We start from the raw sequence: 54,947 nt of genomic DNA on the forward strand, positions 1-54,947 counted from the left end.
CGTGACGTCCTCGGACTTGAGCTTCCTGACGGCGTCGAGGAGCTGGTCCCAGGTCTGGGGCTGCTTCACGTCCGCCTTGTCCAGCACGTTCTGGTTGTGGAACAGCAGCACCGGCTGCGTGCCGCGCATGGGGATGCCGTAGGGCTTTCCGTCGACGACGGCGCTGTTGTAGACGCTGGGCAGGAACTTGTCGTCGAGGTTCGGGTCCTTCTTGACGAAGTCGTCCAGCGGCATCAGCAGCCCGGCCTTGACGAACGGCTGGATGCTGCCGCCGCCCCAGTTGAAGAAGATGTCGGGCGCTTGCGGAGTGTTGATGATCGTCTGCAGCTTCTGCTGGTAGTCGGCGCCGGGAATGGTGTCGAGAACGGCCTTGACGTCCGACGTCTTGTTGAAGGTCTCGACGATCTGTTTCTCGACCTTGTTGCTGGCGTCCCCGTAGACCAGCACGTGGATCTTGCCGTCGTTCGAGGAACCCGCGCCGCTTCCGTTCCCGCAGGCGGTGAGACTCGCCGCCAGCGCGACCGTCGCGCCGCAGGCGAGCACCCGGGGTATCCGTGCACGCATGATCATCCACCCTTCGAATGTTTCGGCTCTCAGACCGAAAGTCACGCGCTGGACAGTAGGAGCAGAGGGAAGGCAAGGTCAACGGTCGTGCACCTACGCGGCCAAACCGTTACCGGCCACAGTGGCCTATGCTGCGGCCATGCGCGAAGAAGCCCAGGTCGGTCACAGAGTCACCTTGGCAGTCGTGGCCAGGGAGGCCGGCGTCTCCCTTCCGACAGTTTCGAAAGTTCTCAACGGTCGTTCGGATGTCGCGCCGGCCACCCGAGCCAAGGTCGAGCGCCTTCTGGAGGTACACGGCTACCGCCGGCGCACCCCGGGACCGCCGCAGGCCCCGCTCATCGAGATCGTCTTCCACGAACTCGAGAGCGTGTGGGCGATGGAACTCATCCGCGGCGTGGAGAACGTCGCCAAGCGGAACGGCGCGACCGTGGCGCTCACCGAGAGCGGGACCCGGCAGGCCCCCGGACCCGAGTGGATCGGAGGAGTTCTGCGCCGCCGGCCCCTGGGCGTGCTCCTGGTCTTCTCCACGGTGCCGGAGGACGTGAAGAGGCAGCTGCGCTCCCGGGCCATTCCCTTCGTCATCGTGGATCCGGCGGGCGATCCCGACCCCGACGTCCCGTCCGTCGGTTCGGCCAACTGGGCCGGAGGAGTGGCCGCCACGCGCCACCTGACCGATCAGGGACACGAGCGCGTCGCCATCATCACGGGCCCCGAGGATCTGATGTGCTCGCTGGCCCGCCTGGACGGATACCGCTCGGCGATGGCGATGGCGGGTCACGAACCGGACCCGGGCCTGATGCGCTTCGGCGACTTCCACGTCCAGGGCGGCTTCGAGCACGCCATGGACCTGCTGCGGCGGCCCGACCGCCCGACGGCGATCTTCGCCGGGAGCGACCTGCAGGCGCTGGGCGTCCTGGAGGCGGCACGGGTGCTGGGCCTGAGCGTGCCCGGGGAGCTGTCGGTGGTGGGGTTCGACGACGTGCCGCCGGCCCGCTGGTCGAGTCCGCCGCTGACCACGGTGCAGCAGCCGCTCCAGCGCATGGCCGAGGAGGCGGCCCGGATGCTGCTGCGGCCCACGGACCCCAAGAAGGCCGCGCTGCGCATCGAACTGGCCACGCACCTGGTGATACGGCAGAGCACAGCACCGCCCACGGTCGACTGAAACACCCGTCTTGAAAGTTTCGAATCGCTCTACGAGTGCTGCGGAACGTCAATCACATGCCGCCTCTCCGCAACCCTCTACAACTGGGCTATTCCGGCCAGTTACATAGAGCTAAGGCGAAAGTTTCGATCTACTGCCCCAATAATCCCCGTTCAGTTTCGAGGATGTTTCGGAAACCGACGCATTGACCGCCGTTTCGGCGCGGGCGCATACTCTCCAGCAATCGAGCACCTCCCCCGGCCGGGACGCCTTCGCCCTCACCTGTGGCGCGTACATGACAATCCTTCGCGTGCCCGCCGGCCTTCACCCAGGAGGAAGCATGGACATGGACAACGCCCTCTCCCGCCCGATGAGCCGCAGGGGCTTCATCAACCGTGCCGGCGCCCTGGCGCTGGTCACGTCCGCGTCCGGGCTGCTGCTGCCCGGCACCGCCCACGCCGCCACGACCATCACCACCAACCAGACCGGCACCAACAACGGCTTCTACTACTCCTTCTGGACCGACGGCGGCGGGTCGGTCTCGATGACCCTGAACTCCGGCGGCAACTACAGCACCTCGTGGACGAACTGCGGGAACTTCGTCGCGGGCAAGGGCTGGAGCAACGGCGGCCGCAGGAACGTGCAGTACTCGGGCAGCTTCAGCCCGTCCGGCAACGGCTACCTGGCTCTGTACGGCTGGACCTCGAACCCGCTCGTGGAGTACTACATCGTCGACAACTGGGGCACCTACCGGCCCACCGGAACGTACAAGGGCACCGTCACCAGCGACGGCGGCACGTACGACGTCTACCAGACGACGCGGTACAACGCCCCCTCCGTGGAAGGCACCAAGACCTTCAACCAGTACTGGAGCGTCCGGCAGTCCAAGAGGACCGGCGGCACCATCACCACCGGCAACCACTTCGACGCCTGGGCCCGCTACGGCATGCGGCTGGGCAGCTTCAGCTACTACATGATCCTCGCCACCGAGGGATACCAGAGCAGCGGCTACTCCAACATCACCGTCAGCGGGTGACCGTCCCCTTCCGCCCGATCCCCCCACCGCGGTCACACCCCACACAAGGAGGACCACCCGCATGCGCGCCGCACCCCGCCACCTGCTGACCGGAGTGGCCGTCGCCGCGACGGCCGTGGCGAGCACCGTCACGTCCGTCGTCGACGCCGCCCCGGCGCACGCCGCCGCCTGCTACGGGTACGTCGGGCTGACGTTCGACGACGGCCCGTCCAACGACCACACCCCTGCCCTCCTCAACGCCCTGAGGCAGAACGGCCTGCGGGCCACGATGTTCAACGAGGGCCAGTTCGCGGCCGCCTACCCGGCTCAGGTCCGGGCCGAGATCAACGCCGGCATGTGGATCGGCAACCACAGCTACAGCCACCCGCATCTGACCCAGCAGAGCCAGGCACAGGTCGACGCGGAGATCTCCCGCACCCAGCAGGCGATCGCCGCGGCCGGCGGCGGTACGCCCAAGCTGTTCCGCCCCCCGTACGGCGAGACCAACGCCACCGTCCAGGCGGTGGAGGCCAAGTACGGCCTGACGCAGGTCATCTGGGACGTGGACTCGCAGGACTGGAACGGCGCGAGCACCGACGCGATCGTGCAGGCCGTGTCCCGGCTGTCAGGCGGCCAGATCATCCTCATGCACGAATGGCCGGCCAACACCCTGGCCGCCATCCCGCGCATCGCCCGGACACTGGCGGGCAAAGGTCTGTGCGCCGGCAGGATCTCCCCGGTGACCGGCCGCGCCGTGGCCCCCTGACCTGTTGTCGCAAGTCGGGACGACAGGATTTGAACCTGCGACCCCTTGACCCCCAGTCAAGTGCGCTACCAAGCTGCGCCACGTCCCGATGCACTCACTCGCGGTGACCCGCGTGATCGCGCGAACAGAACTTTACCCCACGTCCGGGGGTGCCCCGAAGAGGGCACCGGGCGGTACGGGGAGAATCGGCCGTATGACGAACGCGGGCGCATCGGACGGCAGGGACCGGGACGTGGCAGGGCGGGCTCGCAGCGCGCGGCCCCGGGACGGGCTCGGCCGACCGCTCCCCTACGGCACGGAGGGCGTCGAGCGGCAGCCGGAGGGGGTCGCGCGGGCGCCGCGGGAGACGGTCGCCGAGGCACAGGCGCTGCTGGACGCGGGGAAGCCGTTCCACGCGCACGAGGTGTTCGAGGACGCCTGGAAGTCGGGCCCGCAGCACGAGCGCACGCTGTGGCGGGGGCTGGCCCAGCTGGCCGTCGGGCTCACCCACGCGGCACGCGGCAACAGCGTCGGCGGGGCGCGTCTGCTGCGGCGCGGCGCGGGCGCGGTCGAGGAGTGGGCGGCGCAGCGGGGCGAGGACCGGCCGTACGGGATGGACCTCCCCGGACTCTCCCGGTGGGCTCGGGAGCTGGCCGGGCGCGTGGACCAGGGGCGCGGGCCGGTGGACGCGCGCGCCGAGGCGCCCCGGCTCGGCGCCTGACGCGTGCGTCCTCGCCTCCTGACGGGTGCGTCGGGGGCCGGGTGGAGGCGGTGCGGGCGCCGTCGGCGGCATGCGGCAGACTCGGGGCGTGCGAAAGATTCATGTCATCGGTATCGGCGCGGGCGACCCCGACCAGCTGACCCTGCAGGCGGTCAGGGCGCTGCGGAGCACGGACGTGTTCTTCCTGCTCGACAAGGGCGAGGTGAAGAACGACCTGACCCAGCTTCGCCGGGACATCCTGGACGCACATCTGGCCGAGGGTTCCTACCGGGTGGTGGAGGCCCGGGACCCGGATCGGGACCGGAAGGCGGGCGGGGCGGCGTACTCGCCGGCTGTCGAGGACTGGCGCAGTGCGCGCGCCGGGATCTACGAGCGGCTGATCGGCGAGGAGCTGGGCGAGGACGGCACCGGTGCCTTCCTGGTGTGGGGCGACCCGGCGTTGTACGACAGCACGCTGGGCGTTCTCCAGGAGGTGCTGGAGCGCGGCTCGGTGGCGTTCGAGTACGACGTCGTGCCCGGCATCAGCAGTGTCTCCGCGCTGGTCGCCCGGCACCGCACGGGCCTGAACCGGGTGGCCCGGCCGGTACAGATCACCACCGGTCGGCGGCTCGCCGAGGGCTTCCCGGAGGGGGTGGACGACGTGGTCGTGATGCTGGACGCCCACCAGGCCTTCACCCGGTACGCGGGCCAGGACATCGACATCTACTGGGGGGCCTACATCGGCACCCCGGACGAGATCCTCGTCTCCGGCCCGATCGCCGAAGCCGGTCCGCGTATCGAGCGGCTGCGGGCCGAGGCGCGCGAACGCAAGGGCTGGATCATGGACACGTACCTGCTGCGCAGGAACACGGCCGAGGACTGAGGCCCGCCGGGCGGGATCGTCGTCGGGACCTCGGGCTGCCGCGCGTGCCACCGGCGAGCGTGTCACGCGGGGCCGAACCCCAGCTTCTCCAGAACGCCCGCCACCTCGGGTACCGCCGTCACCCCGGCCGGCAGTTCGGGTCGCCGTACGACGACGACGGGCAGCCCGAGTTCCCGTGCGGCCGTCAGTTTGGCGGCCGTCGCCTCGCCTCCGCTGTCCTTCGTCACGACGACGTCGATCCGGTGGCCGCGCAGGAGCCGTGTCTCGTCGGCGAGGGTGAACGGGCCGCGTGCGAGAACCACTTCGGTGTCCGGTGGCAGCGGCGGCTCGGGCGGGTCCACCGAGCGCACGACGAAGTGCAGGTCCGCCAGGTGGGCGAAGGCCGCGAGGCCGAGGCGGCCGGTGGTGAGGAACACCCGGCGGCCCAGGCGGGGCAGTGCCTCGGCGGCCGCGGCCAGGGACGGGACAGGGTGCCAGTCGTCGCCGGGACCCGGGCGCCAGCCGGGGCGGCGCAGGACGACCGCGAGTACGCCGGTGGCCGCCGCCGCGCGGGCCGCGTGGGCCGTGATCGACTCGGCGAAGGGGTGGGTGGCGTCGACCAGGGCGTCCACCCGGTGCGTGCGCAGCCAGTCGGCCAGTCCCTGCGTGCCGCCGAAGCCGCCGATCCGGACCTCGCCCGCCACCGCCCCCGGCCGGGCGACCCGGCCGGCCAGTGAGGTGGTGACCCGGACACCGGGGCGGGCGGCGAGGTCGGCGGCGAGGCGGCGGGCCTCGGTGGTGCCGCCGAGGATCAAGACGTGCGGGGGCATGGGAGTGAGGGTAGCCCGGTCGTGCGGGCCGGTCCGCGGCCCGGTCGCTACGGTCAAAGCATGGAATCCGTGCGTGCCGTCCTGATCGACATCGACGGTGTTCTCACCGTCTCCTGGAAGCCGTTGCCCGGCGCGGTAGAGGCGCTGCGCGGGATCCGCGCGGCCGGTCTCGGCGTGGCCCTGGTGACCAACACGACCTCCCGCAGCCGCGCGTCGATCGCCGGAACCCTGTCGGGGGCCGGTTTCGAGGTGGCCGCGCAGGACGTGCTCACCGCGCCCTCCGTGACGGCCGCTCATCTCGCCGAGCACTTTCCGGGCGCCCGCTGCGCCCTCCTCAACAGCGGGGACATCGGGGAGGACCTCGGTGACATCACCCTGGTCGACGACCGTCCCGACGTGGTCGTCCTCGGCGGTGCCGGGCCGGAGTTCGACTACGCGGCACTGAACCGGGCCTTCGGCCATCTGCAGCGGGGTGCGCGGCTGGTCGCCATGCACCGCAATCTGTACTGGCGGACCGAGGCCGGGCTGCAGCTGGACTCGGGGGCCTTTCTGCTCGGTCTGGAGCAGGCCGCGCGGGTGGAGGCGGAGGTCACGGGCAAGCCGTCGCGGGCGTTCTTCGGGGCGGCGCTGGCCCGGCTGGGGGTGGGAGCGGACGAGGCGGTGATGGTGGGCGACGACATCGAGTCGGACGTGCTCGCGGCCCAGCGGGCCGGGATCACGGGGGTGCTGGTGAAGACGGGCAAGTACCGGCGCGAGACGCACGAGCACGCGAGCGGCACACCGGACCACGTCGTGGACTCCTTCGCCGACCTGCCCGGGCTGCTCGGACTAGCGCAGTAGCAGCTGTGCCCCGCCCACGATCGTCGCCGCGATCACGAGTCGTTCGAAAAGTCGCTGGTTGATCCTGTTCACAGCCCATTTGCCGAACAGCGCGCCGGGCACGACGAACACCGCGAGCGCGGCGTCAAGGAGCAGCGAACGGCCGTCGATCAGGCCGAGGCCCACGCTGAACGGCACCTTCGAGACGTTGACGATCAGGAAGAAGAACGCCGACGTGCCGAGGAAGCCCAGCTTCCTGAAACCGGCGGACAGCAGGTACATCGACATCACCGGCCCGCCCGCGTTGGCGACCATCGTCGTGAACCCGCCGAGCACGCCGTACGAGCGCGCCTTCATCCGGCCCGCCCGGGTCGTGACCGCGTCCGGTTCGCCGGCCGTCGCGTCCTCCCGCCGCCGACGCCACAGGGTGACGCCGGCCATCAGCAGCAGGATCACCCCGATCGAGATCCGTACGATCCCGTCGTCGGCCCACACCAGGAACAGTGTGCCGACCACCACGCCCGCCGCGACGGCCGGGAACAGCCGCCACAGCGTGGGCCAGTGCGCGTGCCGCCGGTAGGTGAGGACGGCGAGCACGTCGCCGGCGATCAGGACGGGCAGCAGGACGCCGGTGGAGGCCCGGGCGGGCAGGACCGCCGCGAAGATCGCGAGACTGACCGTGTTGGCCCCGCTCACGGCGGTCTTGGAGAAGCCGACGAGCAGGGCCGCGAAGGCGAGCGCGGCGAACTCCCAGCCGGATATGTGCCAGAGCGTCATCGTGTTCATGCGGGGACCGATGCTATGCGCACGCAACGGGCCGGCGTAAGGACCGTCTCGCCGATCGGTCCCTACCGTGTCGTGTACCGCGCCCGCAGCTCCCGCTTGAGGACCTTCATGCTCGGCCCGAGCGGCAGCGCGTCCGTGAACTCCACGCGCCGCGGGTACTTGTACCGGCCCAGGTGCTCCTTGGACCACTCGGTGAGGGCGGCGGCGTCGGGCGCGGTACCCGGCGCGGCGACGACGACGGCGCACACCTCCTCTCCGTGCAGCTCGTCGGGCAGGCCGATGACGGCGACCTGGGCGATGCCGGGGTGGCGCATCAGCACCTCCTCGACCTCCCTCGGGTACACGTTGTAGCCCCCGCGGATGACGACGTCCTTCTTGCGGTCGACGATCCGCAGGAAGCCGTCGTCGTCCTTGGTGCCGAGGTCGCCGGTGCGGAACCAGCCGTCGACCATGGCCTCCGCGGTGGCCTCGGGGCGGCCGAGGTAGCCGGAGAAGACGTTGTGGCCGCGGATGACGACCTCGCCCAGCTCGCCGGCCGGCAGCAGTTCGACGCGGTCCTCCACCTCGGCGCGGGCGATCTCCACGTCGATGCCCCACAGCGGGTGCCCGATGGTGCCGGGCCGGGTGCCGAAGACGGGCTGGTTGACGGTGGCCGTGGGCGAGGTCTCCGACAGCCCGTACCCCTCGTAGATCTGCGCCCCGAACGCGGCCTCGAACCGTTCCAGCACGGCGACGGGCAGCGAGGCCCCGCCCGAGACGCACACGCGCAGCGCGGGCAGCGCGGGAGCGTCCGCGGCCGCCGCGGCGAGCGCGACGAACATGGTCGGCACGCCGTGGAAGGTGTTCACGCCTTCGGCGACCATCAGCTCGATCGCGCGTGCCGCGTCGAAGCGGGGCAGCAGGACGAGGGTGGCGCCCGCCCGCCAGGTGGAGTTGAGGGAGACGGTCTGGCCGAAGGCGTGGAACAGGGGCAGCGCGCCGAGGGCGATGTCGTCGGCGTGGATGTCGTTGGCGTCGAAGGCGTTGACGGTCGCGTTCATCACCAGGTTGAAGTGGCTGAGCACGGCGCCCTTGGGGACGCCGGTCGTACCGCTGGTGTAGAAGATCACGGCGGGGTCGTCGGCGGCCCGGGTGAGGTACGAGGAGAGCGGCGTGGCTTCGGCCGCCAGCTTGTCGAACTCCTCGCCCAGGGTGACCGCGCGGACGCCGGTGGCGGCGGCCGCGGCCCGGCCGGTCTCCGCCTGGGCCGGATGCACGAGCAGCAGCGTCGCGCCGCTGTCCCGCAGGACGTGCTCGACCTCCCCGGCCGAGAGCAGCAGGTGCACGGGGACCACGACACCGCCGGCCGCGGCGATCGCGTAGTACGCGACCGGGAACTCGGCGGTGTTGGGTGCCATCAGCGCCACCCGGTCGCCCGGCCGTACGCCGAGGCCGGTGAGCGCGCCGGCCCGGGCCAGCGCCTGCCGCCACACCTCGGCGAAGGTGAGCCGCAGATCGCCTTCGACGAGAGCCGTCCTCCCGGGGCGGCGCCTGGCGTTCTCGGCGAGGATGGACGCGACGGACAGGGTTGCCATGGGGTGGTGCTCCGTTTCCTTGCTGCGGCTCATGTACCGATTCCCCTTGCGGGGAGCCCCCGTCGACGCGCGGCTAGTGCCTCTCGACCAGCACCGCGCTGCCCTGGCCCACCCCCACGCACATCGTCGCCAGCCCCCGCTCCGCGCCCGTGCGCCGCATCCGGTGCAGCAGGGTCGTCAGGATGCGGGCGCCGGAGCAGCCGAGCGGGTGGCCGAGGGCGATGGCGCCGCCCGTGGGGTTCACCAGGTCGGGGTCGATGCCCAGCTGGTCGACGCACGCCAGTGCCTGCGCGGCGAACGCCTCGTTGAACTCGGCCTCCTGCAGGTCACCGGTCTCCCAGCCGGCCCGGGCCAGCGCCTTGCGGGTGGCGGGGACCGGCCCGATGCCCATCACGTCGGGGTGGACCCCGGCGGAGGCACCCGCGACATAGCGCCCCAGGGACTCGAGGCCCAGTTCGTTCAGGGCCTCTTCGCTGACCAGCAGCAGACCGGCCGCCCCGTCGTTCATCGGCGAGGCGTTGCCCGCCGTGACCGTGCCGCCCTGGCGGAAGACGGGCTTGAGACGGGACAGCTTCTCCAGCGAGGTGTCCTCGCGGACGCACTCGTCCTGCTCCACCACGACGCCGTCCGGGCGCTCGACGGGCAGGATCTCGTCGTCGAAGTGGCCGTTCTTGCGCGCGGTGGCGGCGAGCTGGTGGCTGCGCAGGGCGAAGGCGTCCTGCCGTTCACGGGAGATGCCGTGGCGCTCGGCGACCTCCTCGGCGGTCTCGCCCATCGACAGCAGGCCGTGCAGGTCCTTCATGGCGGGGTTGACCAGGCGCCAGCCGAGCCGGGTGTCGTGGGTCTCGATGCGGTGCGGCAGCGCCTCGTCGGGGCGGGGCAGCACGAAGGGGGCGCGGCTCATGGACTCCGAGCCGCCCGCGATCAGGATGTCGGCCTCGCCGGCGGCGATCGTCCGGGCGGCGATGGTGACCGCTTCCAGGCCGGAGGCGCACAGCCGGTTGACGGTGGCGCCGGGCACGGACTCGGGGAGTCCGGCGAGCAGGGCGGCCATGCGGGCGACGTTGCGGTTGTCCTCGCCCGCCTGGTTGGCAGCGCCCCAGTAGACGTCGTCGATCCGCCCGGGGTCGAGGGCGGGCACGTCGGCCACCAGGTGGCGGATCACGGTGGCCGCCAGATCGTCGGGCCGCACGGAGGACAGGGCTCCGCGCAGCTTGCCGATGGGGGTGCGGCGGGCGGCCGCGAAGTGGACGGGGCGCACGGCGGGACTCCTGACCTACGACGCTGTGGATCAGCTGGGGTCGCGGTCGGTCCGCGGCCCCACTTAATTAGCACTGCTAGTTTTGGACTATAGACCCCCGACCCGCTCACTGGGAAGATCCCCCCGGAGCTTCACCGAGGCAGCTGGAGGAGACATGCCCCACGTCCGCGAGCACGTGCTGGACGGCACCCGCGGCGCCGTGACCGTACGCGAGTGGCCGCACCCGGCACCCCGCTTCCTGGCGCTCCTGGTGCACGGCTACGGCGAGCACGTCGGCCGGTACGAGGAGTTCGCCGCCGTGCTCCGCGGTCACGGGGCGGCCGTGTACGGGCCCGACCACATGGGTCACGGCAGGTCGGCGGGCGAGCGCGTCCTGATCGAGGACTTCGAGGACGTCGTCACCGATGTGCACGCCGTCGCGGACCTGGCCCGCGCCGCGCACCCGGGCCTGCCGCTGGTGCTGGTCGGCCACTCCATGGGCGGACTGATCGCGGCCCGCCACGCCCAGCGGTACGGGCCGGAGCTGAGCGCGCTGATCCTGTCCGGACCGGTGATCGGCACCTGGGAACTGCCGGGGCGGCTGCTGGCCCTGGACGAGATCCCGGACACCCCGATCAGCCCGTCCGCGCTCTCCCGGGACCCGGCCGTGGGCGCCGCCTACGCCACCGATCCACTGGTGTGGCACGGGCCGATGAAGCGGCCGACGCTCCAGGCGTTCGTCCGGACCCTGGAGACCGTCGCGAAGGGCGGCGACGTCGGCCCGCTGCCGCTGCTGTGGCTGCACGGGGGCGACGACCGGCTGGTGCCGCTGCCGGGCAGCCGGGTCGGCGTGGAACGCCTCAGCGGCGGCCGGCTGACCGAGCGGATCTTCCCGGGGGCCCGGCACGAGGTGTTCCACGAGACGAACCGGGAGCAGGTCTTCGCCGAGGTGATCCGCTTCCTGGACGCCGCACTGCCCCGCTGACGGGCCCCGCGCTGCCCCGTCGACGGACCCGCACCGCCCCGCCGGCGGCCCCTCTCTGCCCCGCCGGCGGCCCGGCACGCCCCGCTGATCAGGCCTGTTTGCACCTGCCGACGCTGGGCACCCGCCCCTTCGGACGTGACCGAAGACCACTGACGAAAGGGGACCGACGCACCATGACCGTGGTCAAGAGCACGCTGCCCGAGGAGGCGCTCGCCGTCACCGGGACCGCCCTGCAGGAGACTCTGGTCGACCTGCTCGGACTGTCGCTGGTCGGAAAGCAGGCGCACTGGAACGTCGTGGGCCCGCGGTTCCGGTCGATCCACCTCCAGCTGGACGAGGTGGTGGCGACGGCCCGTGCCCACTCGGACACGGTCGCCGAACGCGCCGCCGCGCTGGGCGTGCCGCCGGACGGCCGCCCGGAGACCATCGCCGCGACCTTCGCGCTGCCCGGCACCAAGGACGGCTGGCTGCGTGACACGGAGGTCGTGGGGCTGATGGTGTCGTCGCTGGAGACGGCCGTCGGCCGGCTGCGCAAGCGGATCGAGGCGACGGAGAAGGCCGACCCGGTCACCCAGGACCTGCTGATCTCCATCACGGCCGACCTGGAGAAGCAGCGCTGGATGTTCGAGGCCGAGAACCAGCCGCGCGACGACGCCTCCAGCTGACGCACCCGCTCCCGCACGGAAGGGGAAACCCATGGCCGACGCCCTCGAACTCGACGCGCTGTGGGAGGACTTCCACCGCGTGGTGAACATGACCTCGACGGAACTCGCGGCCTGGCTCAGGGTCCGGGACGCCGACGAGGAGGCCGAGCCCCTGCCCGAGCAGGCGGGCACGCCGACCGGACAGCATGTCCTCGCGATCCTCCAGAAGCGCCGCACCGACCTCACCGACGACGACGTCCGGGTGATGCACGAGGTCGTCGACACCGTCGGTGACCTCGTGGACATGGAGAACGAGCCCGAGCCGGAGCGCACGCCGCAGGACACGCGCCGCCGGCACCGGCTGATGACACTCGGCCACGACCCGCTCAAGCCGTGAGCCACGCACCGGAGCCGTTGCCATGAGTTCCGCCGACAAGGACGAACGGGTCGTGCGCGAGCTGGTGTCCGAGTACGGGCGGACGTACGCCGAGGAGGCGGGCATCCGCCTGAAGGACACCCCCCAGCCGCTGTACCGGCTGCTCGTGCTGTCCCTGCTGCTCAGCGCCCGCATCCGGGCCTCGGTGGCGGTGGCCGCCGCGCGGGCCCTGCACGAGGACCACCTCGACAGCCCGCGCCGCATGGCCGACGCCGACTGGCAGCGGCGGGTGGACGCGCTCGGCCGGGGCGGCTACCGGCGTTACGACGAGCGCACGGCGACCCAGCTCGGCGACGGCGCCGAGCTGTTGCTCGACCGCTGGCACGGCGACCTGCGCCGGCTGCACGAGGAGGCGCACGGCGACACCGGCGCACTCAGGCGGCTGCTCCAGGAGGAGCCCGGCGTGGGCCCGGCCGGCGCCGACATCTTCCTGCGCGAGGCACAGCGGGTGTGGCCGGAAGTGGCGCCCTACCTCGACGGCAAGGCTCTCTCCGGGGCCGAGCGGCTCGGTCTGCCGAAGGACCCGGACACGCTGACCGAGCTGGCCGGAAAGGCCGAACCGGCCGTTCTGGCCGCCGCGTTGGTGCGGGCCGCACTCGACAAGGAGGTGGCCGAAGACTGTCTCCGCCGCGCCGCATGATCGTGTCAGACTGCTGCCCGCACGTCCCGGAGCGACCACCGGGACCCGCCGAGCGGAGGAGCAGTACGTGACGGGGACCGAGCCGGCCGCACAGCACATCGACACCACCCGGCCGCATCCGGCCCGGGTGTACGACTGGTACCTCGGCGGCAAGGACAACTACCCCGTCGACGAGGAACTCGGCCGCCGGATCGCGGCGATCGACGCGGGTGCCGGCCGGGCCGCGCGCGCCAACCGGGCGTTCATGCACCGGGCCACGCGCGCGCTGGCCGAGGGCGGCATCCGCCAGTTCCTGGACATCGGCACCGGCATACCGACCGAGCCCAACCTGCACCGGATCGCCCAGTCGGTGGCACCGGACGCGCGCGTGGTCTACGTCGACAACGACCCGATCGTGCTGGCCCACGCGAGCGCGCTGCTGCGGGGCACACCGCAGGGCGTCACGGAGTACGTGCAGGCGGACGCCCGCGACCCGCACACCATCCTCCGGCGCGCCGCGGACGTCCTCGACCTCGACCGCCCGGTGGCCCTCTCCCTCATCGCCCTGCTGCACTTCGTCGCCGACGAGGACGGCGCCCACGACCTCGTGGCCACCCTGGTGGAGGCGCTGGCACCGGGCAGCCGCCTGGTGCTGTCGACGTTGACGGCCGACTTCGAGCCGGAGAACGTCGAGAAGGGCATCGCGGCGTACACGGCGGGCGGAGTGACGCTGGTGGCGCGTTCCCACGCCGAGGTGTCCGCCTTCTTCGAGGGACTCGACCTGCTGGAGCCGGGCATCGTCTCGGTCGCCGACTGGCGCCCCGAGGGCCCGGCGGAGGGAGACGGGCCGATCTCGCTCTACGGAGGCGTGGGCGTCGTCCGCTGACGATCACCGGTTCGGGTCGCGCACGGCAGACTGCGGCCGGCCACCGTGGAACCGGCTCAGCGCGCGGCCGATCGGGGACGGTCTCCCCTCGGCGGGCCGGGTCCCGTCCCCCAGCAGGGCGCTCACCAGGGCGAGGCCCGCCCCGTAGAGGCTCAGCCCGGGAACGGCTCCGTGCACGATGGAACTCACCGCCGCGGGCAGCAGGCTCATCGCGGCCGTGGCGGCGTACTGCCGGTCGGTGGCCCGGAAGTACCAGCAGATCATCATCAGGGCGCTGAGCAGCGCCTGGAACAGGGTGCTCGCGTCGAAATCACCGAACCCGAGGTTCTCGCTCGGTGCGAACACCCCGGCGAAGCACACCACGGCCCCGGCGAGGAACAGTGCGTCGTGTGCGCGCTGGGCGACCGTCGCGACGGCGAGGAACGCGATGGTGCCCTGCAGCAGGGTCTGCTCGTCGTAGTTGAGCCCGACGACCAGCACCGAGCACAGCCAGAGCGCGCCGAAGCCGAGACCGAGGCAGAACCGTACGGCTCGTACCGCACCGCGTCTCCGGGAGGTTCCGGGGACCAGTGACTCGACCACGCACCAGAGTGCGGACAGGACTGCCAGAACACCGCAGCCCAGGAAGAAGAACTCCTCGTCGGCCGAACGGAGGTACAACTTCTGCCAGACGTCATAGGACAGCGCGGAGAACAGCGCGGCCAGCAGGCTGGAGAGGAGGACCATCCTCCAGGACAGCCGGTCTCCCAGTGACGGCCGGCCCTGCGAACCGCCCCGTGCGAGGAGCGGCAGGCCCTGGGTGAGGAACCCGGCCGGCCCCGGAGCCGGTTCGCCGTCCGGCACGCCGAGTGCGCCGGCGTCCGGGGCGGCGGCCTTCCCCGGGCGCGGGGCGGGACGCCTCGCGATGACGGCGTCCGCCGCGCCCTTGACATTGCGCTGAGGTTGCGGGAGCCCCGCCGGCATCGCTTTGAACGTGTAGTCGTACACGTCCTCCACGGTGACCGCCGTGCTCTCGGCCGATCGTGGCCGGGCCGCGCGCAGCGCTTCGACGAGGACCCGGGTGAAAGGGCTCGGAATGCCTTCCTTCTCCGCGTCGGCCGCGGTTTCGGCGGCTCCCGAGGCCGTGATGACGAAGCGGCCCTTTCCCGCGAGGAGTTCGGGTGAGACCTGGGGGGCGGTGCCTTTGAACGCGCCCGCATGACAGCAGTCCAGGACGACGATCCGGCTCCGCGCCGGAGAGGTGTCCATCATGGCCTTCAGGTCCGCGCCGGAGAAGCTCGTGGACATCAGCTGATCGTGCAGGACCGTGTCCCGGGCGCACAGCTGGACATTGGACCGGCCCTTCTTGCCGTGTCCGCTGTAGTAGAAGAGCAGCACGTCGTCGGTGCCGCAGCGGCCGAAGAACCGCTCGGCCGCCTTGAAGATCTCGTCCTTGTCGCAGTCGAACAGGACTTCCACGTTCTCCGGGGCGAAAAGTCCCGTCTCCGGGTCCGTGAGGGCGGACCACATCGCCAGTCCGTCCCGCACCGGTCCGAACAGCCTGGGCAGCCTCACGGGCTCCAGCGGAAAGACCGCATTGCAGACCAGCAGAGCGCGGTACACGTCACCCCCCGTACCCCTAAGATCAGCTCAGAGTACTCGCATCACATGGATCGGGGGCAACGTTCATGCCGAGCACCGAACTCGTCGTCAAGCTCGACGTCGCGGGGATCGACCGGGACCATCCACTCGCCGAACAGGCCGAGGAGGAATTCCGGGAGGACGCCCACGACGTCGCCGGTCTCCGTCTCCAGGAACGCTCGACCCCCCTCGACGGCCGGAAAGGGACACTGAGCGAGTTGGTGCTCGTCCTGTCCGCACCCTCGGTGGGTACCGCCGTCTATCAGCTGCTCAAGCTGTGGCTGGAACGGGATCAGAAGCGGTCGGCGGAGGTCACCGTGATCAAGCCGGGTGAGGAGCCGTTCATCGTGCGGGCGTCCGGCGAGAAGATCTCGCTCGGCGTCCTGGAGGAAAGCCTGAAAGCCGGTGTCGAGGGTGCCGTAGGCCGGTCGGCGGACTCCGGGCCGACCGGAGCGTGACGCCCTCGCGCAGGCGACCGCGAAGAGCGCGCACGCCCGTGTCCGGCCGGGCCCGCCGGCCGGCCGGACACGGGCGTCACAGGGTGATGCCGAGCAGCCGGGCGATGGTCCTCGGCACGCCGTCGTCGTTGTTGGACGGGGCCAGGTGGCGGGCCCGGCGGACGACCTCCGGGTGGGCGTTGGCCATCGCGAAGGACCACTCGGCCGCGTCGAGCATCTCCAGGTCGTTGAGGTAGTCGCCGAAGACCACGGTCTGCGCGGGAGTGATGCCGAGCGCGCGCTGGAGCCCGCGCAGGGCGGTGCCCTTGTCGGCGGTGCGGTTCATGACGTCCACCCAGTGCTCGCCGGAGACGACGACCTGATGGGTGCCGGCGAACTCCGCCAGGGCCGGCGCGGTGGAGTGCTCGGCGGACCCGAAGTCGAAGAGCGCGACCTTGATCACGTCGTCGTCGACGGCGGTGACGTCCGGCACGATCCGGTGCTCGACGTAGTACTTGCGCACCTCGGCCAGGAACGCCTCGTCGGTCCGCTCCACGTACGCCGACCGCTTGCCGCACACCACGGCCCCGACGTCCGCGCCGTCCGTGACCAGCCGCCGCACCGTCCGGGCCACCCCGGCGGCGACCGACTTCTCCAGCACGTCGGAGCTGAGTTCCACGCCGTCACGGACCACGTACGTGCCGTTCTCCGCGATGAACACCATGCCCTCGGCGACGTCCGCGAACTGCCGGGCCAGCGTGGCGTACTGGCGGCCGCTCGCCGGGCTGAACAGCACCCCGCGCCGGCGGAGTTCGGCGAGCATCGGCCACAGCCCGTCGGGGATCCGCTTGGCGTCGTCCAGCAGCGTGCCGTCCATGTCGGTGACGATCAGCCGGATGTCCACGGGGCCGGCGGGCAGGCCGGGAGCGTCGAGGAGGGGCGTGGGCGTGGCGGGCATGTCCTGCTTCCGGCCGGGGACGGGTACCGGACCAGTGTTCCTCATGGGCCGGAACGTCCCGAAGGCGCCCCGAACCGCCCACGGTGCGCGGTTCCCGGGACAGCGCGATCACCGGGCGGCACAATGACGGCGGGCCACCGCACGGCAGAAGGGCGGCGACATGGCCGAAGGGCAGCCTCCGACGACCGGACCGGCGCGGCTGAACACCTCCGTGGCGCACAACGCCCGGGTGTGGAACTACTGGCTCGGCGGCACGGACCACTACGAGGTCGACCAGCGGGTCGGTGAGCAGGTCGCGGGGATGTTCCCGGTGATCCGGGAGGTGGCCCGCGCGGACCGGGAGTTCCTGGCCCGGGCGGTGCGGTACCTGACCGCCGAGCGCGGCATCCGGCAGTTCCTCGACCTCGGCACGGGACTGCCGACCGTCGACAACACCCACGAGATCGCCCAGCGGATCGCCCCCGACGCACGCGTCGTGTACGTCGACAACGACCCGATCGTGCTCGTGCACGCCCGCTCGCTGCTCACCAGCACCCCCGAAGGCGTCACCGACTACATCGACGCCGATGTGCGCGACCCGGAGGGCATCGTGCGGCGCGCCGGCGAGACCCTGGACCTGGGCCGGCCGGTCGCGGTGATGATGCTGGGCATCCTGAACTTCGTGCTGGACACCGGCGAGGCCGGGGACATCGTGCGGCGGCTGATGGCGGCGGTGCCCTCCGGCAGCCCCCTCGTGCTCACCCATCCGACCTACGACCGTGACGTGGGCGGTGAGGGCAACATCGCCGCGATGGAGTTCTGGAACGCCAACGCCACTCCGGCGATCACCGCCCGCGGCCGGACGGAGATCGCCGGGTTCCTCGACGGTCTCGACCTGGTCGAACCGGGCCTGGTGCCGTGCTCGCAGTGGCGCGCGGAGCCGGCGTCCGCCGCCCCGGTGCCGCAGTTCGGCGCGGTGGCCGTGAAACGCTGATCCCGGCCGCCTGCGCCGCCGAGCCCGCCGAGGAGGACGTATGACCACCCTTGCCGACCCCGTTCCCGGCGGGCGTCCCGGTGATCTGCGCCGGGTCGCCGCATGCACCGACGGCCTGGCCGCGAAGGGCGTACGCGGCATCGTGCTGGCCTACGTCGACACGGCGGGCGTCGGCCGGGTGAAGACGATCCCGACGGCACGGCTGGAGGCTGCCGTGTCGTGGGGCGTGGGCATGTCCCCGGTGTTCGACACCTTCCTGGCCGGCGACTCGATCGTCACCACCGACGTCCTCGGCTCCCCGGACGGCGACCTCAGGCTCTACCCGGACCTCGACCAGCTGGTGGCGCTGGCCGGGCAGCCCGGCTGGGCGTGGGCGCCGGTGGACCGGATCACCCAGGAGGGCGCCCGGCACCCCGGCTGTGCCCGGACCTTTCTGCGCCGGATCGTCACCGGGGCCGCCGAGCGGCACGGGCTCGACTTCAAGGCGGCCGTCGAGGTCGAGTGGGCGGTCGGGCTCGGCTCGGCGCCCGCCGGGGAGTTCGTGCCGGCGGTCTCCGGGCCGGCGTACGGCGCGACCCGGCAGGTCGAGCTGAGCGACTACACCGCCGACCTGCTGGCCGCGTTCGCGGCGCAGGACGTGGACGTCGACCAGCTCCATCCCGAGTACGCGGCCGGGCAGTTCGAGGTCTCGGTGGGCGCGCTGGACCCGGTGGCGGCGGCCGACCGCAGCGTCCTGGTGCGGCAGACGATCCGGGCGGTGGCGCAGCGGCACGGCCTGAGGGTGTCGTTCGCGCCCGCGGTGTCCGCCGAGGGGGTCGGCAACGGCGGCCATCTGCACCTGTCGTGCTGGCGCGCGGGGGCGAACCTGCACGCGGGCGGCGAGCGCCGGTACGGCATGACGGCCGAGGCCGAGTCCTTCGCGGCCGGGGTGCTCGCCCGCCTCCCGGCGCTGACGGCGGTCACCGCCCCCAGCCCGGCCAGTTACCTGAGGCTCCGCCCGTCCCAGTGGGCCGGGGTGTTCACCGCCTGGGGCCACGAGACCCGCGAGGCGGCCCTGCGGGTGATCACGGGCACGGCGGGCCGCCGCGACCAGGACGCCAACCTGGAGATCAAACCGGTCGACCTGGCCGCCAACCCGTACCTGGCCCTCGGCTGCGTGATCGCCGCCGGTCTCGACGGCCTGACCGGGGACCTGTCCCTCCCCGAGGAGATCACCGGCGACCCGGCCCGGTACGGCGAGGACGAGGCGGCGGCCCTCGGCGTGCGGCGGCTGCCGCGGTCGCTGCCGCGGGCCGTGGAGGAGTTCCGCGCGGACCGGGTGCTGCGGGACGCGCTGGGCCCGGTCCTCGCGGACGCCGTGATCGCCGTACGCCTCGGCGAGGCGGCGGCCGTGGCCGGCCTCGACGACGCCCGGGTGGCGGCGGCCTACCGCTGGACGTACTGACGATGGCCGCCGCGTCCGGACCGGTCCACGAGGCCCTCGCCGAGCTGCCGCTGGTGGACCACCACTGCCACGGCGCCGTGACGGCCGACCTCGCCGCCGGCGCGTTCGAGTCCCTCATCACCGAGGGCGAGGCCTGGCCGGGCGTCTCGTCCTTCGACAGCCCCGTCGGCGTGGCCGTCCGCCGCCATTGCGCGCCCCTGCTGGACCTGCCCCGCCACGCGCCGCCGGCCGACTACCTGGCCCGGCGCTCGGCCCTCGGCTGGCAGGAGGTCAACCGCCGCTTCCTGACGGCGTCCGGAGCGGAGACGTTCTGCGTGGACACCGGCTACGCCCCGCACCCGGTCACCTCCCCCGCCGAACTGGCCCGCTCGGCGGGGGCCGCCGCCTACGAGGTCGTACGGCTGGAGCAGCTCGCCGAGGCGGTGGCCGCGCGGGGCGTGGAGCCGGACGGGTACGCGGCGGCCCTCCGTACGGCCGCCGAGGAGGCCGTACGCCGGCCGGACGTGGTGGCGGTGAAGTCGGTGGCCGCCTACCGCACCGGCTTCGCCCTCGACCCGGTCCGGCCGACGGACACCGAGGTGACCGCGGCCGCCGCCCGCTGGCTCGGCCAGGGCGGCCGCCTCGCCGACCCCGTCCTGGTACGGCACCTGCTGTGGACCGCCGTCGATCTGGGCCGGCCCCTCCAGCTGCACACCGGCTTCGGCGACGCCGACGTACGACTGCACCACGCGGACCCGGCGCTGCTCACCGACTGGCTGCACCTGACGTCCGGAGCCGTCCCGGTCCTGCTCCTGCACTGCTGGCCCTACCACCGCCAGGCCGCCTACCTGTCCGCGGTGTTCCGGCACGTGTACCTGGACGTCGGGCTCGCCCTTCACTACACCGGCCCGGCCCGCTGCCGTGCGGTGCTGGAGGAGGCACTGGAGATCACCCCGTTCCGCAAACTGCTGTACAGCTCCGACGCCTATGGTGTGGCCGAGTTCCACCACCTGGGCGCACTGTCCTTCCGCCAGGGACTCGCCGGCCTGCTGCAGGCCCGGGTCGACGCCGACGAGCTGAGTCTGCCCGACGCCCTGCGGATCGCGGCCTGGACGGGCCGCGACAACGCCCGCCGACTCTACGGACTGCCCGCAAACCAACCGGCCCGCGACCTCGGCGGGCGCCCCACCCGGAAAGTATGATCAAGCAATGTCTGACATGACCGAGACCACGCCCGGCTGGCTGACCACGGACGAGCTGGAGATGGCCAGGGCCCGGATGCCGATCCTGTACGTCGAGGCCGTGCCCGTCCGCGTGGACGACAGCGGCGAAGTCACCAGCATCGGCCTGCTGTTGCGCATCGGCCCGGACGGAACGGTCAGCCGGACCCTGGTCTCCGGCCGCGTCCTGCACCACGAGCGGGTCCGCGACGCGCTGCTGCGCCATCTGGAGAAGGACCTCGGCCCGGTCGCCCTGCCCCGCGTCCCGGCCTCCCTGCAGCCGTTCACGGTCGCGGAGTACTTCCCGACAGCGGGTGTCACGCCGTATCACGACCCCCGCCAGCACGCGGTGTCCCTCGCCTACGTCGTCCCGGTGACCGGCGACTGCCGCCCCCGGCAGGACGCGCTGGACCTGGTCTGGTTCAGCCCGCAGGAGGCCGCCTCCGCGGCCGTGCAGAGCGAGATGCCGGGCGGGCACGGGGCGCTGCTGAAGCAGGCCCTCGCCCACGTGGGCCTGACCTTCTGATCTCTGGGACGCAGAGGGCTGCGATGCCACAATCGAAGACGGCACAGTGGAGGGGGATCGTGTCAGGAGGCCGGGATGTACGGCTCGATCGAGGGGCTGCCCGAGCGGCCCCGTGGTGACCGGCGAGCGGACCCGAACGCGGTTTCGGGCTGCCCGGCGCCCGTGAGCGCGGGAGAGCGCTGATGGCGGGAGAGCGGGGGTCCGGACGGGCGGGGCAGCCCCTCCCCGACCTGCACGTGCGCCTGCGTTCCGAGCTGGGCCGGATCGACGAGCAGTTGCGTTCCCTGCTGTCCTCCATGGACCGGCTGCAGGGCCTGCTGGACGCCGTGGTGGCCATCAGCCGTGAGGTGGAGCTGCCGGCGGTGCTGCACCGCATCGTGACCACGGCCATGGACCTGGTCGGCGCCCGCTACGGCGCCCTGGGCGTGCTCAACGAGGCGGGAGAACGCCTGGAGCAGTTCATCCCGGCCGGTCTGTCCGAGCAGGAACGCGCCGCTCTGGCCGACGCCGGGCTGCCTCGTGGCCTGGGCGTCCTCGGCCATCTGATCCACTACCCCGAACCCCTGCGGATCGACGACATCGCGACCCATCCGTCCTCCGCGGGGTTCCCGCCCGGCCACCCACGCCTGCACACCCTGCTCGGCGTCGCCATCAGCGTGCGCGGCGAGATCTACGGCGATCTCTACCTCTCCGAGCGGCTCGACGGACAGCCCTTCGACGTCCACGACGAGAACGTCGTCGTCGCTCTGGCCAGCGCCGCCGGCATCGCGATCGAGAACGTCCGTCTGTTCGAACGGATCCGTGTCGGAGCCGAGCAGTTCCAGCGGCTTCTCCTGCCCACTCTGCCCGACCTGCGCCCCTTCACCGCCGCCGCCATCTACCGGCCCGCCGCGCGGCCCAGCCAGCTCGGCGGGGACTGGTACGACGCCATCCTCCTGCCCGACCACGTGGTGGCGGTCGTCATCGGTGACGTGGTCGGCCACGATCTGCAGGCCGCGGCCGCCATGGCCGCCACCCGGAACATGCTGCGCGCGCTGCTGTTCGACCAGAGCAATCCGCCCGGCGCGGTCCTCTCCCAGCTCGACCGGGCCCTGGAGACCGTGACGAACAACCCCGTCACGACCACCACGCTGGCCCGCATCGAACCGGAAGGACCGCGCTGGCGACTGCGCTGGAGCACGGCGGGCCACGTCCCGCCCCTGGTGATCACCCGTGAGCACGGCGCGGTCTACCTGCTCGCCGAGCCCGGGGTGCCGCTCGGCGTCGACACCGCGCAGCCCCGCCCCGACCACTCCCGCTTCCTGCCCCCGAACGCCACCGTGGTCTTCTTCACCGACGGACTGATCGAGCATCCCGGTCACTCCATCGACGAGAGCCTGAACCAGCTCGCCCGGCTCGCCGCGGCGCATGCCGCCCTGCCCCTGCCCGAGTTCGTCCAGGCCCTGGCCGATCAGCACCCCAGCGACGGTCACGACGACATGGCCATCCTCGCGCTGCGCACCCCGGCAGTCTGACCTCCCGCGCTTGCGCGGGTCGCCGGTGCCGGGCCGGCGGGCCTCCTCGCGCGGAGACCGGCCGCGCGGCTCGGCCCTGCCGTGGAGGATCCGGGGGATCCAGCGGATGATGGGCTCCGGGGCGATGTCGAGACGGAGGTCGCCCGATGGCTGACGCCCGGCATGAACGGCTGCTGCGCAGTGGCCTGGTTGTCCTGCAGATCTGTGTCATCGCCGCGCTGTACTTCGGTTCCGCCAAGGCGGGACTGCTGCAGCAGCTGGTGCGCAGCCAGGTCACCCCGTTGTGGCCGCCGAGCGGTATCGCGGTGGCGAGCCTGCTGCTCTGCGGACCGCGGGTCTGGCCCGGTATCGCGCTCGGCGCGTTCCTCGTCAACGTCACGCTCGGGCCGTCGTTCCCGGCCGTGCTCGCGATCACGGCAGGGAACACCCTGGCGCCGGTCTGCTCCTACCTGCTGCTGCGCCGTGCCGGGTTCCGCAACGAACTGGACCGTCTGCGGGACGCGCTGGCCCTGATCTTCCTCGGCGCGTTCACCGGGATGCTGATCAGCGCGACGACGGGCAGCGGGACCCTGCTCCTCGCCGGTGTGCTGAGCACCGGCGGCTTCTGGCCGACGTGGTCGGTGTGGTGGACCGGCGACGCGATGGGCGTGCTGGTGGTCACTCCGGTCCTGCTCGTCCTGCGCTCCGCGCACTGGCCGAGGCACGCGCCGCCGTCCCGGTGGGCGGAGGGGTTGCTGCTGGTGGGGGCCACCGCCTGCGTCGGTGTCATCGAGGCCGGCAGCACGCCGCTGCTGTTCCTCGGCTTCCCGCTGCTGGTCTGGGCCGCCTTCCGCTTCCAGCTGGCCGGGGCCGCGCCCTGCGCACTGGCCGTGTCGACGTTCGCGATCATGTCCGCGGCTCGCAAAGCGGGTCCGTTCGCCGGTCACGACCTGCTCGCCAACATGATCACCTTGCAGGCGTTCAACGGTTCCGCCGCGCTGACCGCGCTGCTCCTCGGGGCCGTCATCAGCGAGCGGCAACAGACCGAGCGGGAGATCACGCGGGCCTGCAGCGTGCTCGCCGACATGGTGGCCAGGATCGCCACGGGGGACCAGCGCCCGATACTCCCCGACCAGCAGAGCGAGCAGGACCAGCAGGACGAGCGGAAGGGCGAGCAGGAGGGCGAGCAGGAGGGCGTGCAGGAGGAGCGGACACGACAAAGGCCGTCTCCTCATCCCTGAGAAGACGGCCTCCGACCGGCAACCAAGCTGGTCGGGACGACAGGATTTGAACCTGCGACCCCTTGACCCCCAGTCAAGTGCGCTACCAAGCTGCGCCACGTCCCGTTGCCCGTTTGACCTGGGGTTTCCCCGGCCGAAACGCGCAGGGAAACAATACCGCACTCGGCTCGGTGATCGCGCACCCATTGAGCCGTGACGCCCAGTCCGGTTGAGGTCGCCCGGGCTAGACGCCCGCGGCCCGCGGGAGCGGGATCGGGCGGTTCAGGGGTGCGGCGCCTCAGGGGTGCGGGCACCCGCGTCGGCGCGGACGAGGTCGCGTACGGCGGGGACCGCGAGCAGTGCCGCGGCCACCGCCAGGCTCGTCACGGCGGAGACCAGCAGGACGTGGTCGGCGCCGAGGGCGCCGGCGGCCGGGCCCGCGAGGGCCTGGCCGACCGGCATCATCGCGAGGGAACCCGCCACGTCGTAGGCGTGGATGCGGTTGAGGACGTCGGCCGGGACCTGGGTCTGCACGCTGGTCGCCCACATCACGCCCCAGAACGCCATACCGGTGCCGGCCACCGCCGCTCCGGCCGCCATGGCCGGCACCCCGAGGCCCGCACCGACGGCCGCCGGGAAGCCGAAGAAGGCGAACAGGGCGAGGGCGCCGGCCCGCAGCATGCGGCGGGGGCGCAGCCTGAGCGCGAGCAGGCCGCCGACGACGGTACCGGCGCCGAGGGCCGAGTTGACCAGGCCGTACGCGCGGGGGCCATGCTGCTGGACGACCTCGGTGGCCACCAGCGGGACCGTCGGCCCCCACACGGCGATCATGTACAGGCACCAGACGGCGATCACGCCCCACAGCCAGGTTCTCGCGCGGAACTCGCGCCAGCCCTCGACCAGGTCGGCGCGGAAGGCTCGCATGCCGCGGCCGGCGGGGCCGCGGGCGCCCGCGGGGAGCGGGGGCAGCCGGAGCAGCAGCAGGCACAGCGCGCTGACCGCGTAGGTGGCGGCGTGCGCGGCGAACACGCCGCCGGGCGAGGCGAAGCCGACCAGGAGACCGGCCACGGCCGGGCCCGCCAGTTGGGCGGCCGACTCGGCGATGCGGATCGCACCGTTGGCGCCCTGGATGTCGGTGGCGAGCCGGGGCACCGTGCTGGCCACGCCCGGCTGGAAGACGGCTCCGGCCACGCCGCCCACGATGCCGATGGCGCAGACCTGCCACAGGACCACATGCCCGGCGAAGAAGAGACCGGCCGCGAGGGACTGGGTGACGAGCCGGACCAGGTCGGCGCCGATCATCAGTCTGCGGGTGCTGAACCGGTCGGCGATGACCCCGCCGAAGACGACGAGTCCCGCGAACGCGGCCGCCGTCGAGGCCATGGCGAGGCCGACCGCGCCGGCGCCGTACCCGTGCTCGAGCAGGCCGGCGGCGAGCGCCACGGGCAGCATGGTGTCACCGAGGCGGGCGACGGCCCGGGCGACGAAGAACAGGGCGAAGTCCCGCGACCAGACGGCCGGGACGCCGGCTTCGCTCCTGTGCACCGTCCGGGTGGTGCTGTCGTGCCGTGCGTCCGTTCCGGTCATTCCGGGTGCTCCCCTCCCTGCCGACCCGGCGGTGCCCCCCCCGGCACCGCTCCCGCCGCGCGGGATCATGCCACGCGCCGCCCGCGGCCATCGGGAATTTTCAGTCCCCGGGCGGCAGCCCCAACTCGGGGTGGGAGTCGAGGAGTCGGGGCGAGGCCGCCTGGCGCCAGGAGTCGGCGAGGATGGCCCGCAGCTCGTCCTCGTCCTCCAGGGCGGCGAGTCTCGCTCTCACCCAGGCGAACTGGGCCTCGTGGTCGGCGATCCAGAACTTGCCCGGCTCGGCCAGCACCAGCTCGTCGCGCTCCTCCTTCGGGCAGCGCACGGCGAGGGACGTCTCGTCCTCCGGGAGCGTGGCGAACATCTTCCCGGCCACCCGGAACGTGGGCATGCTCCAGGCGACCTTCTCCGTGGTGTCCGGCAGGGACAGGGCGATTCGGCGTACGTCTTCTGCGTCCGGCATGCCACGCACGGTAGCCCGTGCCACTGACAGTCACCCCTGCCGAGCCGCCGGGCGCTTGAAGTACAGGGTCGTGGGGCGCAAGTCGCCCGCGGGGTTCATGGCGTAGTCGGGGATGGTGCCGGCCCGGGTCCAGCCGGCCGAGCGGTACAGGTGCTCGGCGGGGCTGCCGGTCTCGGTGTCGAGGTGGAGGAGGGTGATGCCGGCGGACTCGGCGGCGTGCTCGGCGGTGGCGAGGAGCCGGCGGCCGACGCCGCGCCCGCGCGCGGAGCGGTGCACCATCAGCTTCACGAGTTCGGCGCGGTGGCGGCTGTTGGGCTTGTCGGGCAGGGCCAGGGCGACCGTGCCCGCCACCCGGTCCGTGTCGTCCAGGGCCACCCACACCGTCAGCAGCCCGGCCGCCACGGCGTCCGCCCGCTCCCGCCACCAGGCGCCGGCCTCCGCACTCCCGAGCGGTGCGAGGAAGCCGACCGAGGCGCCCCCGGCCACGGTGTCGGCCAGCAGGCCGGCCAACTCCTCGACGTGGTCCCGTATCCGGCTGTCGTCCCAGCACACCACCCTCATGGCCGGACCACCGCCAGCACATAGCGTGCCTCGCCGCCTGAGGTGCAGCGGAACCGCGTCGGGCCGAAGACGCGCATCCGCAGGCAGTCACCCGCGTCGAGGGCGTGGCGGGTGTCGCCGACGGTCACCTCGAGCGTGCCGTCGAGAACCCACAGATGCTGTTCCAGGCCGGGCACGGGCGGACGGTCGTAGGCGATGTCGGCACCCGGAAAGAGCCGGCCCTCGACCAGTTCGCCGCGCAGGCCGGCGTGCGGCGGGGACACGGACCTGCGGACGAAACCGGAGGCGCGGTCCTCCCACAGCTGCTGCTCCTGCGCCCGCACCAGCGGGGCCGGCTCTGCCTCGACCTCGCTGAGCAGCTGGGACATGGTGCGTCCGTAGACGTGGCAGAGGCGGTTGAGGAGTGCGGCGGTCGCGCTGATCTCGGCCCGCTCGGCCCGGGACAGGGTCGACCTGCTCACTCCGCTGCGCTCCGCCAGTTCGCCGAGGGACCAGCCGTGGTGGGCCCGCAGTGCGGCGAGGCGGGCGCCGAGCCGGGCGTCGAGGGGATCCTCTTCTCTCATATCCGGGACGCTATCCCTGATGTGAGACATGCGTGTTACGGGAGGCTCACGCCTGTGCCGCGTCCTCCAGCGCCTGGAGCACCGGCCGGATCAGCGGGTGTCCCTCGGCTCCCCGGCGTACGGCGGCGAAGACCCGGCGGGTCGGGGCCACGCCGTCGACGGGACGGACGACCACGCCCGTGAGGTCCATGCCGCGCAGCGCCGAGCGCGGTACCAGCGCCACCCCGGCGTCCGCCGAGGCGAGGGCGACGACGGCCCGGAAGTCGTCGGAGGAGTGTTCCAGGCGGGGCTGGAAGCCGGCGCTCTCGCAGGCCAGGACGACCACGTCATGGCAGGGGTTGCCGGGGTACGGGCCGATCCACGCGTCCTTGGCCAGCTCGGCGAGCGGGACCTCGGCGGTGTCCGCGAGGCGGTGGCCGACGGGCACGACGGCGTCGAACGGCTCGGCGTACAGCGGGACGTGGGTGAGCCGGGGGTCGTCGGCGGACGGCGCGCCCCGGTACTCCACGGCGACCGCCACGTCGACCTGCCGGTCCAGGACCATCGGCAGGCTGGCGTCGCCCTCGGCGTCCTGGACGCGGATGCGTATGCCGGGGGCGCGGGCCGAGAGGCGGGCCACGGCCGGGGCCACGACCTGGGCGATGCCGGTCGCGAAGGCGGCCACGGTGACCGTGCCCGCCTCGCCCGAGCCGTAGGCGGCCAGCTCGGCCTCGGCCCGCTCCAGCTGGGCGAGGACCGCGTTGGTGTGGCTGAGCAGGATCTCGCCGGCCGGGGTGAGCCGTACGCCCTTGGCGCCGCGCTCGACCAGGCGGTGGCCGGTCTCCTGCTCGAGGGCCGTCAGCTGCTGGGAGACGGCCGATGGGGTGAGATAGAGCGCGGCGGCTGCCGCCGTGACCGTGCGGTGGTCGGCCACCGCACGGAGGATGTGGAGCCGCCGTGCTTCGATCATGCCCTCCATTATCCCAGGGGGTCTGCCCTGGTCAGGTAACCCGTGGGGGCCTGCCCCGTCAGGCCTCCAGCTCGGCGCGGGCCGCGACGAACGCGTCGACCGCCCGGCCGACGTCGACCGTGGAGTGCGCGGCGGACAGCTGGACGCGGATCCTGGCCTGGCCCTGCGGGACGACCGGGTAGGAGAAGCCGATCACGTAGACCCCGCGCTCCAGCAGCAGCTCGGCCATCCGGGCCGCCTTCGCCGCGTCGCCGATCATGACGGGCGCGATGGCGTGGTCGCCGGGCAGGATGTCGAAGCCCTCCTCGGTCATCCGGCGACGGAAGAGCGCGGTGTTCTCGGTGAGCCGCACGCGCAGGTCGTCGGCCGACTCCAGCAGGTCGAGGACCTTGAGGGAGGCGGCGGCGATCACCGGGGCGAGCGTGTTGGAGAACAGGTACGGGCGGGAGCGCTGGCGCAGCAGGGCGACGATCTCGGCGCGGGCGGCGACATAGCCGCCGGAGGCGCCGCCGAGGGCCTTGCCGAGGGTGCCGGTGATGATGTCCACGCGGTCCATGACGCCGTGCAGCTCGGGGGTGCCGCGGCCGGTGGGGCCGACGAAGCCGACGGCGTGCGAGTCGTCGACCATGACCATGGCGTCGTAGCGGTCGGCGAGGTCGCAGATCTCGCGCAGCGGGGCCACGTAGCCGTCCATGGAGAAGACGCCGTCGGTGACGACGAGCTTGCGCCGCGCGCCGCCCTCGGTCGCCTCCTTGAGCTTGGTCTCCAGGTCCGCGAGGTCGCGGTTGGCGTAGCGGAAGCGGCGGGCCTTGGACAGGCGGATGCCGTCGATGATGGAGGCGTGGTTGAGGGCGTCGGAGATCACCGCGTCCTCCTCGCCGAGCAGCGTCTCGAAGACACCGCCGTTGGCGTCGAAGCAGGAGGAGTACAGGATCGTGTCCTCCTGGCCGAGGAACGCCGACAGGCGGCCCTCCAGCTCCTTGTGCACCTCCTGGGTGCCGCAGATGAAGCGGACGGAGGCCATGCCGTAGCCCCAGCGGTCCAGGGCCTCGTGGGCGGCGGCGATCACCTCGGGGTGGTCGGCGAGGCCCAGGTAGTTGTTGGCGCAGAAGTTGAGGACCTCGCCGGGGCGGCCGCCGGCGGTGACGTTGACGGTCGCGGACTGCGGGGTGCCGATGACCCGCTCGGGCTTGTGCAGTCCGGCGGCGCGGATCTCGTCGAGGGCGGCGCGCAGATCGTCTCGTACGGTGTCGAACATGAGAGTGGTCTCCTGAAGGTGCTTGCTGATGAGGGGTTACGCGGTCCAGTCGAGGATGACCTTGCCGCCCTTGCCGCTGGCGGCGTCGGCGAAGGCCGCTTCGAAGTCGCGGTATCCGTACCGGCCGGTGATCACCGGGGCGAGGTCCAGGCCGCTCTCCAGCAGCACCGACATGGCGTACCACGTCTCGAACATCTCGCGGCCGTAGATGCCCTTGATCGTGATCATCGAGGTGACGATCCGGGCCCAGTCGACCGGGAACTCCTGCGCCGGCAGGCCGAGCATCGCGATCCGGCCGCCGTGCGTCATGTTGGCGATCATGTCCCGCATGGCCTCGGGGCGGCCGGACATCTCCAGGCCGATGTCGAAGCCCTCGCGCAGCCCCAGCTCCCGCTGGCCGTCGGCGATCGTGGTCTCGCCGACGTTCAGGGCGAGGCTCACGCCGATCTTGCGGGCCAGTTCCAGGCGCTCCTCGCTGACGTCGGTGACGACGACGTTGCGGGCACCCGCGTGCCGGGCCACCGCGGCGGCCATCAGGCCGATCGGCCCTGCTCCGGTGATCAGGACGTCCTCGCCGACCAGCGGGAAGGACAGCGCGGTGTGCACGGCGTTGCCGAACGGGTCGAAGATCGCGGCGACGTCGAGGTCGACGGGGACGCGGTGCACCCAGACGTTGGACGCGGGCAGCGCCACGTACTCGGCGAAGGCTCCGTCCCGGCCGACGCCCAGGCCGACGGTGGCCCGGCACAGGTGGCGGCGGCCGGCCAGGCAGTTGCGGCACTTGCCGCACACCAGGTGGCCCTCGCCGCTGACCCGGTCACCGATACGGATGTCGCTCACGTCGCGCCCGACCTCGACGACCTGCCCGACGAACTCGTGCCCGACCACGAGCGGGGTGCGGATCGCCTGCTGCGCCCAGCCGTCCCAGGCCCGGATGTGCAGGTCGGTGCCGCAGATACCGGTCCGCATGACCTTGATCAGCACGTCACCGGAGCCGATGGCGGGCTCCGGGACGTCCGTCAGCCAGAGCCCTGGCTCCGCCTTCTCCTTGACCAGCGCCTTCAACGCTACGGCTCCTGTGGGTGAGGTCCCGGCCGCGGGCATGCCGAAGGAGCCCGCACCGGGTCAGAGGGGTGGAATCACCCTGCAATCTGCCGTATGCGCGGGCCGGGGTCCATCGAGCTTTTCTTAACCGCCGCCTCAGCTTTCCTTCATGCCCCGTGCGATGCCCCGCGCGATGCCCCTCGTCATGCCCTTCGCACGCCCGGGGGCGGGCCGTCCGGAGGGGCCGGGCCGTTCAGAGGGGCAGGCCGTCGTCGGCGCTCCGTTCGAGGCGTGGGACGAGGTCGGCGGCGAGCGCCTTGATGGTCTCCAGCCCCGCCCTCCCCCAGGCGCGGGGCGCTGTGTCGGCGGCGCACACGGTGCCGAGCGCCATACCGGAACTGTCGATGAGCGGGGCGCCGAGATAGGACCGGATGCCGTACTCGTCGACGACCGGATTGCCGGCGAACCGGGGATAGTCGCGGACGTCTTCGAGGACCAGTGCCTTGCGGCGGACCACCACATGGGGGCAGAAGCCGTGGTCGCGCGGCAGGACCCGGCCCAGCTCGGCTCGGCTGCCGTCCTCGCGGACGAACGGGGCGACGGCGGGGGCGCTCAGGCCCGCGAAGAACTGGTGGTCCTCGCCGATGAAGTTGACCATGGCGTACGGCGCCCCGGTGAGCTGGGCGAGGTGCACGGCGAAGGCGTCGAGCGCGGGATCGGGCCGGTCCGCCAGGCCGAGTCGGCGCAGCCGGTGGACGCGGGCGGGCGCCTCTCTGTCCTCGGGCGTGAGCAGCAGGCCTCGGACCGGTCGGGGCGGCTCGTAGCTCATGGCCGGGCTCCGTCGCTGTGGGCGTACCTCATATAGGGGCTCCGTGGGCGGTAGGGCGGAATCACATGTGGGCGCCACGGCTGGGCGCGGGCTCCGGGGTGTGGGCGAGGAGGTGGCGTACGAGGGTGAGCAGGGTCTGGACGCCGGAGCTGGAGATACGGGCGTCGCAGCGGACGACCGGGACCTCCGGGTCGAGGTCGATGGCGGCCCGCACCTCCTCGGGGTCGTAGCGGTAGCCGCCGTCGAACTCGTTGACGGCGATGATGAAGGCGAGCCCGCGTTCCTCGAAGAAGTCCACGGCGGCGAAGCAGTCCTGCAGCCGGCGGGTGTCGGCGAGGATCACCGCGCCGAGCGCGCCCTCGGACAGCTCGTCCCACATGAACCAGAACCGCTCCTGCCCCGGTGTGCCGAAGAGGTACAGCACATGCTCCGGATCGAGGGTGATCCGGCCGAAGTCCATGGCGACCGTCGTCTCCATCTTGTTCTCGATGCCGTCGAGGTTGTCCGTGGCGACGCTGACCGTGGTGAGCAGCTCCTCCGTGCTGAGCGGCGCGATCTCGCTGACCGCACCCACGAAGGTCGTCTTGCCGACCCCGAACCCGCCCGCCACGAGGATCTTGAGGGCGGTGGGGAACGGGTCAGAGCTGTCGTCGTAGTCCATCGAGCACTGCCTCCAGCAGAGACCGGTCAGTGGGAGTGTGGTGGAAGGCGGGCGGCTTGGTGGTCAGCGCCCCGCAGTCGACCAGGTCCGAGAGCAGCACCTTGGTGACCACTGCGGGCAGCTTCAGCTGGGCGGCGACCTCGGCGACCGAGACGGGCGCGCGGCACAGGTCGAGTGCCTGTGCGTGCTCGGGTCCGAGGTAGCCGAGCGGGGTCACCCCGGTGGCCATCACCTGCGACATCAGATCCAGGGCGACGCTCGGCTCGGTGCGGCCGTTGCTGACCGTGAACGGGCGCACCAACCGGCCGGCCGCGTCGTCCAGCCAGGGCCCGTCGCCGGCTGCGGCCACGCTCAAGGCCTCGTCGCCGTGGGTTCGACGGCGTGCTGCCGGGGCGCGGTCACCAGGTAGGGGCGGACACTCTTGACCAGCATGGCCATCTCGTAGCCGAGCACGGCCGCGTCTGCCTCGCGGCCGGCCAGCACCGCGAGGCAGGTGCCGGAACCGGCGGTGGTGACGAACAGCAGGGTCGAGTCGAGTTCGACGACGACCTGGCGGACGTCTCCGCCGTCGCCGAACCGGACGCCCGCGCTGCGGCCGAGCGAGTACAGCCCGGAGGCCAGGGCCGCCATGTGGTCGGCGCTGTCGGCGTCGAGGCCGTGGACGGACTTCACCAGTCCGTCGCAGGACAGGAGCACCGCACTGCTGGTGTGCGGTACACGCTGCACGAGGCCGCTCAGCAGCCAGTCGAGGTCGGATGCATGGGCGGTCGGCGCATCGCTCGCCATGGTGGATCGACTCCTTGGGGTACGAAGGTCTGCGGGAGCGCTGGACGGGGTGTACGGGGGTGGGGGGCGTACCGGGATGGGTCAGCCGGCCGGGGCGCTCCCGTCGGTCCGGCCGGTGCCACGGGTGCCGTCGGTCAGGGGCGCGTGGAGCCGCGCTTGGGCTTGGGGTATGGGAGCCGGGGCCATGTGGTCCGCGGCCGCGTGCTCCGCGGCCATGGGGTTCGCCGCCATGTGGTTCGCGCCCGTGCGGTCCAGGCCTCGGTGGTCGTGGCCTGCGTGTTCGGGCCGGGCACGCGGGGGTTCGGTGGACTCCGGGGGCGCCGGCTGAAGGGGGCCTCTCGCCATGTGCGCGGAGTCCATGTGCGCCGCGTCCATGTGCGCGGAGCCCATGTGCCGCGGCTCCAGGTAGGCCGCGTCCCCGTATGCCGATTCCCCGCCCGGCGAATGCCTGACCGCCGGCTGCCTGCCCGGCGCCTCGACGGTCGCCGACTCCATGTGCTGCTGTGCCTCGGCGAGTCCGATCCCGCGCTGGAAGGCCGCCATCAGCCCCGGGTCGTGCTCGGCGACGGTGTCGCCTTCCTGGCGGGGTGCGGGGCCGCCGCGCAACTGGGGCACGATGTGTTCCTGGGCCCGGCGGCGGGGCAGCCGGGGCTTGTCCATGGTGCCGCGCACGGTGCCGCCGCTCGGAGCGGGCGGCATGCCGGTGTGCGCCTCCACGACCGGCCGGTCCTCGGCGCTGACGCCGGGAACGGCCTCGGCGGGGGTCGGACGCGCATCCTGGGCGCCGCGCACCGGGAGCGGGGCGGGGGCAGTCCCGCTCCGCCCGCCCTCGCCGCTCTCGGCAACGCTCCGGGACACCTCGGTCCCGGCGTTCCGCCGCCCGGACCCGCTCTCTGCGTCCCGCCGCCCCGACCCTCGCTGGGCGTGCCGCCGCCGGCCGGTACCCGGGGCCGGCCCGGCCCCGGACCCGGCCGCGGTTCCGGACCCCGGCCCGGCCTGGGCCGGGACACCGGCTCCCCGCCGCGCCCCCGGGATCTGCGCGGGCGGCGGCAGGGGTGCCGGCATCTGCTGCGCCTGCTGCACCTGCTGTGCCGGTCCGGTGTCCGCGGGGTCCCTCGGCTGCGCGACGGTCACCCCGGTCGGCGCGCCGGGTGCTCCGGTCGCCGTTCCCAGCAGCGCCTGGGGGACGACGATCACGGCCTGTACACCGCCGTAGATGTTGGTCTGCAGCCGCACGGTGGTGCCGTGTCGGCGGGCGAGCTGGGAGACGACGTAGAGGCCGATGCGGCCGTCGGCCAGCAGGCTGGCGACGTTGACCTGGTCGGGGTCGGCGAGCAGGGCGTTCATCCGGTGCTGTTCGGCGACGGGCATGCCGAGTCCGCGGTCCTCGACCTCCACGGCGAGCCCGGAGGTGACGAGGTTGGCGCGGAGCAGCACCTGGGTCTGCGGGGCGGAGAACACCGTGGCGTTCTCGATGAGTTCGGCGAGCAGGTGGATGACGTCGGCGACGGCGTGGCCGCGCAGCTCTCCGTCGATCGGCGGCACCAGCTTCACCCGGGAGTACTGCTCGACCTCGGCGATGGCGGAACGCAGCACCTCGGTCATGTCGACCGGGTTGCTCCACTGGCGCCGGGAGACGGCACCGCCGAGCACGGCGAGGTTCTCGGCGTGCCGCCGGATGCGGGTGGCCAGGTGGTCCACGTGGAACAGGCCCTTGAGCAGGTCGGGGTCCTCGATCTCGTTCTCGAGGTCGTCGAGGATCGAGATCTCCCGGTGCACGAGGGACTGGAGCCGACGCGCGAGGTTGACGAAGACCTCGAGTTTCTGCTCGCTGCCCGCGTGGCTGGAGAGCTGGGCGGCCCGCACGACGGCGGTGACGGCGCCGTCGTGCGCGCGGGCCAGATCGGCGGCGAGCAGTTCGAAGTCGTCGGCGCCCTCGGACGGCCGGTGGCGCGTGCCGCTCTGCGGCGGGGTCTCGCCCTGGCGCAGCGCGTCGACCAGGGCGTGCAGGTCGGCCTCACCGCGGGCGGCGGTGCGGCGCAGCGCGTCGACCCGGTCGGCGACGGAGCGGGCGGCGCGGTCCGCGGCCACGGCGGCGATGAGGATGCCCGCGACGGCAACCGTGACCGCTCCGGCGAGCACGGCCCACAGGGTGGGGCCGGTGTGCGCGCCGGTGGAACGGATGCTGAACAGCACGGCGGCGGTGGCGCTCAGCGCGACCGCGAGGGGTGGCAGCACCGCGAGTCGCATGAGCTGGGGCCGTATGTGCGCTTCGGGCAGTGCGGGAGCGGGTCGTGCGACCGGTCGCCCGTGCCGGCCGCCCTCGCGGCGGTCGGCGCGGGTGGCCGGTGCTCGGAGGTGAGACATCTGCGTCCTCGTACTGGTCCGTCGGGCCTGTTTCCTCACGCGGCGCGCGCTGCGGGCATGCGTCATCGCGTGTGCCGGCCGGCGGGCCGGAGCACCCGGCCGCGCGTCGCCGACGGACACTCACAGTAGTTGCCTGAGCATCATGTGCGGGGGGCAGTTGCCAAACTCCCCCGAGGAGCGTCCCGCTCTGGTATGAAGCCTCGCACGCAAGACCGACGATCCGGCCGGACACCCTCACCCGACCCGAAAGCGACCGATAAGACCTGCTCAAAACCGGTCAGAAAAAGAAAATGACGGACGGTGGGGCGACGTCCGCCCGCCCCCCACCGCCCGCCCGTTTTACGACAGTTGTCCGTTTATCTTGCACGCCGGCCCCGCACGCCGGACCGCACACCTCGACCACCTCGCCCCTCACCCCACCGTCACGGAGAGTGAAGGTTCTGGCCCGCGCTCAGTGGGTTCTCCGGTCGGTGACGACGCGTCAGCCGCGCTTCGGCGGCTCGGCGACGAACGCCCCGACGGAGCGCCAGGTCCGGCGGACCTCTCCCGACACGCCTCGCCACCACGCCTCGGCCGGGAGCTTGCCCTCCGGCTCGAAGGGCTCGCCGGGCCGGGGCAGTGCCACCGCCTGGCCGGCCTCCTCCGCCGCCTCCTTCGTCCACTCCCCCGGCTCGGCCCACGCGTGCGGGGCGAGGTTGAAGGTGCCCCAGTGGATCGGCAGCAGCGCGCCGTGCGGCGCTCCGCCCTGCAGGTCGAGATGGGCGCGCAGGCCTTCCTCGGGCGTCATGTGGATGTCGGGCCAGAACTCGCTGTACGCCCCGATCTGGATCATCGTGGCGTCGAACGGGCCGTGCGCGGCGCCGATCTCCTCGAAGCCCTCGAAGTAGCCGGTGTCGCCGCTGTGGTAGATCCGGTGCTCCTCGCCGGCGACGGCCCAGGACGCCCAGAGGGTGTGCTGGGTGTTGCGCAGTCCGCGGCCGCAGAAATGGCGGGCGGGGGTGGCCGTGAGGGTGAGCCCGCCGACCTTCGTGGACTCGTGCCAGTCCAGTTCGCGCAGCCGGTCGGGGGAGACTCCCCAGTGCTCGAGGTGGGCGCCCACACCGAGCGGCACGGCGAACACGGTGTCCGTGCCGGCCAGCGCCTTGATGCTGGGCAGGTCCAGGTGGTCGTAGTGGTCGTGCGAGATCACGACCACGTCGACCTCGCCGAGCGCGGCCAGCGGCAGCGGCACCGGGTGCAGCCGCCTCGGCCCCGCGAAGGGGAACGGGGAGCAGCGCTCACCCCAGACGGGATCGAACAGGACCCGGTGGCCGTCGATCTCCGCGAGCACGCTGGAATGACCCATCCAGGTCAGCCGCAGTCCTGTGGCAGGAGGCTTGGCCAGGTCGGCGAAGGTCGTGGGGTGCACCGGGACGGTGCCCTTCGGGGCGCGCAGCGGCCGGGTGTCCTGGTCGAAGAACACCTTCGCGAAGTCCAGCGCGGAGCCGGAGGGCCGGGTACGCGCGACCCCGCCGGGGTTCTGGAAGACACCGTCCTTGAAGTGCGGGGAGCGACGGATGCGTGCCAGGCGCTCACCGCCCGGGTCCGCGCCGAAGGCCGCGGGCCGCAAGCCGCGGAGCCCGGAGCTCAAGGAACGCAAACCGGTCACGGTACCTCCAGGGGAAGTGGCTGAGGTCCTCCATTATGGTCGGCGCCTCCGACAGCCCCGGGCCGCCGGGTCACCACTCCGCTCCCGGCGGGCGTTACTGAATATCGATTCAGCACGTTGACAGGGCGCGCAGCGACTCCCGATACTGACCCGCGGTTCAGTAGCATCCGCCCCCGCCCCCGCCGTCGGCGACCCCGGGCCCCCTGGAGGCACCATGTCGGCCCGTGTCCCGTCAGAGCCCTCGACCGGCCCCGCCTCGATCACCGTCCCCCAGGAGACCCCATGACCGCCCCGGCTCCCCTGATGTCGCTCGTCTGGACCGATCACGTCACCGGCCGCCAGGGCTTCCTGGTCGTGGACCGGCTGGTGCGGGGCGTGGCGAGCGGCGGGCTGCGGATGCGTCCGGGCTGCACCCTTCGGGAGGTGACCGGGCTCGCCCGCGGCATGACGATGAAGGAGGCCCTGCACTACGACCCCGCGGGGCGCTACATCCCGCTCGGCGGCGCCAAGGGCGGCCTCGACTGCGATCCGCAGGCACCGGAGGCGTACGGGCTGCTGGTGCGCTACCTGCGCGCCATGCGGCCGTACATCGAGAGCTTCTGGACCACCGGCGAGGATCTCGGCCTGACCCAGGACCTGGTGGACCGCGCCGCCGCCGAGGCGGGCCTGGTCTCCTCCATCCAGGCGGTGTACCCGCTGCTGGACGACGAGACGGCGGCCCGCGAGCGGCTCGCGGACGCCTTCGCGGTCGAGGTGGACGGCATCGGCCTGGACGAGCTGGCCGGCGGCTGCGGTGTCGCCGAGGCGGTGCTCGCGGCCCTGGACCGGGCGTCGGCGCCGTACGCGGGCACCCGGGTCGCCGTGCAGGGCCTCGGCACGATGGGCGGGGCCACCGCACGCTTCCTCGCGCGCGCGGGTCTGACCGTGGTGGCGGTCGCCGACGTCAAGGGCACGATCGCCAACCCCGCGGGGCTCGACGTCGAGGCGCTGCTGGCCGCTCGGGACGCCTACGGCACCGTCGACCGGCGCGTGCTGCGCCACGGAGACCGCGAACTGCCCGGTGACGCCTGGTTGTCCACCGGGGCGGAGGTGCTGGTGCCGGCGGCCGTGTCGTACGCGATCGACACCGCCGACCAGGAGGGGATCACCGCCCGCTGGATCGTCGAGGCCGCGAACATGCCCGTACTGCCCCGGGCGGAGGCGCTGCTGGCCGCGCGCGGCGTGACGGTTCTGCCGGACGTGGTGGTCAACTCCGGGACCAACGCCTGGTGGTGGTGGACCCTGTTCGGCGACATCGGCGCGGACGCCGACGAGGCGTTCGCGCACATCCGGCGCTCGATGCGCACCCTGGTCGGCCTGATGCTCGACCGCGCGGAGGCCGACGGTACGACCCCGCGCGCGGCCGCCCACGCCCTGGCCGCCGACCGGCTGCCGGTGATCGCGGAACGCTTCGGGTGGTACCGGTGACGGGCCCGAGCGAACCTCGCCCGGACGCGGACGCGCTCTTCGCCCCCCGGCACCGAACTGCTCGAGCACAGAGCCCGTTCGGTGCCGTGCGCGACGACGGACTAGGGTGACCGCGTGGCGAGAGTGCGGTTGAGCGTGGCCGAGCGGCGGGAGGAGCTGCTGCGGGCCGCCATCGAGCAGATCGAGGCGCGGGGCGTGGCGGCGGTCAGGATCGCCGACGTGGCCTCGGCGCTCGGTGTGAGCAACGCGCTGGTGCTGTACCACTTCTCGACCAAGGAGAAGCTGGTCGCCGCCGCGTTCACGTACGCGGCCGAGGACGACCTCAGGCATCTGCGCAAGCTGCTCGGGCGCCGGACGTCCGCGCTGCGCCGACTGCGGTCGGCGGTGCGCTGGTACGCGCCCACCGGTCAGGCCAAGGGCTGGCGGCTGTGGATCGAGGGCTGGGCCGTGGCCCTGCGGGAGCCCGCCCTGCGGGAGGTCACCCGGGACCTGGACAAGCAGTGGAAGGCGGCGATCACCGAGGTCGTCGCCGAGGGCGTCGCGGCGGGCGAGTTCGTGTGCCCCGACCCGGCCGGTGCCGCGCTGCGGCTGACCGCGCTGCTGGACGGGCTGGCCGTACAGCTGACGTCGTACCCGGGCGGCGTGCCGCGCTCTCGGGCGCAGGAGTGGGTCGACGACGCCCTCGCCCGCGAACTGGGGCTCGACCGGGCGGCGTTGACCGACCGACAGCGCTGACCACTCCAAAGGCTCCGGGCGGGATCACACGCCGCACCGACCGCCCGTCCCGTCGCCCGCCGCGGCCGCGGCCGGAGACTCGGCCCGACTCACCCGCGACTCGAAGCGCCGCCCGGACACGGCCGCGGCACGAGACGCCGCCCGGAACACCCCCGACGGTCGAGACGCCCCGACACGGCCGCGGCTTCGAGCGCCGGTCCGACAAAGCAACGGCCTGTGACGCCCGTCCGGCGCGGGGACGGCTCGGGTCGGCGGTTGGGCCCGGTCGGGGCTGGGAGCGTCGGACGGATGCGGACGTGCCCCGGGCCGCGCGGTGCGCGGGCCGGGGCAGGGGCGGTGGGGTCAGGCCACGGAGGCGATCCGCATCTTGATGTCGTCCGGCGACAAGGTGCCCTTCGCCGTCACATGGTCGCCGGAGGACTCGCCGCGCAGCCGGCGGCCGATCCACGGGACGAGGTACTCGCGGGCCCAGTGGACGTCGTCGCGGCGGACCTCCAGGGTGCCCCGGGGCGGCAGCGGCGGCCACGGCTGCTCCGGGTCGGCCGGGACGTCGAGACCGAGGGCCTGCCCGGCCCGCAGTGCCACGCGCGTGTGCCCCTCGGGTGAGAGGTGGAGGCGGTCGCTGTCCCAGGCCCGGCGGTCCTGTACGGACTTGAGGGACCACAGGTCGAGTACGGGACAGTCGTACCGGTCGGCGATCGCGCGGACATGCCCGTTGTACGTGGCGATCTTGCCGCGCAGGTGCTTGAGCAGGGGAACGCCCCGGGTGTCGAAGCCGGTCGTCACCATCACCGTGCCCGCGACCTCGGTCAGCCGGGCCACGGCCCGCTCGAACCGCTCGGCCACCTCGTCCGGGTCGGTGCCCGGACGGATGATGTCGTTGCCGCCGGCGCAGAAGGAGACCAGATCCGGGGCCATACCTGCGGCCTTGGGGACCTGGTCGGCCACGATCTGGTCCAGCAGCTTCCCGCGCACGGCGAGGTTGGTGTACTGGAAGTCGCCCTCGGGACGCCGGTCGGCGAGGAGGACCGCGAACCGGTCGGCCCAGCCCACGAACGCCCCGTCGGGGCCGAGGTCGCCGACGCCCTCGGTGAAGCTGTCCCCCACCGCCACGTACGACCCGATCACTGATCTGTTGTCATTCTTCGAATCGTCTGCCACGTCGGACCATGATTCACCTATGGATGTGACCTACGCGACCGTAGGCGGGGGTTGACGAGCGGTGAGATGAGACACTCTTAAATACTTTGCCAACCCAGGAATACGTTCGCGATCAGGCATGTTGAGGGTGCGATCGCCACGCGGACACACCGAAGGCCGGACCCGGGGATCAGGGGTCCGGCCTTCGGAGGCGTGTCAGGCAGGGGGTTTCGGGCGACGCGGTCCTCAGCCGACCGGGACGCCGTGCTGGCGGAGGTAGCCGACCGGGTCGATGTCGGAGCCGTAGTCCGGCGTGGTGCGGATCTCGAAGTGCAGGTGCGGGCCGGTGACGTTGCCGGTGGCGCCGGACAGGCCGACCTGCCGGCCCGCGGTCACGGTCTGGCCGGCCGAGACGGAGAGCTGCGAGAGGTGGGCGTACTGGGCGTAGTGGCCGTCTTCGAGCTTGATGACGACCTGGTTGCCGTAGGCCCCGCCCCAGCCCGCCGAGACGACCGTGCCCGCGCCGACGGCCTTGAGGGAGGTGCCGGTCGGGACGACGAAGTCGACGCCGGTGTGGTAGCCGCTGGACCACATGCTGCCGGCCACGTGGTAGCCGGTGCCGACGGTGGCGCCGGCCACCGGGAGGGTGAAGCCGGTGGCGGTGGCCGTCGAGGGGGCGGAGCCGGACGACTTGGCCGGGGCCGCCTGCGTCCCGGAGGACTTGGCGGCGGTCGAGGCCTGGGGCTCGGCCGCGGTGGACTGCGGGGTGGCTGGCTCGGTGCGGGTCTGCGCGGCCTTCTTGCCGAGCGTGAGTTCGAGGCCCGGGTGGATCAGCGCGGGGTCGGCGCCGATGGCCTGCCGGTTGTCCTCGTAGAGCTGGTGCCAGCCGCCGCTGACGTGCTGCCGGCCGGCGATCGCGGAGAGGCAGTCGCCGGACTTCACCGTATAGGTGCGCACCGTCGAATCCGGCTGTGCCGCGGTCTTCTTCGCCGTGACGGGAAGGGACTGCACGGTCTTTCCGGAAACGGACTGCGCCGGGGTGGCGGCGTGCGCTCCGATGGCTCCGATGAGCGGCAGGGCCAGCGCGGCGCCGCCGGTTCCGGCGACGGCGATGGAGCGGGAAAAACGCGGGGTCTTGGGACGTCGGTGCTTACCCTTCGCGGGCATGGCGCAATTCCTCTCCGACGCCTGCGAGGTCAGCTGTCGGGTTCGGGCTGGAGCTGCCCGGCCGCGCGGTGCGCGACTTCACCCCTAGCCTGTCGCGGAGACCGGACAGGCAGTCGTACCTGGTGGGTCCCCCGCTCCTGCCGGACACGGGTCAAGTGTGTGCGGGCTCCGGGCGGCGGCAGGATTCGGCGTTCCGTCCGGATTGGTGGCGAACGTAAGCGAGCACGACGTACGGAAACAAGCAGCCGGTTCCCGCCGTTCCCTCATCCCAAGATCGAAGGCAGGGACAAGCGGTCACCCTGCGTGAATTCGGTGCCGTCTTCGCCTTTCAATTCCCCTTTTCAGGCATAAGAATTACGTGAACATGACGCGCGACACTCCGTCACCGATATGACGCTCCTCACGCACCATCCCGCCACAGGCCCTTATTCCGCGGCGAGTTGGAATTAAGGCGTCAATTCGGTCAGAAGGCTCAGATACGGCGTAGCCGGATAACCGCCGCATCCAGGTCGCCACGCAGCGCGGTGCGCAGCCCGTGGTGCAGCAGGACGGCCCCTCGATGCACTTCGCCCGTTTCGCGGCATTCGTACGCCGCTGTCGGGTCGAGTCCGCGCAGCCGCACCGCCGGCACCGGCTCGCCGTAGCTCTGCGCCTGCAGCCAGGCGAGGACCACCGTCTCGTCATCGAGGACGTACTGGACGGCACTCAGACCGCCCGTCGGGGGCCGCAGCCGGTACAGCTCGCCGCGCTGGACGACCGGGCGGATCTCCTTGTACAGCTCCACCCACCGCCGGGCCTCCGCCAGCTCCTCCTCGGTCCACTCCGTGAGGTCACCGCCGACACCGAGGACGCCGGCCATGGCGCTGACGAAGCGGAACCGCAGCGAACTGACCCGGCCGTTGAGCTGGGTGTTCGGGCTGTCGGTGACCCAGGCGGCCATGACCCGGGCGGGGTGGATCTGGGTGAAGCCGTGCTGGATGGCGAGCCGGTCCAGCGGGTCGGTGTTGTCAGAGGTCCACACCTGGTCGGTGCGGCTCATCACCTCGAGGTCGATCCGGCCGCCACCGCCCGAGCAGGACTCGAACGCGACCCCGGGGTGCGCCGCGCGCAGCCGGTCCAGCAGGGCGTACAGGGCCCGGACGTGGTCGACCCACAGGCGCTGCGGATACGCCTCGCCGGGCCAGCCGGCGTCGGTGAAGCAGCGGTTGAAGTCCCACTTCACATAGTCGATCGGAGCACTGGAGAGCAGGGTGTCCAGCTGCTCCCACAGGTACTCCTGGACGTCCTCGCGGGCGAGGTTGAGGACGAGCTGATTGCGCAGTTCCGTCCGCTTCCGTCCGGGTTGGTACTGGACCCAGTCGGGGTGGGCGCGGTAGAGGTCGCTGTCCGGGTTGACCATCTCGGGTTCGACCCAGATGCCGAACCGCATGCCGAGGCCGTGGACCCGGTCGGCGAGGGGCTTGAGGCCGTGCGGGAAGCGGTCGGGGTTGGGCGTCCAGTCACCGAGCCCGGCGCGGTCGCTGGTGCGGGCGCCGAACCAGCCGTCGTCCACCACGAACAGCTCCACGCCGATCTCGGCGGCTCGGCGGGCGAGGGCGGCCTGCTGCTCCTCGGTGATGTCGAAGTCGGTCGCCTCCCAGGAGTTGAACAGCACGGGCCGGTCCTGCTCCGCGTCCGGGATCACGTACGCACGCTGATAGGCGTGCCAGGTACGGCTCGCGCCCCCGAAGCCGCCGTCGCTCCACAGCCCCGCGAAGACCGGGGTGGTGTACGACTCCCCCGGCTGCAGGAGCAGCAGACCCGAGTCGTCGTGGCCGGCGCCGCCGGTGATCTGCACCCGGGCGTCGGGGAGTTGGGCGACGGCGATGCGCCAGGAGCCGGACCAGCCGAGGGCGCAGCCGTAGACCTCGCCGCGCTCCTCGGTGGCGTCGGTGTCGAGCGCCACCCAGGGCAGGTGCTGGTGACCTGTGTGGCCGCGGCGGCTGCCGATGACCTTCTCGCCGTACGTGAGCGGCGCACCGGTGAGCCGGGACTCGGCGGCCCAGCGCCCGTGCAGCTGGGACAGCCGCCAGCCCTCGCGGTCGGGCAGGGTCCAGGTGGCGGCGTCGGCGCGCAGTACCTCCACGCGCGCGTGCCCGCCGTTCTCCACGGTCGCCCAGCGCTCCACGACGTCCCCGCGCATGCGGTAGTGCAGGGTGATCGCCAATCCGTCGTCGTCGAAGCGCAGCCGCAGCTCGTCGCCCTCCGTGTCGTAGGCCTCGAAAGTCCATTCCGTGCCGCGCCGGTCGGCCGTGCGCACGGACAGGGCGGGGCGGACGAAGCGGGAGCCGCCCTCGACGGGGTACTCCTCGCGGCCGTCGAGCGGGGACTCGAAGGGCCAGTAGCCGGGCAGGGGGCTCACCGCCAGCGCCTCGGCGTCCACGAGCGCGATGCCCGGGCCCCAGTGGAGGTGGAGCAGCTCGTCGGCCTCGGTGAGATGCAGGGCATAACTGCTGGTGGGCCCCGACAGGAGCCAGGTACGACCGTCTTCGGCGATGTCCACCATCGAGACCTCACAGGTGCCAACAGATCCGCTCAAGTATGAACATCATCAGGCCGCGAAGGCCCTGGTGACAATGCCTGTGGACAACTCATTGCCCCAGGAAAGCAATGTCGTATGGTCGACTAGCGCCCGTCGACGAGCCGCGCCGGCGGGGCCGACCGGGAGGAGCCCCCGTGACGCAGCAGGTCCCGTCGACCGAGCCGGAGCTGGCCGGAGTGCGCAATTTCCGTGACGTGGGCGGACTGCCCACCGTGGACGGACGGCGGGTGCGGCACGGTGTGCTGTTCCGCAGCGGGCACCTGGCACACGCGACCGAGGAGGACGCGGTCTTCCTCTCCTCCCTGGGCCTGCACACGATCTTCGACTTCCGCAACGCGGCCGACCAGAAGCTGGAGGGCCCGGACGTCGAGCTGGCCGGCGTGCGGAACGTGAATCTGCCGCTGAGCGACCCGGCGGACGGCGCCGAGTTCTGGAAGATGGTCCGCGAGGGCGACCTCGAGCAGCTGCGCACGCTCCTGGACGACGGCAAGGCGGCGGCCCGGATGATCGCCTCGTACCGGACGATCGTCAGGGACCGCACCGCCGAGCACTCGCGCGTGCTGCACGCGCTCGCCGAGGACAACGTGCCCGCCCTGATGCACTGTGCGGCGGGCAAGGACCGCGCGGGCATCTCCATAGCGGTCACCCTGCTCGCCGTGGGCGTGGAGCGCGAGGCGATCGTGACGGACTACCTGGAGTCCAACGCGAAGCACCGCCGCTACAAGGTCCGCCGCAACGGCAGCCCGGACACCGCCTACACCCCCGAGGTGATGGAGCTGCTCAGTCCGCTCTTCGACGCCCGCGCCGAGTATCTGGATGCGGCCTTCCGGAGCATCGAGGAGACCTGGGGCGGTGTCGAGACCTACCTGGAGCAGGGCCTCTCCCTCACCCCCGGCACCCGCGAGCGGCTCCGCGAGCGCCTGCTGGACTGACCGGGTCAGGGAGCCCAGGGCAGGCGTACCGCCGCGAGGTCGAAGTCCTGGAGCAGCAACGGGTTGTAGTGGGCGAGGCACGGGGTGTCCGGTCCCGCCGGGCTGTGCGCGGCGAGGATCCCTATCAGCCGGTTCCAGGTCTCGCGGTCCAGGCTGCCCTCGGTGGGCGGCCGGATGCCGAGCGGCCGGCTGTCCTCCTCACGGGCCGAAGGGAAGCAGCGGTAGGGGGCAGGAGCCCCTCGGGCACCAGGGGGTCACCGCCACGCGGGCCCGGCGGCGCTGGTCGTACGTGGTGCCGGACGGGGCCCGTTCGTGCGCGTACATGGCGTCGAGCACTCAGGCCGCGTCCGGCATCGGTGGCGGCATGAACCCCGTGAGGCCGTCACCGGCCGTCGCCCGCAGCGAGTGGGCCGTACCGGGGGGGAGGTGAGGGGCCAGTGGGTGGCCGTCGGCGCGGCCGTCTCGGGCATCCGCTCATGATCCCACGCCGGCTCGCGGGTCAGCCCTTGGCGCCCACCGCGAACAGCAGGTAGAGGAAGGCGGCCAGGACATGGCCGAGGGCGATGTAGATGATCAGCCGTACCCACAGGGAACGGGGGAACTTCTCCTCGAAGTTGCTCATGGCAGCTCTCCGGTCAGCGGGCCCAGGCACAGGGTGGCCGTGGGACTCTGCAGCAGGGTGTGGACGAACAGCAGCTCCACGCCGTCGTGGTCCTCGGCGGCGAGGCGGTGCGGGGTGAGCGAGTCGAAGTGCGCGCTGTCGCCGGGCGCGAGCAGGTGCGCGGTGTCGCCGAGGCGCAGCCGCAGCCGGCCCGTGAGGACGTAGAGCCACTCCTCGCCCGGGTGGACGCGCACGATGTCGCCCTGCGAGCCGTACGGCACGCGCACACGCAGGGCCTGCATGCCACGGCCGGACGCCCCGGCCTGGACGTACGTCCAGCCGCCCGCCCGGGTCGCCTCCATGTCGGCGGCCCGCACGATCGCGTCCCGGTCGGCGACCGACTCGCCGAGCAGTTCGGAGACCGTCGTACCGTAGATGCGGGCGAGCGCGAGCAGCATCGGCAGCGAGGGCTGGCGATGCCCGGTCTCCAGGCGGGACAGGTGGGCCGGCGAGAGCCCGGCGGTGCGGGCCGCGGCCTCCAGGGTGAGGCCGGCCCGGCGACGCAGTGCGCGCAGCTGCGGCGCGACGGCGGGCAGGTCGTCGCCCTGGCCCGCCGCCGGCGACGCGGCGTCTGAGGCGTTCATGCCTCCATTCAGCCCGAATATTGCCCTAGCGGCAAATCTCTTGCCTGAGAGGCAAGGGGCGTCCCTCCGCGCAAAGGTGCACTCACCGGCGCCCCGGCGCTGTTATGATCAAGCCCAGCATTTGAACACGTTCAAATCATGGGGGATCACATGTCCGCGAACACCACACCCGGCCGAGCCGACACACCCGCCGGCGCCCTCGGTCCCACCGCACTCGTCCTGGGGGCCGTGGCCGCGGCGGGCGTGTGGCCGACACTCACGTTCGGCCTGCTGCCCGTGATGCTCATCGCCGGGGGGCTCGCCGTCACGTTCGGCTTGGCGGGCGTCCACTGTGCCCGCCGCGGCACCGGCCGACTGTGGACCGCCGCCGCGGGAACGGCCCTCGGCACGATCGGGCTGCTGTACCCCTTCGTCCTCGTCCTGGCACTGTCCTTCTGACCGGCCCTTTCCTTCCGGACGGCCGCGGTCAGCGGTTCGCCACCGCCTGCTTGATCAGGGTCTTGCCGAAGTCCCACATCAGGCCGCCGCCACTGTGTGCGTCGTCCATCACGGCGGCGAAGGCGTCCACGAACCGGTCCACATCGGCCTCGTCGATGACCAGCGGCGGGATGAGCTTGATCACCTCCAGGTGGTCGCCGGAGACCTGCGTGAGGATCCGGTGCCGTTGCAGCAGCGGGACGACGACCATCTGCGCGAACAGGCCCTTGCGTGCCGCCTGGAGCATGGTCCAGCGGCCGCGCAGCTTCAGCGAGGACGGCTTGCCGAACTCGATGCCGAGCATCAGGCCCCGCCCGCGCACGTCGGCGAGCAGCTCGTACTCGTCGACCAGTGCGGTCAGCCGGGACTTCAGCAGCTCGCCGGTCGCGCGGACCCCGGCGACGATCTGCTCGTTCTCCATGACCGCCAGCACGGCCAGGCCGCACGCCATCGCCGGGGCGTTGGAGCCGAAGCTCGCCGAGTGGACCAGGACGCGGTCCATGGACGAGTAGACCTTCTTGAAGATCCACTCCTTGCCGAGGGTGGCACCGACCGGGACATAGCCGCCGGACAGCGCCTTGGCCACACACACCAGGTCCGGCTCGACCCCGTCCTCGTGCTGGTAGGCGTAGAAGTCGCCGGTGCGGCCGAGGCCGGTCTGCACCTCGTCGGCGATGAGCAGCGCCTTGTGCTTGTGCAGCAGCTCCTGGGCGGCGCGCAGATAGCCGGGCGGCGCCTCGTGCACGCCCTTGCCCTGGATGGGCTCGACGATCAGGGCGGCCACGTCGCCCTTCTTCAACTCCCGTGCCAGGGCGTCGAGATCGCCGAGGGGAACGGCGGTGTCGGGGAGCAGCGGGGCGAAGCCGTCACGGAAGCCGTTCTCGCCGTTGACCGACAGCGAGCCGGTGGTCAGGCCGTGGAAGGCGTGGTCGCAGTACAGGACGCGCGGTCTGCCGGTGGCGTACCGGGCGAACTTCAGGGCCGTCTCCACCGCTTCGGTGCCGCTGTTGCCGAAGAACACCCGGTCCAGGTGCGGGCTGTGCGTCAGGAGCCGCTCCGCGAGCAGGCCCGGCAGCGGCTGGCAGTCGAAGCGGGTGAGGTCGGCGAGGTTCAGGTCGAGGACGTCGTGCAGCGCCTTGCGGACGACCGGGTGGTTGCGGCCCAGGCCCATCACCCCGAACCCGGCGAGCATGTCCAGGTGGTCGTTGCCGTCCGCGTCGAAGAAGTGGGCGCCCTCGGCACGCTCGTAGACCTTGTCGAAACCGATGGTGTGCAGCATGCGCGGAAGCTGCGGGTTGAGGTACTTCGCGTGCAGCTCGTAGCGCTCGGCGCCGCGCTCGGCCAGCAGGGCGCCGAGGTCGAACTCCGTGGTCATGCACTCTCCTTGGCTGTGCCGTCGACGTCCTTGACGGCCAGGCTCGCGCTGATCCGCCCGGCGATCTCGACGGGCGTGAGGCCGATGTCGGCCAGCACCTCGCCGCGCTTGGCGTGCGCGAGGAACTGCTCGGGGATGCCGAACCGCCGCACCGGCACGTCCACGTCGGCATCGCCCAGGGCCAGGGCGACGGCCGACCCGACGCCCGCCGCACGGCTGTTGTCCTCGACCACGGCCACCACCCGGTGCCCGGCCGCCAGAGCGGGCAGGGCGGGGTCGACGGGCTTGACCCAACGCGGGTCGACCACCGTGCAGCCGATGCCACGGGCCTGAAGCAGCTCGGCCGCCTGCAGGCACACCGGTGCCATCACGCCGACGGCCACCAGCAGCACCTCGGGGCGCTCGTCGCGGTGCAGGACGTCCATGCCGCCCACGTGGTCGATCGCCGGGATCTCCGGGCCGGCGGACTCCTTGGGGAAGCGGACCAGGGTCGGCGCGTCGTCGACGGCGACCGCCTCGCGCAGCTGCGCCCGCAGCTGGCCGGCGTCGCGCGGGGCGGCGATCCTCAGGCCCGGTACGACCTGGAGGATCGACATGTCCCACATGCCGTTGTGGGACGCGCCGTCCACGCCGGTGACGCCGGCCCGGTCCAGCACGAAGGTCACCCCGCAACGGTGCAGGGCCACGTCCATCAGCAGCTGGTCGAAGGCACGGTTGAGGAAGGTGGCGTAGACGGCGACGACCGGGTGCAGGCCGCCGGTCGCGAGCCCGGCCGCGGAGACGGCCGCGTGCTGCTCGGCGATGCCCACGTCCCACACCCGGTCGGGGAACCGCTCGGCGAACTTCGCGAGCCCCACCGGATGCAGCATGGCCGCCGTGATGGCGACGACGTCCTCCCTCTCCTGGCCGATCCGTACGATCTCGTCGCCGAACACCGAGGTCCAGGACGGCCCGCCCGCGGGCGCGAGCGGTGCGCAGGTGAGCGGGTCCATCACGCCGACGGTGTGGAAGTGGTCCTCCTCGTGGGCGAGGGCGGGCTCGTAGCCCCGGCCCTTCTCCGTGAGGCAGTGGACCAGGACCGGGCCGTGGAAGCGTTTCGCCCGGCGCAGCGCGGACTCGACGGCGCCGATGTCGTGGCCGTCGATCGGTCCGACGTACTTCAGGCCCAGGTCCTCGAACATGCCCTGCGGGGCGAAGGCGTCCTTGAAGCCCTTCTTCGCGCCGTGCAGGGACTCGTAGATCGTGTTGCCGACGACCGGCGTCCGCAGCAGCACGTCCTTGCCCCAGGCGAGGACCTTCTCGTAGCCGTCCGTCGTGCGCAGGGTGGCCAGGTGGTTGGCGAGGCCGCCGATGGTCGGCGCGTACGAGCGCTCGTTGTCGTTGACGACGACGATCAGCGGCCGGTCCTTGGCGGCCGCGATGTTGTTCAGCGCCTCCCAGGCCATGCCGCCGGTCAGCGCACCGTCACCGATGACCGCGACGACGTGCCCCTTCCCCCCCTGCACCTGGTTGGCCTTGGCGAGGCCGTCGGCCCAGCCCAGCGCGGTGGAGGCGTGGCTGTTCTCGATGACGTCGTGCTCGGACTCCTCGCGCGACGGGTAGCCGGACAGTCCCCCCTTGCCGCGCAGCTTGGAGAAGTCCTGGCGGCCCGTCAAAAGCTTGTGCACATAGCTCTGGTGTCCGGTGTCCCACAGGATGCGGTCGACCGGCGACTCGAAGACCCGGTGGAGCGCGATGGAGAGTTCCACGACCCCCAGGTTGGGCCCCAGATGGCCGCCGGTTCTCGACACCGCGTGCACCAGGAACTCGCGTACTTCCTCGGACAGTTCGCCGAGTTGCGCCTCGGACAGCGCCTTCAGGTCGCGTGGTCCCCGGATCGTCTCCAGAATGGTCACGCTCAGGCCCCCTCTCGGTCCGTGCCTTGCCTCAACTCACGTGATCTGCGGGACTCGCCCCTTCGGCGAGCTTCATGGCCTCCTCGATCAGGGTCTCCACGATCCTGGACTCGGGGACGGTCTTGACGACCTCGCCCTTCACGAAGATCTGGCCCTTGCCGTTGCCCGAGGCAACTCCGAGGTCGGCCTCGCGGGCCTCGCCCGGGCCGTTGACCACACACCCCATCACCGCGACCCGCAGCGGCACCTCCATGCCGTCCAGACCCGCGGTGACCTCCTCGGCGAGCTTGTACACGTCCACCTGGGCACGTCCGCAGGACGGGCAGGAGACGATCTCCAGGCGCCGCTGCCTGAGGCCGAGCGACTCCAGGATCTGGATGCCGACCTTGACCTCCTCGGCCGGCGGGGCCGACAGGGAGACGCGGACGGTGTCGCCGATGCCCCGGGACAGCAACGCGCCGAAGGCCACTGCCGACTTGATCGTGCCCTGGAAGGCCGGACCGGCCTCCGTCACCCCCAGGTGCAGCGGGTAGTCGCACGCTTCGGCGAGTTGCCGGTAGGCCTCGATCATCACGACCGGGTCGTTGTGCTTGACGGAGATCTTGAGGTCCCTCAAGCCGTGCTCCTCGAAGAGGGACGCCTCCCACAACGCGCTCTCGACCAGCGCCTCCGGCGTCGCCCTGCCGTACTTCGCCATCAGCCGCCGGTCCAGCGAGCCCGCGTTGACCCCGATGCGGACGGGCGTGCCGTGGTCCTTCGCGGCGCGCGCGATCTCCTTGACCTGGTCGTCGAACTTCTTGATGTTGCCCGGGTTGACGCGGACCGCGGCGCAGCCCGCCTCGATGGCCGCGAAGACGTACTTCGGCTGGAAGTGGATGTCCGCGATCACCGGGATCTGTGACTTGCGGGCGATGGTGGCGAGGGCGTCCGCGTCGTCCTGCGTGGGGCAGGCGACGCGGACGATCTGGCAGCCGGACGCGGTGAGTTCCGCGATCTGCTGCAGGGTGGCGCCGATGTCGGACGTACGGGTCGTCGTCATCGACTGCACCGACACCGGCGCTCCGCCCCCGACCGCCACCGGCCCGACCTGGATCTGCCGCGACCGGCGACGCGGCGCGAGAGGACGGGCCGGTACCTCGGGAACGCCCAAGGGTACGGCGGTCATCGTGTCACTCCCGGTTTCCGGCGACGGCCTCGCGCATGGCCCGCAGCGACTCCTTGAGGGAGCCCATCGTGGCGAGGACGGCGGTGGGCTCGTAGCCGCAGTGCGCCATGCAGTTGGCGCAGCGCGGGTCCTTGCCGCGGCCGTACTTGTCCCAGTCGGTCTTCTCGATGAGTTCGCGGTACGTCGGCACGTAACCGTCGCTCATCAGGTAGCAGGGGCGCTGCCAGCCGAAGAGCGAGTAGTTCGGGATCGCCCACGCGGTGCACGGGAAGTCGACCTTGCCCTCCAGGAAGTCCAGGAAGAGCGGCGAGTGGTTGAGCCGCCACTTCCTGCGGTTGCCGCCGGCGAAGGCCTTCTTGAACAGCTCGCGGGTCTGCTCGACGCCGAGGAAGTGCTCCTGGTCGGGTGCCTTCTCGTAGGCGTAGGCGGGCGAGATCATCATCTCGTCGACCTTGAGGTCGTCGTTGAGGAAGTTGAGCACCTCGATGATGGTCTGCGGGGTGTCGGTGTTGAAGAAGGTGGAGTTGGTCGTCACCCGGAAGCCGCGCCGCCGGGCCTCCTTGATGGCCTCCACCGCCTCGTCGAACACGCCCTCCTTCGCGACGGACTCGTCGTGCCGCTCGCGCAGCCCGTCGATGTGCACCGCGAAGGCGAAATAGGGCGAGGGCTTGAATTTGTCGATCTTCTTGCGCAGCAGCAGTGCGTTGGTGCACAGGAAGACGAACTTCTTCCTCGCCACCAACTGCCGCACGATCTCGTCGATCTGCGGGTGCATCAAGGGCTCGCCGCCGGCGATGGAGACCATCGGCGCACCGGACTCCAGCACCGCGCCCACGGCCTGGGCGACCGGCATGCGCTGCTTGAGCACACCGGCCGGGTGCTGGATCTTGCCGCAGCCCTCGCACTTGAGGTTGCAGGCGAAGAGCGGTTCCAGCTCGACGATGAGCGGGAACTTGTCCCGCCTGCGGAGCTTCTGTTCAGCCAGGTATGTAGCGACCTTGATGGACTGACGCAACGGCATGGCCATCTGGCTCACCTCCGGGGGAGCAACAAAGAACGGTGCCATTCATAAAAAGCAGGAAGAACAGATCGAAGAACACGGAAAGCCGATATTCCACCGCGCACCGTGCCGATCCGGACGAGTTCATGTTCAGGAGCGTCCACGACCACCCGCACGGCCGCAACGGGGCGTTCGCCCGCACGGCCGGCCGCGAGGAGCGTGGCCGCCGACTCCATGTCGACCGCGATCGCGCCGGTCGCGAGCAGATCGGACCGCTCCGGACCCCGGACCACATGGTCGGAGCCGGTGAGCGGGCCGGTGTGCACCGTGCGTCCGGGCAGGATGCGCACGAGTTCCTTGACCAGCAGGTCGGTTCCCACGCACGGGACGGTCCCGCGCGGGTCCCGGGTCTCCTCGGCGACGACCAGGTCGCCGGGGTGCATACCGGGGGCGAGTCCGGCACAGAAGCCGGTGGCCAGGACGGCCGCGTCGGCGAGCGCCGGCTCGGACAGATACCGGGTGACGGACCGTTCCGCCGCCCGGGGTCCCATGCCCGTACGGACGAAGGTGACCGGCCCGCCGGCCCCGCCCCGGTCGCCGGTGCGCAGGGCGAGGTGCTCGATGCCGAGCGCGCAGGCGATCAGCAGCGGAGCCGGAGCGGGCTGGGTGCTCAATTCAGCCCCCCTCGGCCTGTGAAAGAGCCTCCTCGGCCCGGGCGAGCAGATTGCGCTCGAACGGGTCGCCGTGCAGGTACCGGCCGAGGGCGGTGAGCGGGAACACCTGCCGGTACAGGTGGTAGTTGATGGAGAAGTCCCACGGGAAGCCGGTGCCGGTGAAGTACGGCTCGTCCCAGCTGCCGTCCTCGCGCTGGGTGCCGGCCAGCCACTGGATGCCGCGCTCGACGGCCTTGGAGTCCTTCTCCCCCGCCGCGAGCAGCGCCATGAGCGCCCACGCGGTCTGCGAGGCGGTGGAGGCGCCGCGGCCGCTCCACTCCTTGGTGTACTTGTAGGAGCGCAGGTCCTCGCCCCAGCCGCCGTCGTCGTTCTGGACACTCTCCAGCCAGGTCACCGCCCGCCGGATCGCCGGGTGGGAGCCGGGCAGGCCGGCCGCGGTCAGCGCGGGCACCACCGAGCCCGTGCCGTAGATGTAGTTGACGCCCCAGCGGCCGAACCAGGACCCGTCCGCCTCCTGTTCGGCGAGCAGCCAGTCGATGCCGCGCCGGGTGCGCGGGTCGTGGGCGAGGCCCTCGGCGGCGAGCATCTCCACCACGTGCGCGGTGACGTCCGCGGACGGCGGATCGATGACCTCGCCGAAGTCGCAGAACGGCAGCCGGTTGGGGAACGGGCTGGTGTTGTCGACGTCGAAGGCGCCCCACGCGCCGTTCTTCGACTGCATCCCCAGGTTCCAGCGCACGGCCCGCCCGATCGCCCGGTCCACGCGCTCGGGGTCGTGGTGCCGGACCCGGCGCAGCGCGAGAGCCACCTCGGCGGTGTCGTCGATGTCCGGATAGTTGTCGTTGTGGAACTCGAACGCCCAGCCCCCCGGCGGCAGTTGGGGCCGCTTGACGGCCCAGTCACCCGGGCGGACGATCTCCTCGCCGAGCATCCAGTCCGCCGCCTTCACCAGCTGCGGATGGTCGACGGGCAGCCCCGCGTCGACCAGCGCGATGGTGGCGAGGCAGGTGTCCCAGACCGGGGACTGGCAGGCCTCGATCATCCGGGCGCCGTCCTCGCGCCAGACGGCGAAACGGTCCAGCGAGGCGAGGCCCTCGCGCATCACCGGATGCTCGAGGTCGTAGCCGAGCAGGTACAGGGCGATGATCGAGTACACCGCCGGAGGCTGGATGCCGCCCCAGCAGCCGTCGTTCTCCTGCCGCTCGATGATCCAGCGGGCGGCGGAGTTCATCGCGGCCTTGCGCAGTCTGCGCGGGGCGACCTTGCGCAGCTGGTGCAGCATCTTGTCCAGACGCTGGAACGCGCCGTCCCAACTGGCCACGGGAGCCACCGGCTTGGGCGGGTTGGGCAGGGCCGGGTCGGTGTGCAGCTCGTCCAGCGGGAAGGGCGCAGGGCGGACCGGACGCTTGGCCGAGACGATGGTGAGCGGCACGATGGTCTGCCGGGCCCAGCACCCGAAGTCGTAGATGTTGAGCGGCATCCAGCTCGGGAAGTAGATGAGTTCCGGCGGGAGTTCGGGCAGGTCCTCCCACTTCCACCAGCCGAACAGGGCGAGCCAGATCCGGGTGAAGACGCGGGCGGCGGCGATGCCTCCGCGTTCCCGGACCCAGGCCGATGCCCGCGCCATGTGCGGGGCGTCGGGCGCGTCGCCCGCCAGGCGCAGGGCCACGTAGGCCTCGATGGTGGTGGACAGTTCGCCGGGGCCGCCGTAGAAGGTGGCCCAGGTGCCGTCCGCGCGCTGCTCTCCGCGGATGAACCGGGCGGCGGCCTCGGTCGTCGCCGCGTCGCGGATGCCCAGGAACTGACGGAGCAGCAGGTCCTCGGCGTCCATGGTGACGTTCGTCTCCAGGTCGCCCTTCCACCAGCCCTGGGCGTCCTGCCGGGCGAGCAGGAAGTCGGTGGCGCGCCTCGCGGCGCCTGCGGCGGCTTCTTGTACCCCGGCCGCCCCGGGGGTGGTGAGGGTGGTGTCGCTGGCCGCGGCAGCGCGGGGCGGCAAGGTCGCCCCGGTGCTTCCGTCGGTCGTCGCTGTCATGGCTTCCCCTTCGTGCAGTCGTGCGAGTCGTGCTGCTGTGGGTCCGCCGTCGGCCGGTGCCCTGCGTCCCTTCCCTGCCCGGACGAATCCGAGGGTGCGGGGCGGCGGACACCGGCCGGCGACTACGCGAGGTGTGTAGAGCCGATAGTGATCATCTCTTTCGTACGACGACGAAGTCGGCGAGCGCCCTGAAGGAGGCCCGTACCCGGTCGGGCATGATGACGGCGTCGAGGGCCTCGAGGGCGACGGTGTGCTGACGGCGAGCTTCCTCGGCCGTCCACTCGCGGCCGCCGGCCTCCTCGATGAGGGCGGCGCGGGCCGCGAACTCCTCCTCGGAGAAGCTCTCGAAGTCACTGCTCTTGGCGTCGGCGGCGAGGATCTCGGCGAGCTGCTCCGAGGCGGGGCCGCCGGCCGCGAGGGCGGCCACCACCGGCAGGGACTTCTTGCGCTGGCGCAGGTCGCTCCAGGTCTGCTTGCCGGTGGCCTCCGGGTCGCCCCAGATGCCGAGGAGGTCGTCGACGGCCTGGAAGGCGAGCCCGAGATGGTAGCCGTACCGTTCCAGCGCGTCGGCGGTGGCGTCGTCCGCACCGCCGAGGACCGCGCCGATGGAGGAGGCACAGGCGAGCAGCGCGC

General features: G+C 72.1%; 53 protein-coding genes, 2 tRNA genes, 1 pseudogene and 1 riboswitch (2 of these 57 running past the window's edge). Of the genes and pseudogenes, 22 read left to right on the forward strand and 34 right to left on the reverse strand.

What is annotated here, in order from left to right:
* Positions 1-570 carry the start of an ABC transporter substrate-binding protein gene (locus ACZ5CW_RS30085; protein ID WP_468606843.1) on the reverse strand. It extends 735 nt beyond the left edge of the window, so only the first 570 of its 1,305 coding nucleotides appear in the window; its start codon is at positions 568-570; its stop codon lies beyond the left edge, outside the window.
* A 133-nt stretch (positions 571-703) separates the two neighbouring features.
* Here ACZ5CW_RS30085 and ACZ5CW_RS30090 point away from each other — a divergent pair, with 133 nt between their 5' ends.
* From ACZ5CW_RS30090 to ACZ5CW_RS30100, 3 genes and pseudogenes are all read left to right on the forward strand, one after another.
* Entirely contained in the window at positions 704-1,726 is a 1,023-nt protein-coding gene (locus ACZ5CW_RS30090; RefSeq protein ID WP_468606845.1) for a LacI family DNA-binding transcriptional regulator, read from the forward strand.
* Between the two features lie 319 nt (positions 1,727-2,045).
* The gene (locus tag ACZ5CW_RS30095) at positions 2,046-2,741 is read left to right on the forward strand and encodes a glycoside hydrolase family 11 protein (RefSeq protein ID WP_468606847.1); all 696 of its coding nucleotides are present in this window, start codon (positions 2,046-2,048) and stop codon (positions 2,739-2,741) included.
* Between the two features lie 61 nt (positions 2,742-2,802).
* Positions 2,803-3,483: pseudogene (locus ACZ5CW_RS30100) on the forward strand (polysaccharide deacetylase family protein); the annotation flags it as partial.
* 17 nt (positions 3,484-3,500) lie between these two features.
* Here the strand turns inward: ACZ5CW_RS30100 and ACZ5CW_RS30105 are convergent.
* A tRNA-Pro gene (locus tag ACZ5CW_RS30105) sits at positions 3,501-3,574 on the reverse strand.
* 105 nt (positions 3,575-3,679) lie between these two features.
* On the opposite strand from ACZ5CW_RS30105, the gene ACZ5CW_RS30110 reads away from it, so the two are divergent.
* Both ACZ5CW_RS30110 and cobF read left to right on the forward strand, forming a co-directional pair.
* On the forward strand, positions 3,680-4,186 hold the full coding sequence (locus tag ACZ5CW_RS30110; protein ID WP_468606849.1) for a DUF309 domain-containing protein: 507 nt from the start codon (positions 3,680-3,682) through the stop codon (positions 4,184-4,186).
* Between the two features lie 88 nt (positions 4,187-4,274).
* Positions 4,275-5,048: a precorrin-6A synthase (deacetylating) gene (gene cobF, locus ACZ5CW_RS30115; protein WP_468606851.1), complete on the forward strand. Its 774-nt coding sequence runs from the start codon at positions 4,275-4,277 to the stop codon at positions 5,046-5,048.
* A 62-nt stretch (positions 5,049-5,110) separates the two neighbouring features.
* Here the strand turns inward: cobF and ACZ5CW_RS30120 are convergent, their stop codons facing one another.
* Entirely contained in the window at positions 5,111-5,857 is a 747-nt protein-coding gene (locus ACZ5CW_RS30120; protein WP_468606853.1) for a cobalt-precorrin-6A reductase, read from the reverse strand.
* A 60-nt stretch (positions 5,858-5,917) separates the two neighbouring features.
* On the opposite strand from ACZ5CW_RS30120, the gene ACZ5CW_RS30125 reads away from it, so the two are divergent.
* Positions 5,918-6,697 carry a TIGR01458 family HAD-type hydrolase gene (locus tag ACZ5CW_RS30125; RefSeq protein WP_468606855.1) on the forward strand — a complete coding sequence of 260 codons (780 nt, stop codon included), beginning with the start codon at positions 5,918-5,920 and terminating at the stop codon, positions 6,695-6,697.
* Here the strand turns inward: ACZ5CW_RS30125 and ACZ5CW_RS30130 are convergent.
* The 3 genes from ACZ5CW_RS30130 to ACZ5CW_RS30140 all read right to left on the reverse strand — a co-directional run bounded on the left by ACZ5CW_RS30130 (position 6,686) and on the right by ACZ5CW_RS30140 (position 10,297).
* Positions 6,686-7,462: a sulfite exporter TauE/SafE family protein gene (locus ACZ5CW_RS30130; protein ID WP_468606857.1), complete on the reverse strand. Its 777-nt coding sequence runs from the start codon at positions 7,460-7,462 to the stop codon at positions 6,686-6,688. The genes ACZ5CW_RS30125 and ACZ5CW_RS30130 overlap by 12 nt on opposite strands.
* 62 nt (positions 7,463-7,524) lie before the next feature.
* Complete coding sequence (locus ACZ5CW_RS30135) at positions 7,525-9,036, reverse strand: long-chain-fatty-acid--CoA ligase (protein WP_468606962.1); 1,512 nt, start codon at positions 9,034-9,036, stop codon at positions 7,525-7,527.
* Positions 9,037-9,109: 73 nt separating this feature from the next.
* Positions 9,110-10,297, reverse strand: a complete 1,188-nt coding sequence (locus ACZ5CW_RS30140; RefSeq protein WP_468606859.1) for a thiolase family protein — start codon at positions 10,295-10,297, stop codon at positions 9,110-9,112.
* A 154-nt stretch (positions 10,298-10,451) separates the two neighbouring features.
* Here ACZ5CW_RS30140 and ACZ5CW_RS30145 point away from each other — a divergent pair, with 154 nt between their 5' ends.
* From ACZ5CW_RS30145 to ACZ5CW_RS30165, 5 genes are all read left to right on the forward strand, one after another.
* Positions 10,452-11,261 (forward strand): alpha/beta hydrolase, encoded by an 810-nt coding sequence (locus tag ACZ5CW_RS30145; protein ID WP_468606861.1) that lies wholly within the window; start codon positions 10,452-10,454, stop codon positions 11,259-11,261.
* Between the two features lie 173 nt (positions 11,262-11,434).
* Positions 11,435-11,926, forward strand: a complete 492-nt coding sequence (locus ACZ5CW_RS30150) for a Dps family protein (protein ID WP_468606863.1) — start codon at positions 11,435-11,437, stop codon at positions 11,924-11,926.
* 31 nt (positions 11,927-11,957) lie between these two features.
* Entirely contained in the window at positions 11,958-12,302 is a 345-nt protein-coding gene (locus tag ACZ5CW_RS30155; RefSeq protein ID WP_468606865.1) for a DUF3140 domain-containing protein, read from the forward strand.
* A 22-nt stretch (positions 12,303-12,324) separates the two neighbouring features.
* A complete protein-coding gene (locus ACZ5CW_RS30160; RefSeq protein ID WP_468606867.1) occupies positions 12,325-12,981 on the forward strand; it encodes an endonuclease in 657 nt (218 codons plus the stop codon).
* A gap of 67 nt (positions 12,982-13,048) precedes the next feature.
* Positions 13,049-13,846, forward strand: a complete 798-nt coding sequence (locus ACZ5CW_RS30165; protein WP_468606869.1) for an SAM-dependent methyltransferase — start codon at positions 13,049-13,051, stop codon at positions 13,844-13,846.
* A 3-nt stretch (positions 13,847-13,849) separates the two neighbouring features.
* On the opposite strand, the gene ACZ5CW_RS30170 is transcribed toward ACZ5CW_RS30165, so the two are convergent.
* Positions 13,850-15,448 carry a caspase family protein gene (locus tag ACZ5CW_RS30170; RefSeq protein WP_468606871.1) on the reverse strand — a complete coding sequence of 533 codons (1,599 nt, stop codon included), beginning with the start codon at positions 15,446-15,448 and terminating at the stop codon, positions 13,850-13,852.
* A gap of 65 nt (positions 15,449-15,513) precedes the next feature.
* Between ACZ5CW_RS30170 and ACZ5CW_RS30175 the strand changes: the two genes are divergently transcribed.
* Positions 15,514-15,924, forward strand: coding sequence for a hypothetical protein (locus ACZ5CW_RS30175; RefSeq protein ID WP_468606873.1), 411 nt, complete (start codon positions 15,514-15,516; stop codon positions 15,922-15,924).
* Between the two features lie 76 nt (positions 15,925-16,000).
* Here the strand turns inward: ACZ5CW_RS30175 and ACZ5CW_RS30180 are convergent, their stop codons facing one another.
* A complete protein-coding gene (locus tag ACZ5CW_RS30180) occupies positions 16,001-16,861 on the reverse strand; it encodes a Cof-type HAD-IIB family hydrolase (RefSeq protein ID WP_468606875.1) in 861 nt (286 codons plus the stop codon).
* Positions 16,862-17,021: 160 nt separating this feature from the next.
* On the opposite strand from ACZ5CW_RS30180, the gene ACZ5CW_RS30185 reads away from it, so the two are divergent.
* The 6 genes from ACZ5CW_RS30185 (at position 17,022) to ACZ5CW_RS30210 (ending at position 23,737) form a co-directional block, all read left to right on the forward strand.
* Positions 17,022-17,834, forward strand: a complete 813-nt coding sequence (locus ACZ5CW_RS30185) for an SAM-dependent methyltransferase (RefSeq protein ID WP_468606877.1) — start codon at positions 17,022-17,024, stop codon at positions 17,832-17,834.
* Between the two features lie 40 nt (positions 17,835-17,874).
* Positions 17,875-19,278 carry a type I glutamate--ammonia ligase gene (locus tag ACZ5CW_RS30190; protein WP_468606879.1) on the forward strand — a complete coding sequence of 468 codons (1,404 nt, stop codon included), beginning with the start codon at positions 17,875-17,877 and terminating at the stop codon, positions 19,276-19,278.
* 2 nt (positions 19,279-19,280) lie between these two features.
* Positions 19,281-20,459: an amidohydrolase family protein gene (locus ACZ5CW_RS30195; RefSeq protein WP_468606881.1), complete on the forward strand. Its 1,179-nt coding sequence runs from the start codon at positions 19,281-19,283 to the stop codon at positions 20,457-20,459.
* A 16-nt stretch (positions 20,460-20,475) separates the two neighbouring features.
* A complete protein-coding gene (locus tag ACZ5CW_RS30200; protein ID WP_468606964.1) occupies positions 20,476-21,003 on the forward strand; it encodes an NUDIX hydrolase family protein in 528 nt (175 codons plus the stop codon).
* Positions 21,004-21,185: 182 nt separating this feature from the next.
* A complete protein-coding gene (locus ACZ5CW_RS30205; RefSeq protein ID WP_468606883.1) occupies positions 21,186-22,517 on the forward strand; it encodes a PP2C family protein-serine/threonine phosphatase in 1,332 nt (443 codons plus the stop codon).
* Positions 22,518-22,663: 146 nt separating this feature from the next.
* Positions 22,664-23,737 (forward strand): MASE1 domain-containing protein, encoded by a 1,074-nt coding sequence (locus tag ACZ5CW_RS30210; protein WP_468606885.1) that lies wholly within the window; start codon positions 22,664-22,666, stop codon positions 23,735-23,737.
* Between the two features lie 28 nt (positions 23,738-23,765).
* On the opposite strand, the gene ACZ5CW_RS30215 is transcribed toward ACZ5CW_RS30210, so the two are convergent.
* From ACZ5CW_RS30215 to ACZ5CW_RS30280, 14 genes are all read right to left on the reverse strand, one after another.
* A tRNA-Pro gene (locus ACZ5CW_RS30215) sits at positions 23,766-23,842 on the reverse strand.
* 156 nt (positions 23,843-23,998) lie between these two features.
* Complete coding sequence (locus ACZ5CW_RS30220) at positions 23,999-25,303, reverse strand: MFS transporter (RefSeq protein ID WP_468606887.1); 1,305 nt, start codon at positions 25,301-25,303, stop codon at positions 23,999-24,001.
* Positions 25,304-25,403: 100 nt separating this feature from the next.
* Positions 25,404-25,763 (reverse strand): MmcQ/YjbR family DNA-binding protein, encoded by a 360-nt coding sequence (locus tag ACZ5CW_RS30225; RefSeq protein WP_468606889.1) that lies wholly within the window; start codon positions 25,761-25,763, stop codon positions 25,404-25,406.
* 30 nt (positions 25,764-25,793) lie between these two features.
* Positions 25,794-26,324: a GNAT family N-acetyltransferase gene (locus ACZ5CW_RS30230; protein WP_468606891.1), complete on the reverse strand. Its 531-nt coding sequence runs from the start codon at positions 26,322-26,324 to the stop codon at positions 25,794-25,796.
* Positions 26,321-26,887 (reverse strand): helix-turn-helix domain-containing protein, encoded by a 567-nt coding sequence (locus tag ACZ5CW_RS30235; RefSeq protein ID WP_468606893.1) that lies wholly within the window; start codon positions 26,885-26,887, stop codon positions 26,321-26,323. The genes ACZ5CW_RS30230 and ACZ5CW_RS30235 overlap by 4 nt, the downstream gene beginning before the upstream one ends.
* A 46-nt stretch (positions 26,888-26,933) precedes the next feature.
* Positions 26,934-27,836: a LysR substrate-binding domain-containing protein gene (locus tag ACZ5CW_RS30240; RefSeq protein ID WP_468606895.1), complete on the reverse strand. Its 903-nt coding sequence runs from the start codon at positions 27,834-27,836 to the stop codon at positions 26,934-26,936.
* Between the two features lie 58 nt (positions 27,837-27,894).
* Entirely contained in the window at positions 27,895-29,094 is a 1,200-nt protein-coding gene (locus ACZ5CW_RS30245) for a glycine C-acetyltransferase (RefSeq protein WP_468606897.1), read from the reverse strand.
* A gap of 36 nt (positions 29,095-29,130) precedes the next feature.
* The gene (gene tdh / locus ACZ5CW_RS30250) at positions 29,131-30,159 is read right to left on the reverse strand and encodes an L-threonine 3-dehydrogenase (RefSeq protein ID WP_468606899.1); all 1,029 of its coding nucleotides are present in this window, start codon (positions 30,157-30,159) and stop codon (positions 29,131-29,133) included.
* Positions 30,160-30,391: 232 nt separating this feature from the next.
* Complete coding sequence (locus ACZ5CW_RS30255; RefSeq protein WP_468606901.1) at positions 30,392-30,967, reverse strand: GAF domain-containing protein; 576 nt, start codon at positions 30,965-30,967, stop codon at positions 30,392-30,394.
* Positions 30,968-31,028: 61 nt separating this feature from the next.
* The gene (locus tag ACZ5CW_RS30260; protein WP_468606903.1) at positions 31,029-31,628 is read right to left on the reverse strand and encodes a GTP-binding protein; all 600 of its coding nucleotides are present in this window, start codon (positions 31,626-31,628) and stop codon (positions 31,029-31,031) included.
* Positions 31,606-31,977 carry a DUF742 domain-containing protein gene (locus ACZ5CW_RS30265; RefSeq protein ID WP_468606904.1) on the reverse strand — a complete coding sequence of 124 codons (372 nt, stop codon included), beginning with the start codon at positions 31,975-31,977 and terminating at the stop codon, positions 31,606-31,608. The genes ACZ5CW_RS30260 and ACZ5CW_RS30265 overlap by 23 nt, the downstream gene beginning before the upstream one ends.
* Before the next feature lie 2 nt (positions 31,978-31,979).
* Positions 31,980-32,414, reverse strand: coding sequence for a roadblock/LC7 domain-containing protein (locus ACZ5CW_RS30270; RefSeq protein WP_468606905.1), 435 nt, complete (start codon positions 32,412-32,414; stop codon positions 31,980-31,982).
* Between the two features lie 81 nt (positions 32,415-32,495).
* On the reverse strand, positions 32,496-34,781 hold the full coding sequence (locus ACZ5CW_RS30275) for a sensor histidine kinase (protein ID WP_468606906.1): 2,286 nt from the start codon (positions 34,779-34,781) through the stop codon (positions 32,496-32,498).
* Positions 34,782-35,262: 481 nt separating this feature from the next.
* Positions 35,263-36,429 carry an MBL fold metallo-hydrolase gene (locus tag ACZ5CW_RS30280; RefSeq protein ID WP_468606908.1) on the reverse strand — a complete coding sequence of 389 codons (1,167 nt, stop codon included), beginning with the start codon at positions 36,427-36,429 and terminating at the stop codon, positions 35,263-35,265.
* 282 nt (positions 36,430-36,711) lie between these two features.
* Between ACZ5CW_RS30280 and ACZ5CW_RS30285 the strand changes: the two genes are divergently transcribed.
* Both ACZ5CW_RS30285 and ACZ5CW_RS30290 read left to right on the forward strand, forming a co-directional pair.
* Entirely contained in the window at positions 36,712-37,896 is a 1,185-nt protein-coding gene (locus tag ACZ5CW_RS30285) for a Glu/Leu/Phe/Val dehydrogenase dimerization domain-containing protein (protein WP_468606910.1), read from the forward strand.
* Between the two features lie 114 nt (positions 37,897-38,010).
* Positions 38,011-38,631 carry a TetR/AcrR family transcriptional regulator gene (locus ACZ5CW_RS30290; RefSeq protein ID WP_468606912.1) on the forward strand — a complete coding sequence of 207 codons (621 nt, stop codon included), beginning with the start codon at positions 38,011-38,013 and terminating at the stop codon, positions 38,629-38,631.
* A gap of 342 nt (positions 38,632-38,973) precedes the next feature.
* Here the strand turns inward: ACZ5CW_RS30290 and ACZ5CW_RS30295 are convergent, their stop codons facing one another.
* The 3 genes from ACZ5CW_RS30295 to ACZ5CW_RS30305 all read right to left on the reverse strand — a co-directional run bounded on the left by ACZ5CW_RS30295 (position 38,974) and on the right by ACZ5CW_RS30305 (position 43,483).
* Positions 38,974-39,759: an SGNH/GDSL hydrolase family protein gene (locus ACZ5CW_RS30295; protein WP_468606966.1), complete on the reverse strand. Its 786-nt coding sequence runs from the start codon at positions 39,757-39,759 to the stop codon at positions 38,974-38,976.
* A 258-nt stretch (positions 39,760-40,017) separates the two neighbouring features.
* Positions 40,018-40,938: a M23 family metallopeptidase gene (locus ACZ5CW_RS30300; protein WP_468606914.1), complete on the reverse strand. Its 921-nt coding sequence runs from the start codon at positions 40,936-40,938 to the stop codon at positions 40,018-40,020.
* 5 nt (positions 40,939-40,943) lie between these two features.
* Positions 40,944-41,100: riboswitch (cyclic di-AMP (ydaO/yuaA leader) on the reverse strand.
* Positions 41,101-41,410: 310 nt separating this feature from the next.
* On the reverse strand, positions 41,411-43,483 hold the full coding sequence (locus ACZ5CW_RS30305) for an alpha-galactosidase (protein WP_468606968.1): 2,073 nt from the start codon (positions 43,481-43,483) through the stop codon (positions 41,411-41,413).
* A gap of 170 nt (positions 43,484-43,653) precedes the next feature.
* Here ACZ5CW_RS30305 and ACZ5CW_RS30310 point away from each other — a divergent pair, with 170 nt between their 5' ends.
* Positions 43,654-44,451 (forward strand): tyrosine-protein phosphatase, encoded by a 798-nt coding sequence (locus ACZ5CW_RS30310; RefSeq protein WP_468606916.1) that lies wholly within the window; start codon positions 43,654-43,656, stop codon positions 44,449-44,451.
* Between the two features lie 499 nt (positions 44,452-44,950).
* Here ACZ5CW_RS30310 and ACZ5CW_RS30315 read toward each other — a convergent pair whose 3' ends face one another.
* Both ACZ5CW_RS30315 and ACZ5CW_RS30320 read right to left on the reverse strand, forming a co-directional pair.
* The gene (locus tag ACZ5CW_RS30315; protein ID WP_201841807.1) at positions 44,951-45,073 is read right to left on the reverse strand and encodes a DUF6126 family protein; all 123 of its coding nucleotides are present in this window, start codon (positions 45,071-45,073) and stop codon (positions 44,951-44,953) included.
* Positions 45,070-45,696: a helix-turn-helix domain-containing protein gene (locus ACZ5CW_RS30320; protein WP_468606918.1), complete on the reverse strand. Its 627-nt coding sequence runs from the start codon at positions 45,694-45,696 to the stop codon at positions 45,070-45,072. Before ACZ5CW_RS30320 ends, ACZ5CW_RS30315 begins: the two co-directional genes overlap by 4 nt.
* Positions 45,697-45,846: 150 nt before the next feature.
* Here ACZ5CW_RS30320 and ACZ5CW_RS30325 point away from each other — a divergent pair, with 150 nt between their 5' ends.
* The gene (locus ACZ5CW_RS30325; protein WP_468606920.1) at positions 45,847-46,134 is read left to right on the forward strand and encodes a hypothetical protein; all 288 of its coding nucleotides are present in this window, start codon (positions 45,847-45,849) and stop codon (positions 46,132-46,134) included.
* A 28-nt stretch (positions 46,135-46,162) separates the two neighbouring features.
* Here the strand turns inward: ACZ5CW_RS30325 and ACZ5CW_RS30330 are convergent, their stop codons facing one another.
* The 7 genes from ACZ5CW_RS30330 to ACZ5CW_RS30360 form a co-directional block, all read right to left on the reverse strand.
* Positions 46,163-47,548, reverse strand: a complete 1,386-nt coding sequence (locus tag ACZ5CW_RS30330; RefSeq protein WP_468606922.1) for an aspartate aminotransferase family protein — start codon at positions 47,546-47,548, stop codon at positions 46,163-46,165.
* Entirely contained in the window at positions 47,545-49,443 is a 1,899-nt protein-coding gene (gene dxs, locus ACZ5CW_RS30335; protein WP_468606924.1) for a 1-deoxy-D-xylulose-5-phosphate synthase, read from the reverse strand. The genes ACZ5CW_RS30330 and dxs overlap by 4 nt, the downstream gene beginning before the upstream one ends.
* 31 nt (positions 49,444-49,474) lie before the next feature.
* Positions 49,475-50,608, reverse strand: coding sequence for a flavodoxin-dependent (E)-4-hydroxy-3-methylbut-2-enyl-diphosphate synthase (ispG, locus tag ACZ5CW_RS30340; RefSeq protein WP_468606926.1), 1,134 nt, complete (start codon positions 50,606-50,608; stop codon positions 49,475-49,477).
* A gap of 4 nt (positions 50,609-50,612) precedes the next feature.
* Positions 50,613-51,635, reverse strand: coding sequence for an adenosyl-hopene transferase HpnH (gene hpnH / locus ACZ5CW_RS30345; protein WP_468606928.1), 1,023 nt, complete (start codon positions 51,633-51,635; stop codon positions 50,613-50,615).
* 5 nt (positions 51,636-51,640) lie between these two features.
* Entirely contained in the window at positions 51,641-52,282 is a 642-nt protein-coding gene (locus ACZ5CW_RS30350; protein ID WP_468606930.1) for a phosphorylase family protein, read from the reverse strand.
* Position 52,283: 1 nt separating this feature from the next.
* Entirely contained in the window at positions 52,284-54,314 is a 2,031-nt protein-coding gene (shc, locus tag ACZ5CW_RS30355; protein WP_468606932.1) for a squalene--hopene cyclase, read from the reverse strand.
* Positions 54,315-54,465: 151 nt separating this feature from the next.
* Positions 54,466-54,947, reverse strand: partial view of a polyprenyl synthetase family protein gene (locus ACZ5CW_RS30360; protein ID WP_468606934.1) — the 3' end only. The gene runs 655 nt beyond the window's last position; the window shows 482 of its 1,137 coding nt (coding positions 656-1,137); its start codon lies beyond the right edge, outside the window — the gene reads right to left on this strand; the stop codon is at positions 54,466-54,468.

The organism is Streptomyces sp. NPDC031379 (genome assembly GCF_055569615.1).

Coding starts and splice junctions, on each gene's coding strand:
- ispG (WP_468606926.1), bottom strand. CDS start 50,608: ATGACCGCCGTACCCTTGGGCGTTCCCGAGGTACCGGCCCGTCCTCTC.
- ACZ5CW_RS30155 (WP_468606865.1), top strand. CDS start 11,958: ATGGCCGACGCCCTCGAACTCGACGCGCTGTGGGAGGACTTCCACCGC.
- ACZ5CW_RS30210 (WP_468606885.1), top strand. CDS start 22,664: ATGGCTGACGCCCGGCATGAACGGCTGCTGCGCAGTGGCCTGGTTGTC.
- ACZ5CW_RS30220 (WP_468606887.1), bottom strand. CDS start 25,303: ATGACCGGAACGGACGCACGGCACGACAGCACCACCCGGACGGTGCAC.
- ACZ5CW_RS30200 (WP_468606964.1), top strand. CDS start 20,476: ATGACCGAGACCACGCCCGGCTGGCTGACCACGGACGAGCTGGAGATG.
- ACZ5CW_RS30230 (WP_468606891.1), bottom strand. CDS start 26,324: ATGAGGGTGGTGTGCTGGGACGACAGCCGGATACGGGACCACGTCGAG.
- ACZ5CW_RS30195 (WP_468606881.1), top strand. CDS start 19,281: ATGGCCGCCGCGTCCGGACCGGTCCACGAGGCCCTCGCCGAGCTGCCG.
- ACZ5CW_RS30275 (WP_468606906.1), bottom strand. CDS start 34,781: ATGTCTCACCTCCGAGCACCGGCCACCCGCGCCGACCGCCGCGAGGGC.
- ACZ5CW_RS30150 (WP_468606863.1), top strand. CDS start 11,435: ATGACCGTGGTCAAGAGCACGCTGCCCGAGGAGGCGCTCGCCGTCACC.
- ACZ5CW_RS30185 (WP_468606877.1), top strand. CDS start 17,022: ATGGCCGAAGGGCAGCCTCCGACGACCGGACCGGCGCGGCTGAACACC.
- ACZ5CW_RS30090 (WP_468606845.1), top strand. CDS start 704: ATGCGCGAAGAAGCCCAGGTCGGTCACAGAGTCACCTTGGCAGTCGTG.
- ACZ5CW_RS30330 (WP_468606922.1), bottom strand. CDS start 47,548: ATGACCACGGAGTTCGACCTCGGCGCCCTGCTGGCCGAGCGCGGCGCC.
- ACZ5CW_RS30320 (WP_468606918.1), bottom strand. CDS start 45,696: ATGAACGCCTCAGACGCCGCGTCGCCGGCGGCGGGCCAGGGCGACGAC.
- ACZ5CW_RS30300 (WP_468606914.1), bottom strand. CDS start 40,938: ATGCCCGCGAAGGGTAAGCACCGACGTCCCAAGACCCCGCGTTTTTCC.
- ACZ5CW_RS30095 (WP_468606847.1), top strand. CDS start 2,046: ATGGACATGGACAACGCCCTCTCCCGCCCGATGAGCCGCAGGGGCTTC.
- ACZ5CW_RS30145 (WP_468606861.1), top strand. CDS start 10,452: ATGCCCCACGTCCGCGAGCACGTGCTGGACGGCACCCGCGGCGCCGTG.
- ACZ5CW_RS30245 (WP_468606897.1), bottom strand. CDS start 29,094: ATGTTCGACACCGTACGAGACGATCTGCGCGCCGCCCTCGACGAGATC.
- ACZ5CW_RS30120 (WP_468606853.1), bottom strand. CDS start 5,857: ATGCCCCCGCACGTCTTGATCCTCGGCGGCACCACCGAGGCCCGCCGC.
- ACZ5CW_RS30180 (WP_468606875.1), bottom strand. CDS start 16,861: ATGCCCGCCACGCCCACGCCCCTCCTCGACGCTCCCGGCCTGCCCGCC.
- ACZ5CW_RS30190 (WP_468606879.1), top strand. CDS start 17,875: ATGACCACCCTTGCCGACCCCGTTCCCGGCGGGCGTCCCGGTGATCTG.
- shc (WP_468606932.1), bottom strand. CDS start 54,314: ATGACAGCGACGACCGACGGAAGCACCGGGGCGACCTTGCCGCCCCGC.
- ACZ5CW_RS30235 (WP_468606893.1), bottom strand. CDS start 26,887: ATGAGAGAAGAGGATCCCCTCGACGCCCGGCTCGGCGCCCGCCTCGCC.
- ACZ5CW_RS30285 (WP_468606910.1), top strand. CDS start 36,712: ATGACCGCCCCGGCTCCCCTGATGTCGCTCGTCTGGACCGATCACGTC.
- ACZ5CW_RS30125 (WP_468606855.1), top strand. CDS start 5,918: ATGGAATCCGTGCGTGCCGTCCTGATCGACATCGACGGTGTTCTCACC.
- ACZ5CW_RS30315 (WP_201841807.1), bottom strand. CDS start 45,073: ATGAGCAACTTCGAGGAGAAGTTCCCCCGTTCCCTGTGGGTACGGCTG.
- ACZ5CW_RS30175 (WP_468606873.1), top strand. CDS start 15,514: ATGCCGAGCACCGAACTCGTCGTCAAGCTCGACGTCGCGGGGATCGAC.
- ACZ5CW_RS30160 (WP_468606867.1), top strand. CDS start 12,325: ATGAGTTCCGCCGACAAGGACGAACGGGTCGTGCGCGAGCTGGTGTCC.
- ACZ5CW_RS30305 (WP_468606968.1), bottom strand. CDS start 43,483: ATGGTGGACATCGCCGAAGACGGTCGTACCTGGCTCCTGTCGGGGCCC.
- ACZ5CW_RS30260 (WP_468606903.1), bottom strand. CDS start 31,628: ATGGACTACGACGACAGCTCTGACCCGTTCCCCACCGCCCTCAAGATC.
- ACZ5CW_RS30205 (WP_468606883.1), top strand. CDS start 21,186: ATGGCGGGAGAGCGGGGGTCCGGACGGGCGGGGCAGCCCCTCCCCGAC.
- ACZ5CW_RS30255 (WP_468606901.1), bottom strand. CDS start 30,967: ATGAGCTACGAGCCGCCCCGACCGGTCCGAGGCCTGCTGCTCACGCCC.
- ACZ5CW_RS30135 (WP_468606962.1), bottom strand. CDS start 9,036: ATGGCAACCCTGTCCGTCGCGTCCATCCTCGCCGAGAACGCCAGGCGC.
- hpnH (WP_468606928.1), bottom strand. CDS start 51,635: ATGGCCATGCCGTTGCGTCAGTCCATCAAGGTCGCTACATACCTGGCT.
- ACZ5CW_RS30110 (WP_468606849.1), top strand. CDS start 3,680: ATGACGAACGCGGGCGCATCGGACGGCAGGGACCGGGACGTGGCAGGG.
- ACZ5CW_RS30130 (WP_468606857.1), bottom strand. CDS start 7,462: ATGAACACGATGACGCTCTGGCACATATCCGGCTGGGAGTTCGCCGCG.
- ACZ5CW_RS30240 (WP_468606895.1), bottom strand. CDS start 27,836: ATGATCGAAGCACGGCGGCTCCACATCCTCCGTGCGGTGGCCGACCAC.
- ACZ5CW_RS30325 (WP_468606920.1), top strand. CDS start 45,847: ATGTCCGCGAACACCACACCCGGCCGAGCCGACACACCCGCCGGCGCC.
- ACZ5CW_RS30225 (WP_468606889.1), bottom strand. CDS start 25,763: ATGCCGGACGCAGAAGACGTACGCCGAATCGCCCTGTCCCTGCCGGAC.
- ACZ5CW_RS30270 (WP_468606905.1), bottom strand. CDS start 32,414: ATGGCGAGCGATGCGCCGACCGCCCATGCATCCGACCTCGACTGGCTG.